General features: G+C 63.5%; 50 protein-coding genes, 1 tRNA gene and 2 rRNA genes (2 of these 53 cut by a window edge). 34 read left to right on the plus strand and 19 right to left on the minus strand.

What is annotated here, in order from left to right; all coding sequences use genetic code 11:
• From C2U40_RS01945 to C2U40_RS01960, 4 genes are all read left to right on the plus strand, one after another.
• Positions 1–1,010 (plus strand): 23S ribosomal RNA (locus C2U40_RS01945); it begins 1,879 nt to the left of the window's first position.
• Positions 1,011–1,093: 83 nt separating this feature from the next.
• Positions 1,094–1,208, plus strand: a 5S ribosomal RNA gene (rrf, locus tag C2U40_RS01950).
• Between the two features lie 98 nt (positions 1,209–1,306).
• Positions 1,307–1,383, plus strand: a tRNA-Asp gene (locus tag C2U40_RS01955).
• 178 nt (positions 1,384–1,561) lie between these two features.
• On the plus strand, positions 1,562–2,062 hold the full coding sequence (locus tag C2U40_RS01960; RefSeq protein WP_103827882.1) for an NUDIX hydrolase: 501 nt from the start codon (positions 1,562–1,564) through the stop codon (positions 2,060–2,062).
• Positions 2,063–2,091: 29 nt separating this feature from the next.
• Here the strand turns inward: C2U40_RS01960 and C2U40_RS01965 are convergent, their stop codons facing one another.
• Entirely contained in the window at positions 2,092–3,375 is a 1,284-nt protein-coding gene (locus C2U40_RS01965; RefSeq protein ID WP_181014807.1) for a HAMP domain-containing sensor histidine kinase, read from the minus strand.
• Positions 3,372–4,052 carry a response regulator transcription factor gene (locus C2U40_RS01970; protein ID WP_043162626.1) on the minus strand — a complete coding sequence of 227 codons (681 nt, stop codon included), beginning with the start codon at positions 4,050–4,052 and terminating at the stop codon, positions 3,372–3,374. The genes C2U40_RS01965 and C2U40_RS01970 overlap by 4 nt, the downstream gene beginning before the upstream one ends.
• 161 nt (positions 4,053–4,213) lie before the next feature.
• Between C2U40_RS01970 and C2U40_RS01975 the strand changes: the two genes are divergently transcribed.
• Positions 4,214–5,374, plus strand: a complete 1,161-nt coding sequence (locus tag C2U40_RS01975; protein WP_103827883.1) for an efflux RND transporter periplasmic adaptor subunit — start codon at positions 4,214–4,216, stop codon at positions 5,372–5,374.
• A gap of 2 nt (positions 5,375–5,376) precedes the next feature.
• Positions 5,377–7,323 carry a MacB family efflux pump subunit gene (locus C2U40_RS01980; protein WP_103827884.1) on the plus strand — a complete coding sequence of 649 codons (1,947 nt, stop codon included), beginning with the start codon at positions 5,377–5,379 and terminating at the stop codon, positions 7,321–7,323.
• A gap of 304 nt (positions 7,324–7,627) precedes the next feature.
• Here the strand turns inward: C2U40_RS01980 and C2U40_RS01985 are convergent, their stop codons facing one another.
• The 5 genes from C2U40_RS01985 to C2U40_RS02005 form a co-directional block, all read right to left on the minus strand.
• Positions 7,628–8,464, minus strand: coding sequence for a transporter substrate-binding domain-containing protein (locus tag C2U40_RS01985; protein WP_103827885.1), 837 nt, complete (start codon positions 8,462–8,464; stop codon positions 7,628–7,630).
• Entirely contained in the window at positions 8,461–9,222 is a 762-nt protein-coding gene (locus C2U40_RS01990; RefSeq protein WP_103827886.1) for an amino acid ABC transporter ATP-binding protein, read from the minus strand. Before C2U40_RS01990 ends, C2U40_RS01985 begins: the two co-directional genes overlap by 4 nt.
• Positions 9,219–9,881, minus strand: a complete 663-nt coding sequence (locus tag C2U40_RS01995) for an amino acid ABC transporter permease (RefSeq protein WP_103827887.1) — start codon at positions 9,879–9,881, stop codon at positions 9,219–9,221. Before C2U40_RS01995 ends, C2U40_RS01990 begins: the two co-directional genes overlap by 4 nt.
• An 89-nt stretch (positions 9,882–9,970) precedes the next feature.
• Positions 9,971–10,636, minus strand: a complete 666-nt coding sequence (locus tag C2U40_RS02000) for an amino acid ABC transporter permease (protein WP_103827888.1) — start codon at positions 10,634–10,636, stop codon at positions 9,971–9,973.
• On the minus strand, positions 10,633–11,844 hold the full coding sequence (locus tag C2U40_RS02005; protein WP_016349494.1) for a threonine synthase: 1,212 nt from the start codon (positions 11,842–11,844) through the stop codon (positions 10,633–10,635). Before C2U40_RS02005 ends, C2U40_RS02000 begins: the two co-directional genes overlap by 4 nt.
• Before the next feature lie 235 nt (positions 11,845–12,079).
• On the opposite strand from C2U40_RS02005, the gene C2U40_RS02010 reads away from it, so the two are divergent.
• From C2U40_RS02010 to C2U40_RS02030, 4 genes are all read left to right on the plus strand, one after another.
• Positions 12,080–14,227 carry a prolyl oligopeptidase family serine peptidase gene (locus tag C2U40_RS02010; RefSeq protein WP_103827889.1) on the plus strand — a complete coding sequence of 716 codons (2,148 nt, stop codon included), beginning with the start codon at positions 12,080–12,082 and terminating at the stop codon, positions 14,225–14,227.
• 203 nt (positions 14,228–14,430) lie between these two features.
• A complete protein-coding gene (locus tag C2U40_RS02020; protein ID WP_103827890.1) occupies positions 14,431–16,590 on the plus strand; it encodes an AsmA family protein in 2,160 nt (719 codons plus the stop codon).
• A 175-nt stretch (positions 16,591–16,765) separates the two neighbouring features.
• Positions 16,766–17,302 carry a GNAT family N-acetyltransferase gene (locus C2U40_RS02025; RefSeq protein ID WP_103827891.1) on the plus strand — a complete coding sequence of 179 codons (537 nt, stop codon included), beginning with the start codon at positions 16,766–16,768 and terminating at the stop codon, positions 17,300–17,302.
• Between the two features lie 55 nt (positions 17,303–17,357).
• Positions 17,358–18,092 carry an SDR family oxidoreductase gene (locus C2U40_RS02030; RefSeq protein WP_103827892.1) on the plus strand — a complete coding sequence of 245 codons (735 nt, stop codon included), beginning with the start codon at positions 17,358–17,360 and terminating at the stop codon, positions 18,090–18,092.
• Between the two features lie 50 nt (positions 18,093–18,142).
• Here the strand turns inward: C2U40_RS02030 and glnE are convergent, their stop codons facing one another.
• The 3 genes from glnE to C2U40_RS02045 form a co-directional block, all read right to left on the minus strand.
• Entirely contained in the window at positions 18,143–21,016 is a 2,874-nt protein-coding gene (glnE, locus tag C2U40_RS02035; RefSeq protein ID WP_181014808.1) for a bifunctional [glutamate--ammonia ligase]-adenylyl-L-tyrosine phosphorylase/[glutamate--ammonia-ligase] adenylyltransferase, read from the minus strand.
• Positions 21,017–21,146: 130 nt separating this feature from the next.
• Complete coding sequence (locus tag C2U40_RS02040) at positions 21,147–21,587, minus strand: GNAT family N-acetyltransferase (protein WP_011704723.1); 441 nt, start codon at positions 21,585–21,587, stop codon at positions 21,147–21,149.
• A gap of 76 nt (positions 21,588–21,663) precedes the next feature.
• On the minus strand, positions 21,664–22,914 hold the full coding sequence (locus C2U40_RS02045) for a methyl-accepting chemotaxis protein (RefSeq protein ID WP_103827894.1): 1,251 nt from the start codon (positions 22,912–22,914) through the stop codon (positions 21,664–21,666).
• 31 nt (positions 22,915–22,945) lie between these two features.
• Here C2U40_RS02045 and C2U40_RS02050 point away from each other — a divergent pair, with 31 nt between their 5' ends.
• From C2U40_RS02050 to C2U40_RS02095, 10 genes are all read left to right on the plus strand, one after another.
• Positions 22,946–23,767 (plus strand): potassium channel family protein, encoded by an 822-nt coding sequence (locus C2U40_RS02050; protein WP_011704725.1) that lies wholly within the window; start codon positions 22,946–22,948, stop codon positions 23,765–23,767.
• A gap of 152 nt (positions 23,768–23,919) precedes the next feature.
• Complete coding sequence (locus C2U40_RS02055) at positions 23,920–24,525, plus strand: TIGR04211 family SH3 domain-containing protein (RefSeq protein WP_011704726.1); 606 nt, start codon at positions 23,920–23,922, stop codon at positions 24,523–24,525.
• Positions 24,526–24,794: 269 nt separating this feature from the next.
• Positions 24,795–27,959, plus strand: coding sequence for a bifunctional proline dehydrogenase/L-glutamate gamma-semialdehyde dehydrogenase PutA (gene putA / locus C2U40_RS02060; protein ID WP_103827895.1), 3,165 nt, complete (start codon positions 24,795–24,797; stop codon positions 27,957–27,959).
• 200 nt (positions 27,960–28,159) lie between these two features.
• Positions 28,160–28,939, plus strand: coding sequence for an NAD(+) diphosphatase (gene nudC, locus C2U40_RS02065; RefSeq protein WP_103827896.1), 780 nt, complete (start codon positions 28,160–28,162; stop codon positions 28,937–28,939).
• A gap of 142 nt (positions 28,940–29,081) precedes the next feature.
• The gene (hemE, locus tag C2U40_RS02070; RefSeq protein WP_024943205.1) at positions 29,082–30,149 is read left to right on the plus strand and encodes a uroporphyrinogen decarboxylase; all 1,068 of its coding nucleotides are present in this window, start codon (positions 29,082–29,084) and stop codon (positions 30,147–30,149) included.
• Positions 30,150–30,330: 181 nt separating this feature from the next.
• Positions 30,331–31,260 (plus strand): ROK family protein, encoded by a 930-nt coding sequence (locus tag C2U40_RS02075; protein ID WP_103827897.1) that lies wholly within the window; start codon positions 30,331–30,333, stop codon positions 31,258–31,260.
• A gap of 49 nt (positions 31,261–31,309) precedes the next feature.
• Positions 31,310–32,320 carry an erythrose-4-phosphate dehydrogenase gene (epd, locus tag C2U40_RS02080; RefSeq protein ID WP_010635047.1) on the plus strand — a complete coding sequence of 337 codons (1,011 nt, stop codon included), beginning with the start codon at positions 31,310–31,312 and terminating at the stop codon, positions 32,318–32,320.
• 62 nt (positions 32,321–32,382) lie between these two features.
• A complete protein-coding gene (locus C2U40_RS02085) occupies positions 32,383–33,546 on the plus strand; it encodes a phosphoglycerate kinase (RefSeq protein WP_024946155.1) in 1,164 nt (387 codons plus the stop codon).
• A 116-nt stretch (positions 33,547–33,662) separates the two neighbouring features.
• Positions 33,663–34,742 carry a class II fructose-bisphosphate aldolase gene (fbaA, locus tag C2U40_RS02090; protein ID WP_011704732.1) on the plus strand — a complete coding sequence of 360 codons (1,080 nt, stop codon included), beginning with the start codon at positions 33,663–33,665 and terminating at the stop codon, positions 34,740–34,742.
• Positions 34,743–34,962: 220 nt separating this feature from the next.
• The gene (locus C2U40_RS02095) at positions 34,963–36,267 is read left to right on the plus strand and encodes an NAD(P)/FAD-dependent oxidoreductase (RefSeq protein ID WP_103827898.1); all 1,305 of its coding nucleotides are present in this window, start codon (positions 34,963–34,965) and stop codon (positions 36,265–36,267) included.
• 184 nt (positions 36,268–36,451) lie between these two features.
• On the opposite strand, the gene C2U40_RS02100 is transcribed toward C2U40_RS02095, so the two are convergent.
• From C2U40_RS02100 to cutA, 3 genes are all read right to left on the minus strand, one after another.
• Positions 36,452–36,865, minus strand: a complete 414-nt coding sequence (locus C2U40_RS02100) for a hypothetical protein (protein WP_024946158.1) — start codon at positions 36,863–36,865, stop codon at positions 36,452–36,454.
• Positions 36,866–36,989: 124 nt separating this feature from the next.
• Positions 36,990–38,762: a protein-disulfide reductase DsbD gene (locus C2U40_RS02105; RefSeq protein ID WP_103827899.1), complete on the minus strand. Its 1,773-nt coding sequence runs from the start codon at positions 38,760–38,762 to the stop codon at positions 36,990–36,992.
• On the minus strand, positions 38,759–39,076 hold the full coding sequence (cutA, locus tag C2U40_RS02110) for a divalent-cation tolerance protein CutA (protein WP_039214661.1): 318 nt from the start codon (positions 39,074–39,076) through the stop codon (positions 38,759–38,761). The genes C2U40_RS02105 and cutA overlap by 4 nt, the downstream gene beginning before the upstream one ends.
• A gap of 193 nt (positions 39,077–39,269) precedes the next feature.
• Here cutA and C2U40_RS02115 point away from each other — a divergent pair, with 193 nt between their 5' ends.
• The gene (locus tag C2U40_RS02115; protein ID WP_181014809.1) at positions 39,270–39,611 is read left to right on the plus strand and encodes a hypothetical protein; all 342 of its coding nucleotides are present in this window, start codon (positions 39,270–39,272) and stop codon (positions 39,609–39,611) included.
• A gap of 95 nt (positions 39,612–39,706) precedes the next feature.
• Here the strand turns inward: C2U40_RS02115 and C2U40_RS02120 are convergent, their stop codons facing one another.
• A complete protein-coding gene (locus C2U40_RS02120; protein ID WP_103827902.1) occupies positions 39,707–40,144 on the minus strand; it encodes a PACE efflux transporter in 438 nt (145 codons plus the stop codon).
• Between the two features lie 124 nt (positions 40,145–40,268).
• Between C2U40_RS02120 and C2U40_RS02125 the strand changes: the two genes are divergently transcribed.
• Positions 40,269–41,147 carry a LysR family transcriptional regulator gene (locus C2U40_RS02125; protein WP_011704739.1) on the plus strand — a complete coding sequence of 293 codons (879 nt, stop codon included), beginning with the start codon at positions 40,269–40,271 and terminating at the stop codon, positions 41,145–41,147.
• Positions 41,148–41,160: 13 nt separating this feature from the next.
• Here C2U40_RS02125 and ygfZ read toward each other — a convergent pair whose 3' ends face one another.
• Positions 41,161–42,066 (minus strand): tRNA-modifying protein YgfZ, encoded by a 906-nt coding sequence (gene ygfZ, locus C2U40_RS02130; protein WP_103827903.1) that lies wholly within the window; start codon positions 42,064–42,066, stop codon positions 41,161–41,163.
• Positions 42,067–42,179: 113 nt separating this feature from the next.
• On the opposite strand from ygfZ, the gene C2U40_RS02135 reads away from it, so the two are divergent.
• Positions 42,180–42,449, plus strand: a complete 270-nt coding sequence (locus C2U40_RS02135; protein WP_103827904.1) for an FAD assembly factor SdhE — start codon at positions 42,180–42,182, stop codon at positions 42,447–42,449.
• Positions 42,450–42,468: 19 nt separating this feature from the next.
• The gene (locus C2U40_RS02140) at positions 42,469–42,846 is read left to right on the plus strand and encodes a protein YgfX (protein WP_103827905.1); all 378 of its coding nucleotides are present in this window, start codon (positions 42,469–42,471) and stop codon (positions 42,844–42,846) included.
• Positions 42,847–42,955: 109 nt separating this feature from the next.
• On the opposite strand, the gene nadB is transcribed toward C2U40_RS02140, so the two are convergent.
• Positions 42,956–44,563 (minus strand): L-aspartate oxidase, encoded by a 1,608-nt coding sequence (gene nadB, locus C2U40_RS02145; RefSeq protein ID WP_029302396.1) that lies wholly within the window; start codon positions 44,561–44,563, stop codon positions 42,956–42,958.
• Positions 44,564–44,745: 182 nt separating this feature from the next.
• On the opposite strand from nadB, the gene rpoE reads away from it, so the two are divergent.
• The 10 genes from rpoE (at position 44,746) to pdxJ (ending at position 53,490) form a co-directional block, all read left to right on the plus strand.
• Complete coding sequence (gene rpoE / locus C2U40_RS02150) at positions 44,746–45,327, plus strand: RNA polymerase sigma factor RpoE (protein WP_005309371.1); 582 nt, start codon at positions 44,746–44,748, stop codon at positions 45,325–45,327.
• A 22-nt stretch (positions 45,328–45,349) separates the two neighbouring features.
• A complete protein-coding gene (locus C2U40_RS02155) occupies positions 45,350–45,940 on the plus strand; it encodes an RseA family anti-sigma factor (RefSeq protein WP_011704744.1) in 591 nt (196 codons plus the stop codon).
• 19 nt (positions 45,941–45,959) lie between these two features.
• Positions 45,960–46,940 (plus strand): MucB/RseB C-terminal domain-containing protein, encoded by a 981-nt coding sequence (locus tag C2U40_RS02160; RefSeq protein ID WP_016349517.1) that lies wholly within the window; start codon positions 45,960–45,962, stop codon positions 46,938–46,940.
• A 93-nt stretch (positions 46,941–47,033) separates the two neighbouring features.
• Positions 47,034–47,495, plus strand: a complete 462-nt coding sequence (locus tag C2U40_RS02165) for a SoxR reducing system RseC family protein (RefSeq protein ID WP_016349518.1) — start codon at positions 47,034–47,036, stop codon at positions 47,493–47,495.
• Positions 47,496–47,615: 120 nt separating this feature from the next.
• Positions 47,616–49,409, plus strand: a complete 1,794-nt coding sequence (gene lepA / locus C2U40_RS02170) for a translation elongation factor 4 (RefSeq protein ID WP_016349519.1) — start codon at positions 47,616–47,618, stop codon at positions 49,407–49,409.
• A 3-nt stretch (positions 49,410–49,412) separates the two neighbouring features.
• Entirely contained in the window at positions 49,413–50,336 is a 924-nt protein-coding gene (gene lepB, locus C2U40_RS02175; RefSeq protein ID WP_016349520.1) for a signal peptidase I, read from the plus strand.
• Positions 50,337–51,008 carry a ribonuclease III gene (rnc, locus tag C2U40_RS02180; protein WP_011704749.1) on the plus strand — a complete coding sequence of 224 codons (672 nt, stop codon included), beginning with the start codon at positions 50,337–50,339 and terminating at the stop codon, positions 51,006–51,008. It abuts the gene before it with no gap.
• On the plus strand, positions 51,005–51,904 hold the full coding sequence (gene era, locus C2U40_RS02185; protein ID WP_011704750.1) for a GTPase Era: 900 nt from the start codon (positions 51,005–51,007) through the stop codon (positions 51,902–51,904). The genes rnc and era overlap by 4 nt, the downstream gene beginning before the upstream one ends.
• Positions 51,905–52,612, plus strand: a complete 708-nt coding sequence (gene recO / locus C2U40_RS02190) for a DNA repair protein RecO (RefSeq protein WP_039214654.1) — start codon at positions 51,905–51,907, stop codon at positions 52,610–52,612.
• Between the two features lie 140 nt (positions 52,613–52,752).
• The gene (gene pdxJ / locus C2U40_RS02195) at positions 52,753–53,490 is read left to right on the plus strand and encodes a pyridoxine 5'-phosphate synthase (protein WP_011704752.1); all 738 of its coding nucleotides are present in this window, start codon (positions 52,753–52,755) and stop codon (positions 53,488–53,490) included.
• Between the two features lie 85 nt (positions 53,491–53,575).
• On the opposite strand, the gene ast is transcribed toward pdxJ, so the two are convergent.
• The 3 genes from ast to nagA all read right to left on the minus strand — a co-directional run.
• Entirely contained in the window at positions 53,576–55,486 is a 1,911-nt protein-coding gene (ast, locus tag C2U40_RS02200) for a thermostable cytotonic enterotoxin Ast (RefSeq protein WP_103827907.1), read from the minus strand.
• A gap of 102 nt (positions 55,487–55,588) precedes the next feature.
• Positions 55,589–56,443 (minus strand): tagatose bisphosphate family class II aldolase, encoded by an 855-nt coding sequence (locus tag C2U40_RS02205; RefSeq protein ID WP_016349524.1) that lies wholly within the window; start codon positions 56,441–56,443, stop codon positions 55,589–55,591.
• Positions 56,434–56,607 carry the final stretch of an N-acetylglucosamine-6-phosphate deacetylase gene (nagA, locus tag C2U40_RS02210; protein WP_103827908.1) on the minus strand. It continues 1,026 nt past the right edge of the window, so only the last 174 of its 1,200 coding nucleotides appear in the window; its start codon lies beyond the right edge, outside the window — the gene reads right to left on this strand; the stop codon is at positions 56,434–56,436. The genes C2U40_RS02205 and nagA overlap by 10 nt, the downstream gene beginning before the upstream one ends.

Genomic DNA, 56,607 nt, shown 5'->3' on the forward strand with positions numbered 1-56,607 from the left:
GGTAAACGGCGGCCGTAACTATAACGGTCCTAAGGTAGCGAAATTCCTTGTCGGGTAAGTTCCGACCTGCACGAATGGTGTAACCATGGCCATGCTGTCTCCACCCGAGACTCAGTGAAATCGAATTCGCCGTGAAGATGCGGTGTACCCGCGGCTAGACGGAAAGACCCCGTGAACCTTTACTACAGCTTGGCACTGAACATTGAACCTACATGTGTAGGATAGGTGGGAGGCTTTGAAGGCGTGACGCCAGTTGCGCTGGAGCCGTCCTTGAAATACCACCCTTGTATGTTTGATGTTCTAACGCAGGCCCATGAATCTGGGTCGCGGACAGTGCCTGGTGGGTAGTTTGACTGGGGCGGTCTCCTCCCAAAGAGTAACGGAGGAGCACGAAGGTTGGCTAATCCTGGTCGGACATCAGGAGGTTAGTGCAATGGCATAAGCCAGCTTAACTGCGAGACGGACAGGTCGAGCAGGTACGAAAGTAGGTCATAGTGATCCGGTGGTTCTGAATGGAAGGGCCATCGCTCAACGGATAAAAGGTACTCCGGGGATAACAGGCTGATACCGCCCAAGAGTTCATATCGACGGCGGTGTTTGGCACCTCGATGTCGGCTCATCACATCCTGGGGCTGAAGTCGGTCCCAAGGGTATGGCTGTTCGCCATTTAAAGTGGTACGCGAGCTGGGTTCAGAACGTCGTGAGACAGTTCGGTCCCTATCTGCCGTGGGCGTTGGATGATTGAAGGGAGTTGCTCCTAGTACGAGAGGACCGGAGTGAACGAACCTCTGGTGTTCGGGTTGTCACGCCAGTGGCACTGCCCGGTAGCTAAGTTCGGAATCGATAACCGCTGAAAGCATCTAAGCGGGAAGCGAGCCCTGAGATGAGTCATCCCTGACCCCTTGAGGGTCCTAAAGGGCCGTTGGAGACCACAACGTTGATAGGTGGGGTGTGTAAGCGCGGCGACGTGTTGAGCTAACCCATACTAATTACCCGTGAGGCTTAACCATACAACACCCAAGAAGTGTTCTAAGGCTTGTAGCAGATACCGAGAACGAACAACAAAATCAGCTTTCTTAGATTGAAGAATTTGCCTGGCGGCCATAGCGCCGTGGAACCACCTGAACCCATGCCGAACTCAGAAGTGAAACGCGGTAGCGCCGATGGTAGTGTGGCATTCGCCATGCGAGAGTAGGACACTGCCAGGCACCCAATTAAACGGTGATGTGACGAATCACATAGCCGGCTGCGAGGATGACACCTCATTGAAGCGGCAAACAATTTAGCAAAAAGCTAACCAGACAGCGGAGCGGTAGTTCAGTCGGTTAGAATACCGGCCTGTCACGCCGGGGGTCGCGGGTTCGAGTCCCGTCCGCTCCGCCACTACTTAAGAAGCCCAGTCTAACGACTGGGCTTTTTTTCGTTCGATTCCCTCAATATTACCTCTTCTCTCTTCTATATCCCGCTGATTTATCACGCTATGGGGTTGTGCCTCAAGGCTTTCCATCGGGGAGGGAGTTCGGCATACAATGCGCCTTTGGTGTCAGATAGGAGTCCCCCTATGTTTTGTCCGCGCTGTGGTTCCGGATCGCTGCAACAGCGCAGCGAGAAAGAGTTTGCCTGTGGCTGTGGTTTTCACTATTTCCAGAATGTGGCGTCGGCCGTGATGGTGGCGCTGTGCTGGCGGGACGAGCTGCTGGTCGCGGTGCGGGCCCGTGATCCCGGCCGGGGCTTGCTGGATCTGCCGGGCGGCTTCGTCGATCCAGGAGAATCGCTGGAGGAAGCCTTGGTAAGGGAGCTCAAGGAGGAACTGGGGCTGGATCTGACGGGGGAGACGCCGCGCTATCTGAGCTCCTATGCCAACGTCTATCCCTATGACGACGTGGTCTATCACACCTGCGACACCGTCTTTCTGCTGGAGTTGGCGCACAAGCCTTTGGTGGTGGCGGCCGACGATGTGGCCGCCTGTGAGTGGCGCAAGCTGGCCGGCATTGCCCCTGCCGAGTTCGCCTTTCGCTCTACCGGCGCCGCCATCAGTCAATTGCAGCGGCTGCGGGGCTAACCGATAGCATTGATGACAGGGCGGAGCAGCTAGCCCGGCAGGTGGAGGGTGACGATCAGGCCACCCTCTTCACCATTTCTGGCGTCGACCCGTCCGCCCTGGGCCTGGATCGCCTTGCGGGTGATGGCAAGCCCCAGTCCATAACCCTTGCCCGCTGCAGGGGAGCCTATTCGCACGAAGGGATCGAAGATGCTGGAGAGTTTGCTCTCATCCACCCCCATCCCCTGATCCGCTACCTCGACGATGAACTCGTCGCCCTGCCGCATCAGGGTCAGGCGAATGGTCTGTCCTGCTTGCGAGAAGCGCAAGGCATTGCGTAGCACGTTGTCGAGGGCCCGGCGGATCAGCTCCGCCTGTCCGCAGACCGTGTATTCCCGGGCCTCATCCACCCAGGTTTTGATCTCGACTCCCATGTGCTGCGCCTCGTAGCGGGCATCGCTCACCACGGCGTCGACCAGCCCCTGCAGATCGTAATACTCCTCGCCGTCCCGCTCGCCATGGCCGGCGCGGGTGAGGGTCAGCAGTTCGCCGATCATCTTGTCCATGCGCTGGGTCTCGAGCTGGATCCGCGCGAGGGATCCCTCGATCCTGACCGGATCCTGCTGGGCGAGGCCGATGGCCAGCTGCAGCCTGGCAAGGGGGGAGCGCAGCTCGTGGGAGACGTCGTGCAGCAGCTGTTCGCGGCTCTCCACCAGCAGTTGCAGCCGCTCGGCCATGGCATCGAAGTCGCGGGCCGCATCGCTGATCTCGTCGTGGCGCCGCCGCATGGCGGGGTAGAGGCGCACTGCCAGATCCCCCTGGGCGAGGCGCTCGAATCCCTGCCGGAAGCGGTTCATGGGGCGGGTCAGGTGCCAGGCGAGCAGGGCGCTGAAGAAGAGGCCGCCAAGCCCGCCGATCCACCACATGGGCGGTGGCATGTTGAGCCAGTTGCGGCGGGGCTGGGGTGGTGCCAGCAACTGCTGCAGGCCGGCACTGTCGTAGTCGAGCCGGTAGTGCTGGCCATCGGCTCCCAGCAGGATACGGCCGCCCTGTGTTGTGGATGGCTCTGCTGCGACCGGTTCAAGCTGCAGCAGCCTTCGCTCCTGGGCCGGCCAGCTGGCCTGCAGGGCCGCAACCGCAGCCGGTCCCTGCCGCTGCAACAGGCTGGCGGCGGCTGTCAGCTGACGCTCGGCCAGCTGGTTTGCCATCCGCTGCTCCGGCGGCCCTTCGTGGCGATAGAGGCTGAACGCCACCCACAGCAGCTGGCTCATCATGATGATGGTGAACCAGAAGCCGAACAGGATCTTCCAGAACAGGCGCCCCTTGAGGATCATGCCAGCCGGTATCCTATGCTGCGTACCGTCTCGATACCGACGGCTTCCCCCGCCAGGGCCTGCAGCTTTTGGCGGATATTGCAGATGTGCACGTCGACGCTGCGATCATAGGGCTCGCGCGGGCGGCCAAGCCCGTGCAGAGAGAGCTCATCCTTGCTGACCACCCGCTCTGGGGATCGCAACAGCAGTTCCAGCAGGTTGAACTCGGTGGCGGTCAACTCCAGCGGCTGCGCCTGCCAGTGACACTGACGGCTGGCGGGGGAGAGCACCAGTTCGCCAAGGCGCAGACCCTGCTCTTTGCCCGGATGGGCGGGGGCAGGTTCGACCCGGCGCAGCACGGCTCTCAGCCTGGCCACCAGTTCCCGCGGGTAGCAGGGCTTGGGCACATAGTCATCGGCTCCCATCTCCAGCCCGATCACCCGATCGATGTTGTCCCCCTTGGCGGTGAGCATGATGACGGGGATCCGGCTGTCGCGGCGAATGTGGCGCAGCACCTCACTGCCATTCAGATCGGGCAGCATGATGTCGAGCACCACGGCGGCATAGTTGCCGGAGAGGGCGTGCTGCACGCCGCTCTTGCCGGTCAGCACATGGGTGGTGGCAAAACCTTCGCCAGCCAGGTATTCGCTCAGCATGGTGCCAAGCTCCAGATCATCGTCCACCAGCAGGATCTTCATCGCTCTTCTCCGTCTCGGGTTGGCGCCATTTTCCCGTGTCCGTCTCCGTCTGACAGCTGCTTTTACGCAATCCTTACACTGCCCTGCAAGAGGCTTAACCGGATATTGGAGTAGATTGCCCGGGTCTGTTTCACCCTCTGTTTCAGCCAAGGATATCCGCGATGGCCCGTGCCCGTCTCCTCGTTGTTCGCCTGCTGCTGCCCGCCCTGGTGCTGGTCGGTGCCGGCTGGCTGCTGCTGCCCTCCGCCGCGGCACCAACCGCCTCTTACATCACGGCCCCGGTCGAGCGGCGGGATCTGGAGCAGAGCGTGCTGGCCGACGGCACCCTGCAGGCCCAGAAGCTGGTGAGCGTGGGGGCGCAGGTGTCGGGGCAGATCAAGGCGCTGCACGTGGCGCTGGGGGGTGAGGTGAAGCAGGGCGATCTGCTGGTCGAGATCGACGATCTCACCCAGCAGAACGCCCTCAAGGATGCCGAAGCCGCCCTCGACAACGTGCAGGCCCAGCTGGCCTCGCGCCGGGCAACGCTGCGCAGCAACCAGCTGGCCTTCGAGCGCCAGCGCAAGGTGCTGGCTCGGGGATTGGGCAGCCAGGCCGACTACGACAGCGCGGAGGCGACCCTGACGGCGACCCGCGCCGACATCCGGGCGCTGACGGCGCAAGCGGTGCAGGCCCGTATCGCGGTGGACACCGCCAGAGTGAATCTGGGTTACACCCGCATCGTCTCCCCCATGGCGGGCACCATAGTGGCGATCCCGGTGGAACAGGGGCAGACGGTCAACGCGGTGCAGAGTACCCCGACCATGGTCAAGGTGGCACGGCTCGACACCATGACGGTGGAGGCGCAGATCTCGGAGGCGGACGTGATCAAGGTGAAGGCCGGCTTGCCCAGCTATTTCACCGTGTTGGGGGCGCCGGAGCAGCGCTACCAGGCCCGTCTGCGCGCCATCGAGCCTGCCCCTGACACCATCAACGACGACACGACCAGCAGCAGTTCGACCAGCACGGCCGTCTACTACCACGGTCTGTTTGAGGTGGAGAACCCTGAAGGGGCTCTGCGCATCGGCATGACGGCCCAGGTGCACATAGTGCTGGCGACCGAGCGCAACGCCCTGGTGATCCCGGCCATTGCCCTGAGCGGTGACAGGGTGCAGGTGGTGGATGGTGCGGGCCTGCCCCAATGGCGGCAGGTGAAGGTGGGCCTCAACAACAAGGTGGATGCCCAGATCCTGGCGGGGTTGACCGCCGGGGAGGCCGTGGTGGTGAGTCAGCTGACGGCCCAGCGCCAGCAGAGCGGGCGAATGGGCCCGCCGATGGGGATGTGATCATGAGGGAACCACTGCTGCAGCTGAGCGGGATCCGCCGCCATTTTGGTGACGGGGAGCGGCGCGTCGAGGTGCTCAAGGGGATCGATCTGACCATAGCGCGAGGCGAGATGGTGGCCATCGTCGGCGCCTCCGGCTCCGGCAAATCGACCCTGCTCAATATTCTGGGCTGCCTGGATCAACCGAGTGAGGGTAGCTATCGGGTGGCCGGACGGGAGACGGGCCGGCTGACGGCCGATGCGTTGGCGACCCTGCGCCGCGAGCACTTCGGTTTCATCTTTCAGCGCTACCACCTGCTGGGGGATCTCAGTGCCCGCGACAACGTGGCGCTGCCCGCCCTCTATGCCGGGTTGTCTGGCGATGCGCGCAAGGCGAGGGCCGAGAGCCTGCTGCAGCGGCTCGGGCTCGGCAGCCGGCTCGACTACAAGCCGAGCCAGCTCTCCGGCGGCCAGCAGCAGCGGGTCAGCATTGCCCGCGCCCTCATCAACGGCGGTCAGGTGATCCTGGCGGACGAACCAACCGGTGCCCTCGACAGTCAGAGCGGGGCCGAGGTGCTCGGCATCCTGGGCGCGCTTCATCGACAGGGCCACACGCTGGTGCTGGTGACCCATGACATGGCGATCGCCGAACAGGCCGAGCGGATCATCGAGCTCAAAGACGGGGCGGTGGTGGCCGACCGTCGTCGCCAACCGGCACCGCCGTCCCCTGCGCCAACCACTCCCCGTACCGACACCGAGGGATGCGGCGCTCTGGCCGGGCGGCTCGGCGCCGCTTTCAAGATGGCGCTGCTGGCCATGCAGGCCCAGCGCATGCGCACCTTCCTCACCATGCTCGGCATCATCATCGGCATCGCCGCCGTGGTGTCGGTGGTGGCGCTGGGGCGCGGCTCCCAGCAGCAGGTGCTGGCCAACATCAATGCCATGGGCACCAGCACCCTGGAGATCTTCCCCGGCAGCGGTTTCGGTGATCGGCGGGCCGAGGCGGTCCAGACCCTCAGGGTGGAGGATGCCGAGGCCCTCGCCGGGCTCGGTTATGTGCACAGCGTCACCCCCAGTCTGGCCACCAGCGTCACCCTGCGTCGGGGCAGCCAGGCGGTGCTGGGCTCGGTGAACGGGGTGGGGGAGCAGTTCTTCCAGGTGCGTGGCTACCGACTGCTGCAGGGCATGCTGTTCGATGCTGCCAGCGTGAGCGCTCTGGCGCAGGAGGTGGTGATCGACGAGAACAGCCTAGCGCGCCTGTTCGGTGCGGGGGAGTCGCCGCTCGGTCAGGTGATCCTGCTGGGGAGCCTGCCGTGCCGGGTGATCGGGGTGGTGGCCCGCAATCAGAGCGGCTTTGGCAGCGACGAGAACCTCAATGTCTGGATCCCCCATACCACGGCCATGACACGGATGCTGGGCCAGAGCCACCTGCGCAGCATCAGCGTGCGGGTGCAGGACGAGGTGGCGCTGGCCGCCGCCGAGGATGGCATCAATCGCTTGCTGCGTGAGCGGCACGGCGCTCAGGATTTCTTCGTGCTCAACACCGACAGCATCCGCCAGGCGATCACCAGCACCAATGCCACCCTGACCCTTTTGATCGCCATGATTGCGCTCATCTCCCTGGTGGTGGGCGGCATCGGAGTGATGAACATCATGCTGGTGTCAGTGAGCGAGCGCACCCGCGAGATCGGCGTGCGGATGGCGGTGGGGGCCAGAACCGGCGACATACTGCAGCAGTTCTTGATTGAAGCGGTGCTGGTCTGCCTGCTGGGCGGGGCGGCCGGGGTGCTGCTCTCCCTGCTGATCGGCGTCTTGTTCGAGCATTTCAGCAGCCAGTTCAGCCTGAGCTACTCCTTGGACGCCGTGCTGATGGCCTTCTTCTGCTCGAGCCTCATCGGCGTGCTGTTTGGCTTCTTCCCGGCGCGGCGGGCGGCGCGGATGGACCCCATCCACGCACTGGAGCGGGAGTAGGCACCCTCTTCGGCGCCCGCAGCGCCACCCCATTCGCCGGCGTTGCCGAGGGCTCATCCCGCCTCGGTGGCCTGGCGAGTTGGCCGGACGGCACTCTGTGCCAGTCCGGCAGCCTGAACCGTGTCATCGACGTGACACAGCCTGCTCTGCGCGGGTTTTCAACCGGGCCCCTGGCCCGGTTCTTTTTCCCATGCGAAAAAAAGGCGCCACCCGAGGGGGACGCCTGAAAGGTCAAACCTTGCGGTTTGCGGACCAACGGAACCAAGATTTCACACACATCACACTCTCAGCACTTCTGGCAGGCTCAGCCCTGCCACTTGCCTCCTTCCACTATCACATCGTTGGGATTGGTATCGGCGCTCAGTTTGTCGCGCACATACTGGTCGTAGAGTTTCAGCAGGTACTTCTCCTCCCCCAGCTTGGCGAGACGGTCGTTGACCCAGTCCCGCAGCTCGATATTGCCCTTCTTCACCGCCGGCGCGATGGGGTCTTCCGAGCCCAGCTTCTCGGGCAGCACCCGATAGCCCGGGTTCTCCTTGGCCCAGCTGAAGAGCACCAGGTTGTCCTGGGCATAGGCGTCGCCACGGCCCTGGGCCAGCGCCTGCAGGGATTCGGTGTTCTTCTCGAACTTGAGCACCTTCCAGTCCGGGTGGTTGCGGGTCAGCCAGATGTCGGCCGTGGTGCCGGTGGTGACGATCAGGGTCTTGCTGGCCAGATCATCCAGTTGCTTGGCCGGGCTCCCTTGTGGCACCAGCACCTGTACCGCCACTCGCAGGTTCGGGTTGGTGAAGTCCACCACCTGCCGCCGCTCCGGGGTCACCGTCATGTTGGCGAGGATGAGATCCACCTTGTCGCTCTGCAGGAAGGGGATGCGACTGGCGGGTTCCACCGCCACGAACTCGACCTTGTTCTCGTCCCCCAGCAGATCCTTGGCGAAACGGCGACCGAGGTCGGTGTCAAAGCCGACGTAGTTGCCCTTCTCGTCCACATAGCCAAACGGGGGCTTGTCGGTGAAGACGCCGACGATGAGCTTGTCGCGGGCCTTGATCTTGTCGAGGGAACCGTCCGCCGCATGGGCGGCGCCGCTGGCGAGACCCAGTCCCAACAAGGCACTGAACAGAACCGAGGTGATTTTTTTCATGCTGACTCCTTTCGTTTGATGACATTTGTATAAGAAAACTGGGCGAGGAACTGGCGGGCACGCTGGCTGCGCGGGTTATCGAAAAATTGATGGGGGGTGGCCTGCTCCAGGATGTGGCCGCCGTCCATGAAGACGATGCGATCCGCCACCGCCTGGGCGAACGCCAGCTCGTGGGTGACGATGAGCAGGGTCATGCCACTGCCGGCGAGATCGCGGATCACCTCCAGCACCTCCTGCACCATCTCGGGATCCAGCGCAGCGGTCACCTCGTCAAACAGCATCACCTGCGGGTTCATGCACAGCGCCCGCACGATGGCGATGCGCTGCTGCTGGCCGCCGGAGAGCTGGCGCGGATAGTCGTGGCGCCGCTCCCACAGGCCGATGCGGGTCAGCAGCTGCTCCGCCTGCAGCAGGGCCTCCTGCCGCTCCCGTTTTTGCACCTGAAGGGGGCCGAGCAGCACGTTCTCCAGCACCGTCAGGTTGGGGAAGAGGTGATAGCTCTGGAACACCATGCCGATGCGCTGGCGCAGCCGCTGCCAGTCGGTACTGGCATCCAGCCGCTCTCCATCGAAGCGAATGTCGCCCCCCTGAATGGGTTCGAGCCCGTTCAGGGTGCGCAGCAAGGTGCTCTTGCCGCAGCCGCTCGGCCCCAGGATGACGATCACTTCCCCGGCGTGCACCGTGAGGCTGACCTCGTCCAGTACCCGGTGTTGGCCGAATTGTTTGCTGACAGCATTGAGCTCAAGCAGAGGTGTCATACCGCATTACCCCATTGTTGCTCCAGCCGGCGCGAGGCGAGCGAGAGCGGATAGCAGACCAGAAAAAAGAACAGGAACAGCAGACCGTAGATGAGCAGCGAGCCATAGGTGCGCTCGATGATCTGCTGGCCCACCTTGATCACCTCCACCACCCCGATCAGCACCGCCAGCGAGCTGGTCTTGATGATGCGGGTGTAGATGTTGATGGTGGGCGGCGTCAGTCGTTGCAGCGCCTGGGGCAGCAGCACGTGGCGATAGAGCTGCCAGCGGGAGAGCCCGAGCGCCAGGCCGGCCTCCTGCTGACCACGGGCGAGGGACTTGAGACCGCCGCGCACCACTTCACCCACCTCGCTGGCGCCCCAGAGGGCCAGCACCAGCACGGCGCACCAGAAGGCCGGGATGTCTACGCCAAAGAAGATCGGCAGCCCGAAGAAGAAGAGGTAGAGCCAGACCAGCACGGGCACCACCCGAAACAGCTCCAGATAGACCCGCAGCAGCCCCCGCACCAACCGGCCTCCCTGTTGCGCCAGCACGCCGTAAGCGACGCCGCCCAGGGTGGCGAACAGGATGGCGAGCAGGGAGATGGCGAGGGTCTGACCCGCGCCAACCGCCAGCAGCGGCAGCGCCTGCGTCAGCTGCTCAGTGACCGGACTGGCCATAGTGATCCCTCCTTTCTTGTGCATGGGTAGCGAGTGACGATGTCATGGCACTCTGCACTGCCATCAGACGCCACACTGGCTCAGGCAACTCAGTGACCGAACTGACCATGTTGCAGCCTCCTTTCAACGACGCGCAGGGCAAGGGACAGCGGCAGAAAGATCAGCACGCACATCAAGGTCAGCACCGCCAGCATCTCGTAGGTCTTGTAGTAGAGGGCGATGTAGTTCTTGGTGGTGTAGAGCAGCTCCGGCACCGCCACCGCCGAGGCCACCGTGGTCTCTTTGAGCAGAAAGATGAAATTGGCAAACAGCGCCGGCAGGCTGGCGAGCCAGGCCTGGGGCAGCTGCACGTGGCGCAGCAGCTGCCAGCGGGAGAGGCCGATGGCTCGCCCCGCCTCCAGCTGGCTGGGGGGGACCGCCTGAATGCCCGCCCGCAGCGCCTCGGTCAGGTAACCGCCGCCGAGGAAGGTCATGGCGATCACCGCCGTGGCAAAGCCCGACAGAGACAGGCCGAGCGCCGGCAGCCCGAAGTAGAGGAAGAACAGCTGGATCAAGAGCGGCGTGTTGCGGGCCAGCTCCACATAGGTGCGGATCACCCCGTTCAGCCAAGGCCGATGCAGGCTTTGCAGGGTCACATTGAGCAGCGCCACGGCGAGCGAGGTGAGGATCACGATGGCGCCGAGCTGCAAGGTGACCCAGACCGATTGACCGAACGCCGGCAGGGTGGTGAGAACAAAGGACCAGTCAAAGCTCATGCCGGGATCCTCCCGTCGCGGCGCAGCCGCTGGGGCACGACCGTGATGGCGTCCGGGTACTTGATGCCGGCGCCGGTGTTGAGTACCACCACCCGCTCGCCTCCCTGGATCCAGCCCGCTTCCCGCAGCTGGCGGGCGGCGGCGAAGGCGGCCGCCCCTTCCGGGCAGACGAAGCAGCCCTCCTGGGAGGCGAGCTGACGCAGCTCGCGCTGGATGGCGCCGTCTTCCACCGCGACGGCGCAGCCCTCGGTGCGATAGAGGGCGTCCAGCACCAGAAAATCCCCCAGCGCCTTGGGCACGTTGATGCCGAACGCCAGGGTCTGGGAGTCGGGCCAGAAGCGCGATTCGCGCTCCCCCTGCTGCCAGGCCTGGACGATGGGGGCGCAGCCGCTCGCCTGCACCGCCACCAGTCGCGGCAGCGGCCCCTGCACCCAGCCCAGCTCCTGCAATTCCCGCAGCGCCTTGTAGATGCCGATGAGGCCGACCCCGCCGCCGGTGGGGTAGAGGATCACGTCCGGCAGGGTCCAGCCGAGCTGTTCGGCGATTTCAAACCCCATGGTCTTCTTGCCCTCGATGCGATAGGGCTCCTTAAGGGTGGAGGCATCAAACAGTCCCTGCTGCGCCACCGCTTCGGCCACCTGGCGACCGGCGTCGCTGATGAGGCCGTCCACCAGATAGAGGCGGGCACCGGCCAGGGCGCTCTCCAGCCGGGTGATGGCGGGGGCCGCCTGGGGCTGGACTATGGTGCTGCGCAAGCCGGCGCGGGCGCCGTAGAGTGCCCAGGCCGCACCGGCGTTGCCGTTGGTGGGCATGGCGAAGTGGGTGACGCCGAGTTCGCGGGCGCGGGAGACGCCGACCGCGGCGCCGCGGGCCTTGAAGGAGCCGGTGGGGGTGAGGCTCTCATCTTTCATCCAGAGATCCGGAATGCCGACCTGCTTGCCGAGGCGCGGCAGCGGCAACAGCGGGGTGAAGCCTTCCCCCAGGGTGACCACCTGGGCGGGGTCGCGCACCGGCAGCAGCTCGTGGTAGCGCCACAGGCTGGCGGGGCGGCCCAGCAGGGCGGCCGGATGCCAGGCCTGCTTCAGGGCCTCGAGGTCGTAGCTGGCCAGCAAGGGGGCGCCGACCGGGCTCAGCTGCTGGGGCTGATCGGCATCCACAATCTCGCCGGTCTTGCTGCAACGCAGATGTGATAGGTAGCTGTACGGCATGCTTTATCCTGAATGAGTCGAGATGGTCAGTCGCTTATTCCATCCTGTGACCCAAGTGCCGGATAACAAACAAAATAAACTGGCAAACCTAAGCGAAAAAATTCATATGACTCCGATTGGTCAGGGTTGTGGCGGCTTCCCGCTCATGTCGCGTGTTCACCCGCTGGGGGGTTGGGCCGTCCGGCACTCTTTGCTAACCTGCCCGCTTCACCCGAAATCGCAGGGAGCCGCATCGATGCGAGCCATTGTCAGCCTGCTGGCCCTGTCACTGCTGTGTGCATGCAGTGGCCAGTCAACCAAAGAGGATGCCATGTCAGGGAAAGCGCGCCTTCACTACCCCGTCACCCGCCAGGGTGAACAGGTGGATCACTACTTCGGCCAGGCCGTGGCCGACCCCTATCGCTGGCTGGAGGATGATCGCAGCCCCGAGACCGAGGCCTGGGTCAAGGCCCAGAACGCCGTGACTCAGGGTTACCTGGCACAGATCCCGTATCGCGCCGCCATCAAGGAGAAGCTGGCCGCCTCCTGGAACTACGCCAAGGAGGGGGCGCCGTTTCGCGAGGGGCGCTACCACTACTTCTTCAAGAACGACGGCCTGCAGAACCAGAGCGTGCTGTGGCGCCAGTTGGAGGGCAAGCCGGCCGAGGTGTTCCTCGATCCCAATACCCTCAGCCCCGACGGCACCACGGCGCTGGATCAGCTGAGTTTCTCCCGCGATGGCCGCATCCTGGCCTACTCCTTGTCGCTGGCCGGCAGCGACTGGCGCGAGATCCACCTGATGGACGTACAGAGCAAACAGCCGCTGGAGGCGTCCCTCAAGGACGTGAAGTTCAGCGGCATCAGCTGGCTCGGCAACGAGGGCTTCTTCTACTCGAGCTACGACAAGCCAGATGGCAGCGAGCTGTCGGCCAAGACCGATCAGCACAAGGTCTATTTCCACCGGCTCGGCACGGCGCAGGAGGATGACCGGCTGGTGTTCGGCGCCATCCCGGCCCAGCACCACCGCTATGTGGGGGCGACCGTCACCGAAGATGACCGCTTCCTGCTCATCTCGGCGGCGAACTCCACCTCCGGCAACCGCCTCTATGTGAAGGATCTGAGCCAGGAGAACGCGCCGCTGCTGACGGTGCAGGGGGATCTGGATGCAGATGTGAGTCTGGTGGACAACCAGGGCAGCACCCTTTACCTGCTGACCAACCGGGACGCCCCCAACCGCCGGCTGGTGACGGTGGATGCCGCCAACCCGGGGCCGGCCCGCTGGCGGGATCTCATCCCCGAGCGTCAGCAGGTGCTGACGGTGCACTGCGGCAGCGGCTATCTGTTCGCCGAGTACATGGTGGATGCCACCGCCCGGGTCGAGCAGTTCGACTACGAAGGCAAGCGGGTGCGCGAGGTGGCGCTGCCCGGCCTTGGCAGCGTCAGCGGCTTCAACGGCAAGCACGATGATCCCGCCCTCTACTTCGGCTTCGAGAACTATGCCCAGCCGCCCACTCTCTACCGGTTCGAGCCAAAAAGCGGGGCCATCAGCCTCTATCGCGCCTCGGCGGCGCCGTTCAAGCCAGCGGATTATGTTTCCGAGCAGCGCTTCTACCAGAGCAAGGACGGCACCCGGGTGCCGCTCATCATCAGCTACCGCAAGGGGCTGAAACTCGATGGCAGCAACCCGACCATCCTCTACGGCTATGGCGGCTTCGACGTGAGCCTGACTCCGAGCTTCAGCGTGTCGGTGGCCAACTGGCTGGATCTGGGGGGCGTCTATGCGGTGGTCAACCTGCGCGGGGGCGGCGAGTACGGCCAGGCCTGGCACCTGGCGGGCACCCAGCAGAACAAGCAGAACGTGTTCGACGACTTCATCGCGGCGGCCGAGTACCTCAAGGCCGAGGGCTACACCCGCACCGATCGGCTGGCGATCCGCGGTGGCTCCAACGGCGGTCTGCTGGTGGGGGCGGTAATGACCCAGCGGCCGGATCTGATGCGGGTCGCCCTGCCGGCGGTGGGGGTGCTCGACATGTTGCGCTACCACACCTTCACCGCCGGGGCAGGCTGGGCCTATGACTACGGCACCAGCGCCGACAGCGAGGCGATGTTCGACTACCTGAAGGGCTACTCGCCGCTGCACCGGGTGCAGCCCGGGGTCAGCTACCCCTCGACCCTGGTGACCACGGCGGATCACGACGATCGGGTGGTGCCGGCTCACTCCTTCAAGTTTGCCGCCACCCTGCAGGCCGACAATGCCGGCCCCCATCCCCAGCTCATCCGCATCGAGACCAATGCCGGGCACGGGGCGGGCACGCCGGTGGCGAAGCTGATCGAGCAGAGTGCGGACATCTATGCCTTCACCCTGTACGAGATGGGTTATCAGCAGTTGCCGCGTCAGCCTTGATCCGGGCGAGACGGGCGCCAGCCATTCACTGACATCAGGGCCCTGCGGGGCCCTTTTCGTTGCCGCGCGTTGGCAGGGTTGCGCTGGCAGCACTCGCTGCGACCATCCCTGTCTCGCCGCTGGCCCGTTTTGGCAGACGGGCCCCATCTGTCATCCCCCCGGTGGTATAGTCAGCAACAAGATCCGCATTCAAGGAGTCCATCGTGAAGAAGATCATCTATATCCTGCTGGGATTGGCGCTGGCGGCCGTGGTGGCCATCGCCGCCCTGGTGTCCCTCATCGATCCCAATCAGTTCAAGCCCCAGCTGGTGGACCAGGTGCGCAAGAGCACCGGTCGCGAGCTGGTGATGGAGGGGGCGATCGGCTGGCGTTTCTGGCCAAGCCTGGGCCTCTCCCTCGAGCAGGTGGCGCTGCGCAACCCCGTCGGCTTTGCCGAGCCCGACCTGGTGCGCTTCGAGCGCGGGGAGGCCTCGGTGGGCCTGCTGCCGCTGCTCTCCCACAAGCTTGAGATCGGCAAGGTGACCCTGAACGGCGCCCACCTGTTTATCCAGACCAAGGCTGACGGCAGCTCCAACCTGAGCGATCTGCTCAAGGCCTCCGCCGAGCCCAAGGAGGAGGCGACGACCTCCGAGCCTGCCGCAACGACGCCCCCGCCCGTCAGTGACAAGCAGCCCTGGCAGATCAGCCTGCAAGGGGTGGAGCTGCAACAGGCCAGCGCCCTGCTGCAGGACGATCGCAGCGGCACCATCTCCCGCCTCGAACAGCTGGACCTGAACCTGGGCCAGCTGGCCGTAGATCAGTGGGTGCCGGTGACCCTGGCCGCCAAGGGGGCCCAGGGTGAGCTGGCGTTTGATCTCAAGGGGTCGGCTCAGCTCAAGCTGGCGCCCGATGCCAGCCGCAGCGAGCTGAAAGATGTCGCGCTGGCGGGGAGTCTGAGCGAACCGACCCAGCGGCTGGATGCCTTCTCTCTCAAGGCCGACCGGCTGGCGCTGGGACAGTGGAGCAGCCTCACCCTCAGTCTTCAAGGGGCACAGGGGGCGGCGGATAAACCGACCCTGGCCGGTATGCTGGAAGGAACCCTCAAGGCGCGGCTCGATGAAAACCGGCAACTGCTGGAGATATCGGATGCCGTGCTGGCCGCCAAGATCAGCGGCGATGCCCTGCCGCGCCCGCAGATGCAGGTAAAGCTGGCGGGTTTTGCCCGCGCCGAGCTGGACAAACAGGCCGTCACCCTCAGCAACCTGGTGATGGGGGTGGATGATGCCCTGCTGAGCGGCAACGGCAGCGTGCAGCTGGGCGCCGTGCCCAGGGTGGCGTTCGACCTCAAGGGGGAGAAGCTGGACCTCGACGGCTGGCTCGGCCAACCGGCCAAGACGGCGCCTGCGACCGCCACCTCGGGCGCTGCTGCTCCGGCCGGGACGACGGCGCAGGCCGCCGCACCCGCCGCCAAGGCGCTCTCAACGCAAGAGCCCGACCTTGCCGCCCTCAAGGCGGTGGACCTGGCGGGTCGGCTGCAACTGGGCAGCCTGCGACTGAAGGGGCTGGATCTGAGCGCCGTCGATCTGCAACTGGCCCTGGCCGGTGGCCAGCTCACCCTCAAGCAGTTCAGTGCCGGGGTGGCCGGCGGCCAGGTGACCGCCAGCGGCGTGCTCGATGCCCGTCAGCAGCCGGCCCGCTATCAGGTGCACAAGCGGGTGCAGGGAGTCGATGTGCGGCCGCTGCTGCAGACCCTGGCCCAGACCGACCTGCTGGAAGGCAAGGGGGATCTGGAGGTCGAGGCGCAGGGTTCAGGACTCTCCGAGCAGGCGCTGCGCAGCCGGATGCAGGGCAAGGTGAGCCTCAGACTGAGCGACGGTGCCCTGCACGGCATCAACCTGGCGGAGATGATCCGCGAGGCGCGAGCCACCCTGACCGGCAAGGGGGCGGACCAGGTGAAGGAGGTGCGCAAGACCGACTTCAGCGCCCTCACCGCCAGCTTCCAGATTGCCGACGGGGTTGCCAGGAGCGACGACATCCAGCTGTTTGCCCCCGCCCTGCGGGTGAAGGGGCAGGGCCAGACCGCTCTGGTGCCGGAAACCCTCGACTTCCTGTTCCTCACCTCCGTGGTGGAGAGCAGCAAGGGGCAGGGGGGCAAGAGCGTGGACGAGCTCAAGGACATCACCATACCGGTGCGCATCGGCGGCCACTGGCAGGCGCCCAGCTACCGGCTCGACGTGAAGGAATTGCTCAGCAACAACAAGCTGCTGGAGGAGAAGGCCCGCAAGGAGGCCGAGCGCGGCCTCAAGAAGCTGCTGGGTGACAAGGCCGACAACGAAGGGGTGAAGGGGGTGGCCGATCAGCTGCTCAAGGGCTTGTTCAAATAGCCCCAGCCTTTCGCGTTATCGCCATACAGAGCCCGCCCCGTGCGGGCTCTGTGCATTGTGGGCCGCTGCCTGGCACGGTGTCTAAGCGGGATGCTGCCGGCGTCGGCAGCAAAAGAGAGGGGTGTTTGGGCCGGACAAAGATGGTATCACTGTGGTTTTACCAAGGAGCAGATGAATGAGTCGAAGTGAAATCGCAAGAGAGACATCCCATCCGGACTGGCCGCTGGTCTGGCAGATCTACGGCAGCAGCTTTCCCCGCTACGAACAGCGCCAGCCACAGCATCAAGAGCTCAAGATGGGAGACTCCCGCTTTCACTGTCAGCTCTTTTATCAGGGTGAGCAGTTGCTCGGCTTTATCTTCTGGTGGGACTGCGGCGAGCAGATCTACATCGAACACCTGGCCATCAACCCGGCCCTGCGCGGCCAGAACCACGGCTCACGCCTGCTTGCCGCCTTCTGCGAGACGGCGGGGCGCCCCGTCATCCTGGAGATAGACCCGCCAGAGGACGAGATCGCCCTGCGCCGGCTGCGCTTCTACCAGTCACTGGGTTTTTGCCTGAGCGAGCATGACCATGTGCACCCGCCCTATCAGCCGGATCATCAAGGCCATGCGCTGCGGGTGCTGAGCTATCCGGTCCCGCTCGATGAGCAGGGCTATCGGCGCTTCAACAAGGTGCTGGTGGAGACTGTGATGGATCACGGCCCGGCCTGACGCGGCTGCCATCCATCTCGCAGTGCCACCATGCGCGACATGACCAGGAGGGTCCATGAACAAACGGGTGCTGATCACCGGCGGCAGCAGAGGCATTGGCGCCGCCACCGCCCGCCATCTGGCGGGGCAGGGCTATCATCTGTGCCTCAATTATCGCCATGACAAGGCCAGTGCCGAGGCGCTGGTGGCCGAGATCCTGGCCCACCATCCGGTCAGCTGCATCGCGGTGCGGGCCGATGTCGGGGTGGAGGCCGAGGTGGTGCGTCTGTTCGAGGAGATGGACGCGCGGCTCGGCCCCATCACCCATCTGGTCAACAACGCCGGCAGGTTGCAGCCGCAGATGCGGGTGCTGGAGATGAGCGCCGAGCGCATCAACCAGACCCTGACCACCAATGTCACCAGCTGCTTTCTCTGCTGCCGCGAGGCGGTGCGCCGGATGACGGCGGGGGGCGCCATCGTCAATGTCTCCTCGGCCGCCGCCCGGCTGGGTTCGGCGGGGGAGTACGTGGACTATGCCGCCGCCAAGGGGGCCGTCGATGTGCTGACCAAGGGGTTGTCGCTGGAGGTGGCGGCCCAGGGGATCCGGGTCAACGGGGTGCGTCCGGGTTTTATCTACACCGACATGCACGCCGACGGCGGCGAGCCCGGTCGAGTCGACCGGGTGAAGGGGCAGATCCCGCTGCAACGGGGCGGTCAGCCGGCCGAGGTGGCCGCCGCCATCGCCTGGCTGCTGTCTGATGAGGCTTCCTACGTCACCGGCACCTTCATCGACGTGGCCGGCGGGCGCTGACCCTGACCCGATAATAGATACAACAAGGGGCGCCTCGGCGCCCCTTCGGTTTATTCCCCCAGCAGCTGTTGCCAGACCGCCAGAACATGGCCGCGCTCCGGCAGCAGCCTGTCGTCCCCCACCTTGCGGGAGACCTCGGAGAGGTTGAGGCGATGGCCGAGGTTGCGGATCTCCAGATAAGCGTGCTTGAGCCCCTCCGCCTGCTCCAGGGTGAGTACCCCCGCCAGCACGCACTCATCGAAGATGCGCACGTTATCGGACCAGCGGGTGAGCGCCTCGGGTTCGCAGCAGGCGTGGGCCAGCACCAGGTACTGGGCGATGAACTCGATGTCCACCATGCCGCCGGGGGACTGCTTGAGATCGAACTCGCCGGCGCCCGCCTTGAGCAGGTGATCCCGCATCTTGTGGCGCATCTCGCGCACCTCGCGAGCCAGGGTCGGCAGATCCCGCTCCTTGGCCAGCACGGCGCGGCGGATGCGGGCAAACTCGGCGATCACCGCCTCATCGCCATAGATGGGACGGGCCCGTACCAGTGCCTGATGCTCCCAGGTCCAGGCCTCGTTTTGCTGATACAGCTCGTAGGCCGACAGCGACGAGACCAGCAGGCCTGAGTCGCCGGAGGGGCGCAGCCGCATGTCGATCTCGTAGAGGATGCCGGAGGGGGTGCGGGTACTGAACAGGTGCAGGATCCGCTGGGCCAGGCGCAGGTAGAACTGACGGCTGTCGATGGGCTTGCGCCCGTCGGTGTAGCTGTTGGGGTCGCCACCGTGCAGGAACACCAGGTCGAGATCCGAGCCGTAGCCGAGCTCGATGCCGCCCAGCTTGCCGTAGGCCACCACCGCAAAGCCGCGCTGGCCGCTCACCGCCACCTCGGGCGGCACCCCGTAGCGTTCGCTCATCTGGGCCCAGGCCTGATTGACCACCTCTTCGGTGATCGCCTCCGCCAGCCAGGTGAGGTGGTCGCTCACCTTCATCAGCGGCAGGGCGCCGGCGATGTCGGCCGCCACGATGCGCAGCAGCTGCACCTGTTTGAACTGGCGCAGCGCCTCCATCTGCTGCTCCACGTCCTCTTCGGGGATGCGCAGCAGGAACTGGCGTAGCTGGGGCTTGTACTGATCGAGCGGGGTGGGGTGATAGAGGTGCTGGGGATCGAGCAGTTCGTCCAGCAGGATGGGGTAGCGGGCCAGCTGTTCGCTCACCAGATGACTGGCGTCGCACAGCCGCACCAGCTGGCGCAGGGCGCCCGGGTTCTCCGCCAGCAGCTGCAGATAGGCGCTGCGGGTGAAGATGCGGGTCAGCAGCTCGCACACCCGCTCGAACAGGCGGGCAGGTTGCTCGCTGGCGACCACAAGTCGCAGCAGTTCCGGCATCAGCCAGTCCAGCGCGATGCGCCCCTGCGGGCCTACCTGACGGCGCTTGTACTCCTCCTTGAAACGCAGCAGGGCACCGCAGAGCGAGGCAGGCTCGGCCACCCCCTGCGCGGTCAGCAATTTTTCCAGCTCGGCGGCGTCGAGCTCGGTGCGCCAGAGATCGAGCCAGAGCTGCTCCAGATGGGCGGGGGCTTCTTTTTCTTCCCCCACCACGGCGGCGAACTCCTGATGGACGGCGGCCATCTCCTCATCCAGATGGGCCATGAAGGCAGCCCAGTCCGTAAAGCCGAGGGCGGCGACGAGCCGCTGGCGATCCCGCTCCTCGGTGGGCAGGGTCTGGGTCTGCTGATCTCCGATCTCTTGCAGAATGTTCTCGACCCGGCGCAGGAAGCGGTAGGCCGTCAGCAGGCGATCGCAATGGGCGGCTTCGAGGGCGCCGCACTGGGCGATGGCGGCCAGCGCCTCCGGCAGGTGGCGCACCCGCAGCGCCGGTTCACGCCCGCCGCGAATAAGCTGCAGTGCCTGGGCGATGAACTCCACCTCGCGGATGCCGCCGGCCCCCAGCTTGATGTTGCCCTCCAGCCCCTTGCGGCGCACCTCGGCGGCGATCATCGCCTTCATCTGACGCAGGCCGTCGATGACGCCGAAGTCGATATAGCGGCGAAACACGAAGGGGCGCAGCATCTCGGCCAGCTCCACCGCGTGCTCGCACTGGGGCCCCAGCACCCGCGCCTTGACCATGGCGTAGCGCTCCCAGTTGCGGCCGTGGTGCTGGTAGTAATCCTCCATGGCGGCAAACGAGATGGCGAGCGGCCCCGCGTCGCCAAAGGGGCGCAGCCGCATATCGACCCGAAACACCTGGCCGTCGACCGTGCTCTGGTGCAGGGCGTTGATGATGCGCTGACCGAGCTTGATGAAGAATTGCTGGTTGGCGAGCTCGCGCCGCCCGCCGACCGTGTAGCCGTTCTCGGGGAAGGTGAAGATAAGGTCGATGTCCGAGGAGAAGTTGAGCTCGCCGCCCCCCAGCTTGCCCATGCCGAGGATCAGCAGCGGCTGCGGATTGCCGTTGCCATCCATCGGGGTGCCCAGCTCGCCGCACTGCTTGGCGTAGAGCCAGTCGCGGGCGGCGCAGATGAGGGCATCCGCCAGTCTGGTGAGATGGATAAAGCTCTCTTCCACCGCCGCGTGGCCCAGCAGCTCGCGCCAGGCGATCACCAGCATGCGGCTGCGACGGAACTGGCGCAGGATGCGCTTGAGCGCTTCTTCGTCGTCCACCTCGGCGAGCAGGGCGGTCAGATCGTGCTGGTAGGCGGGCCAGCGCTCGGCCTGATCCAGATCTCCGGAGGCGAGCAGCTCGGTCAGCAACTCCGGCTGTTTGAAGAGGGAATCGGCGACAAAATCGGAGAGGCCGAGCAGGGTCAGCAGGGTCTGGCGCACCGACTCGGGCTGCGTGCCGTAGTCGGGGGCCAGTTCAATCAGCCGTTGCCAGTGGCGCTGGGCCAGCTCCTGCAGCAGGGGGGAGAAGGCGGAGAAAGAGGGAGAGTGCTGGGCCACGGTTGCCGTCCTTGTGATTAACGAAACTGCCGGATAAAAAGCTGGCTGCCAATCTAGCACTGTCGGGCCCCCGCGTCACAGCGCAGGGGCGAGAAGCATGATCCGGCGGGAATTATCGGCAGCCGGCCATTCAGGTGCGCTGGTAGATATCGGGGTGGTAGATCTCCATCAGACTGCCGGGGCTGGCGGGCGGCACGAAGCCGAAACCGGCGTAGAGGCCGTGGGCATCGGAGGTGGCGAGGGAGAGGCGACGCAATCCCTGCAACTCGGGATGGTCGAGCATGGCTGCCACCAGCGCCTTGCTGTAGCCCTGGCCGCGATGCTCAGGCAGGACAAACACGTCGGCCAGATAGCCGAAGGTGGCCTTGTCTGTGATGACCCGGGCGAAGGCCACCTGCTGAGCGCCGAGGTAGCCGCCAAAGCAGAGCGAATGGTTGATGGCCCGCTGCAGGGTGGCAAGGGGAATGCCGCGACACCAGTAGGCCTCTTCAGACAAGAAGCGGTGGATCAGCGGCACGTCGAGCCGTCCCTTGTCGGCGCTGATTTCAAGCGCAAGTTCTGTGGTTTGCATCCTGGCTCCTTGCCGCGATGAAAAAAGAAAGGCCCCTCATGGGGCCTTCCAGTCTAACCAGATTACTGCGTGAAAGTCAGGCCAGCTTGAAGGCCTGGATATGGGTATCCAGGGTCTGGCTGTGGCGCTCCACCAGTTCGGAGGCCTCCTGCAGCTCGCGCAGCACCACCACGGAGCCCTCCACGACCTGCTTGACCTGCTCCAGGTTGCCGCTCATCTCCTCGGCCACCGAGCTCTGCTGCTCGGAGGCGGCGGCGATCTGGCGGTTCATGTCGGCCACCCCCTGCACCCGCTGCACTATGGTGGCGAGCTGGTCACCGGCCTGGGTTACCTGCTCCACCCCCTTGTCGGCCTGCTGCACGCTCTGGGCCATCAGTTCGGCGGCCTGGCGAGCGTTGCCCTGCAGCTGCTCGATCATCTTCTGGATCTCGACGGTGGCGGCCTGGGCCCGATTGGCCAGTTCGCGCACCTCGGAGGCGACCACCGCGAAGCCACGGCCGGCCTCGCCGGCGCGGGCGGCTTCGATGGCGGCGTTCAGCGCCAGCAGGTTGGTCTGCTCCGAGATGCCGCGAATGGTATCCACGACGGAGCCGATCTGCTCGACCCCCTGTTCCACCTGATTGACCACGGTGGAGGAGCGCTGAATGTTGCCGGAGAGGGTATCTATGGTGTTGACGGTGGCGGCTACACAGCGGCTGCCCTCCTCGGCCAGCAGGCTGGTCTCGGCGGTGGCGTGGGAGGCCTGCTCCGCATGGGCGGCCACCTCGCGAATGGCGCCCACCATCTGGCTCATGGCGCTGGCCAGCTGCTCAATCTGGGTGAACTCCTCGCTGATGGCCTCGTTGGCCTCCTCCATGCAAAGGGTGACCTGGGAGGCGATGTCGTTGAGCTCCTTGCAGGCGACGCGCTGGGTGCCGAACACCTCCTTGAGGTTCTCCTGGGAGTGGGCCACCGCCTTGGCGATGTCACCGAACTCGTCACGGGACTTGAGCAGCACCAGATGGCTCAGATCCTTGCGGGCGAAGCGCTCCAGCAGGCCCACCAGATAGTGCACCTGCTTGACCATCAGGCGCGAGCCGGTCAGCAGCAGCACCACGAACAGCAGCCCCATGATGGCGGTCTCCATCAACCCGGTCCAGAGCAGGCTGTTGGCGATAGTGTCCGCCTTGTCGGGCGCGATGCCTTCGCCGAGCAGGGTGGTTTCCAAATTGCTGGCGTCGAACCAGAGCTTGACCAGCAGCAGCACAGTACTGAACACCATGAGCAGTACCACTTTGGGTACCAGCCGGATATTGCTCATTCGCCTCTCCAGCGGGTTTAACTGCATAATATTTCTCCTTTTAATGACCGGTTTTCCTTTGTCCTCAGGACTATCGGCATTATCTTCCTTTTTATTAATTCGCACCGTGCCTAAAGTGGGAAAATGTATGCGACATCACTTAACTCATCTGCGCGCCATGGATCTGCTGATGGCGTTTCTGTCGGTGATCTCGGTTTTGCTGGTCACGGCCCGCTGGTGGGGACATGCCCAGCTCACCCCCCAGACCCTGCAGCTGTTCTATGACGTCGACAGCCTGATCTGCTACTTCTTCCTCGCCCACTTCGCCTATGGCTGGGCCCGGGCCTCCGACCGGATGGCCTTCTTCAAGGCCAACTGGTTCTATCTGCCGGGCAGCCTGCCGATGGTGGAGCAGCTGCGCTGGGCACGTCTGCTGCAGCTGTGGCGGGTCTATCAGCTGTTCAAGGAGCACCCGGATCTCTGGGCCATGTTCCGTCGCGAGCGCAACGAGACCACCCTCTCTGGCATCCTGTTCCTGTTCTTCCTGCTGCTGGGGGTCGGTTCCGGGGTCATGTATCTGATCGAATCGGGCCAGCCCGGCAGCCAGATCCAGACCCCCTACGATGCCTTCTGGTGGACCCTGGTGACCCTGTCGACCGTGGGGTACGGCGATCTGGTGCCCAAGACGGAGCAAGGGCGTTTCGTCGCCAGCCTGCTGATCCTGTTCGGGGTCGGCCTGTTCGGCGCCATCAGCGGTTTCATGGCCAGCCTGTTTCTGCAGCCGGGGCGGGGGGATGGCGAGCTGGAGAAGTGGCGTCATCACCAGAGCGCGCAGCAGGATCTGTTGTTGCAGGAGCTGCGTGCCCTGCGGGACGAGGTGAAGGCACTGAAACAGAAATAGGCTGCGGCGTCCGGAATGGTCGCGTCGCGGCGCAGACAAGTTGCGAGCCAGCTCTCAGCTCGGGGGGCGCCACTTTTCTTTGCTTGTCCTTTGACCCGCAGGCGGCTTAACATTCGCCAGTCACCTAACCAAACGAAGAGAACCGATCGACCATGCGCGCCCTTCTCGGGATCCTGATCTGCTTGTGTGCCCAACAGGCACTGGCCGATACCCGTTATGTTTCAGACAACATCTTTACCTTTATTCACAATGGTCCGGGTACCCAGTACCGGATCCTTGGCAGCGTCAAGGCGGGTGAGCCGCTGGACGTCAAGGCAGTGAACAACGAAGCCGGTTTCACCCAGGTGGTGGATGGTCGTGGCCGTGAAGGCTGGATCAAAAGCAGCGAGCTGCAGGGCGAGATCAGCCTGCGCGAACGGCTGCCCCAGGTGCAAAAAGAGCTGGAAGAGGCCAAGGCCCGCCTGCTGAACCTCAACGGTGACAACGAGAAACGCTTCACCGAGAAGGATGGCAAGATCGCCGAGCAGAGCAAGGAGATCGCCAGCCTGAAGGCTCAGCTGGCCAGCCAGAGCGAGGAGATGGGCAACCTCAAAGAGCAGAACGACGCCCTGACCCAGAGCTACGACAACCAGGAGCACGACATGCAGATGGACTGGTTCATCCGCGGTGGTGCCATGGTGGGTGGCGGCATCCTGCTCGGCATCCTGTTGCCCATGCTGCCCCGTCGTCGCAGCCGCGGCGATCGCTGGATGAACTGACAACGGTTGTCGGAAGCAGAGTGAAGGGTCGCCATAGCGACCCTTCTTTTTTGCCTTGATAAAAATTGTATACAAAATAAGGCGATGAATTTTACCTGGTTAGCATATGGCACCGATATAGTGCGCCATATGAGCCAATCAGCGATCTTTGTTAATAACAGGCAACAATTTCATTTCATCTATGGGTCGATATTGTATACATTATCGGCGTTTCGGCGGCATGGCCGCCTTCGTCGATATCAGCCCTAGGGCGTACAGGAAGACCCCATATGTTCAAAGCTACCCAAGTGCTTGCCGCTGACTATGTTCCCTCCGATCTGGCCGCCCTGCGCGAAGCCATCACCCAGAACTACGTGGTGGATGAAAATGCCTATCTGGCCGAGCTGTCGGCCATGCTGCCGGGGGATGGCGCCTCGCTGGAACGGGTGACCCAGCGTGCCCGCACCCTGGTGACCAAGGTGCGCAAGGAGAGCGGCTCCGGCGACGGCATCGATGCCTTCCTGCAGGAGTACAGCCTGGATACCCAGGAGGGGATCATCCTGATGTGCCTGGCGGAGGCGCTGCTGCGCATTCCCGATGCCGAGACCGCCGATGCCCTGATCAAGGACAAGCTCTCCGGTGCCAACTGGTCGTCCCATTTTCGCAAGAGCGACTCCACCTTGGTGAACGCCTCCACCTGGGGGCTGATGCTGACCGGCAAGATCATCAAGCTGGACAAGAAGCTGGATGGCAACCCGGCCAACCTGCTGGGCCGCATGGTCAACAAGCTGGGGGAGCCGGTGGTGCGCTCCGCCATGTACGCCGCCATGAAGATCATGGGCAAGCAGTTCGTGCTGGGGCGCGACATGAAGGAAGCCCTCAAGGCTAGCCGCAAGTCCCGCGAGAAGGGTTACACCCACACCTACGACATGCTGGGGGAGTCCGCCCTGACCCTGGCCGATGCCGACAAGTATTTCGGCGACTACCAGCGCGCCATCGAGGCGGTAGGCAACGAGCGCATCAGCGACGGCGGCCCGGCCCCTTCCATCTCCATCAAGCTGTCGGCGCTGCATCCGCGCTATGACGTGGCCAACCGCGAGCGGGTGCTCGGCGAGATGTGCGAGCGGCTGGTGGGGCTGGTGCGTCTCGCCCGTGACAAGGACGTGGCCATCAGCATCGACGCCGAAGAGATGGACCGCCTTGAGCTGTCGCTGGACTTGTTCGAGCAGCTCTATCGCTCCGATGCCAACCGCGGCTGGGGCAAGCTCGGCATGGTGGTGCAGGCCTACTCCAAGCGCGCCCTGCCGGTGCTCTGCTGGCTGACCGGGCTGGCTCGCGAGCAGGGCGATCTCATTCCGGTTCGCTTGGTAAAAGGCGCCTACTGGGACAGCGAGCTGAAATATGCCCAGCAGGCCGGCCTGCCCGGCTACCCGCTGTTTACCCGCAAGGCGGGCACCGACATCTCCTACCTTGCTTGCGCCCGCTACCTGCTGAGCGAGCCGACCCGCGGCTTCATCTCGCCCCAGTTCGCCACCCACAACGCCAATACCGTGGTCAGCATTCTGGAGATGGCCGGCGATCGCCAGTTCGAATTCCAGCGCCTGCACGGCATGGGGGAGGAGCTGCACAACGCCGTACTGAACGAGCATCCCGGCCTGCACTGCCGCATCTATGCGCCGGTGGGTGCCCACAAGGATCTGCTGCCCTACCTGGTGCGCCGCCTGCTGGAGAACGGGGCCAACACCTCCTTCGTCCACAAGCTGGTGGATCCCAACACCCCGGTCGACTCCCTGGCCGAGCACCCGCTGCGCACCCTCAAGCGTTACTCCAGCCTGGCCAACGATCGCATTCCGCAGCCGGTGAACCTGTTCAGCGACCGCAAGAACTCCAGCGGCGTCAACATGAACATCGTCTCCATCCAGCGCCCCTTCTTCGCCAAGCTGAAGGAGCTGGAGAGCAAGCAGTGGCTGGCGGGTCCCATCGTCGATGGGGAGACCCTCAAGCGCAACGAAGCCCGCGTGGTGCTGAGCCCGCAGGACGTGAGCCTCACCGTCGGCAAGATCCACTGGGCTGACGAACAGGCGGTGGAGCAGGCGCTGGCCTCGGCCCATGCCGCCTTCCCGCGCTGGCGCGAGACCCCGGTGAGCGAGCGTGCCGCCGCCCTTGAGAAACTGGCGGATCTGCTGGAAGCGAACCGCGAGCAGTTCATCTCCCTCTGTACCCGCGAGGCGGGCAAGCTGCTGCAGGACGGCATCGACGAGGTGCGCGAGGCGGTGGACTTCTGCCGCTACTACGCGGTGCAGGCCCGCGGCCTGATGGGGCAGGCCACCCTGCTGCCGGGTTACACCGGCGAGATGAACGAGCTGTTCCTGCAGGGACGCGGCGTGTTCGTCTGCATCAGCCCGTGGAACTTCCCGCTGGCGATTTTCCTGGGCCAAGTCGCCGCGGCGCTGGCCACCGGCAACACCGTCATCGCCAAGCCTGCCGAGCAGACCGGTCTCATCGCCCACCTGGCGGTGACCCTGGCTCATCAGGCCGGCATTCCGGGCGACGTGCTGCAACTGCTGCCGGGTGACGGCGCCACCGTCGGCGCCAAGCTGACGGCGGATGCCCGCATCGGCGGCGTCTGCTTCACCGGCTCCACCGAGACCGCCAAGCTCATCAACATGACCCTGGCCCAGCGTGATGGCGCCATCCTGCCGCTCATCGCTGAGACCGGCGGCCAGAACGCCATGATCGTCGACTCCACCGCCCTGCCGGAGCAGGTGGTGCGCGACGTGGTGAGCGCCGCCTTCCAGAGTGCCGGCCAGCGCTGCTCCGCCCTGCGGGTGCTCTACCTGCAGGAAGAGATCGCGCCGCGGGTGCTGGAGATCCTGACCGGTGCGCTGCAGGAGCTCAAAGTGGGCAACCCGGCCGAGCACAACACCGACGTCGGCCCGGTCATCGACGCCGAGGCCAAGGCCGGGCTGGATGCGCACCTGGTGCACATGATCCCGCGCGCGCGCCTGATCGCCCAGGCGCCGATGCCGGCCGTGACCCTGGGGGGCCACTTCGTGCAGCCGACCGCGCTGGAGATCGGCTCCATCCGCGAGCTGACCCGCGAGCAGTTCGGCCCCATCCTGCACGTGGTGCGCTACGCCGCCCGGGATCTGGACAAGGTGATCAGCGACATCAACGGCACCGGTTACGGGCTGACACTGGGGATCCACAGCCGCAACGAATCCCATGCCGAGGAGTTGGCGAGCCGCATCAACGTGGGCAACGTCTACATCAACCGCAACCAGATCGGCGCCATGGTCGGGGTGCAGCCGTTCGGCGGGCAGGGCCTCTCCGGCACCGGTCCCAAGGCAGGCGGCCCCCACTACCTGAGCCGTTTCATTACCGAGAAGACCCGCACCATCAACACCACGGCGGTGGGCGGCAACGCCTCTCTGCTGGCGATGGGCGACGCCTGATCGACCATGACCGACATCAGGCCGCCTGCGGGCGGCCTTTTTCATGGGCGTTCTCATGAGCATTGAAAAGCCGCCATCTTGGGGTCGCCACCCGGCTTGCCGCGTCTTAATATGGTGGCCGGTTGTCGCTTTCATCCGTCACCGCCGCCCAGCCCCGGGCGCGCATCCCGACCGACGTCACAACAAAGAGTGCTGCATTTATGCCATTAACCGAACAGGCCCGCTGGTTCGTGCTGGGAGGCGATCACCTCGTCCTGCTGGATGACCAGGGGCGTATTCCACAAGGCCCTCGTGCCTGTCTGCCCAGCCACTTGCAGCATGCCGCCTTTGAGCGCTTTGATGAGTGGGACGGGCTGCCTTGCCTGCTGCTGGATCTGGGGGAGGCTGCCGATACCGCGACCCTGACTCCCTTGCGCCAGCTGATGGTGGCCGGGGATGAAACGGGCTTTCAGCTGGCCGGCCGCGCCTGGCAGCTCGCAACCTTTCGCCGCACCCACCGTTTCTGCGGCGAGTGCGGCGCCCCCATGAGCCCAAAGGCGGGGGAGTGGGCGCAAGGGTGCCGCCATGGCCACGTCGCCTATCCGCGCATCTCCCCCTGCATCATCGTGGCGGTGCGCAAGGGGCCCGCCATCTTGCTGGCGGCCCACCGCCGTCACTATCAGGCCGAGGATCCCATGTATACCGTGCTGGCCGGCTTCGTGGAGGCGGGGGAGAACCTCGAGCAGTGCGTGGCGCGGGAGGTGTTCGAGGAGAGCGGCATCCGGGTGACCAATGTGCGTTACGTGGCGAGCCAGCCCTGGCCGTTTCCCCACAGCCTGATGATGGGCTTCACCGCCGATTATGAGAGTGGCGAGATCCGGGTGCAGGACGAGGAGCTGGTGGCCGCCGATTTCTTCGAGGCCGACGGGCTGCCACGGCTGCCGCCCCACGGCACCATAGCGCGGCGGCTGATCGCGCTCTGCCTCGGCGAGCAAGCCTGAGGGATGCAAAGAGGGGCGCTTGTTTGCGCCCCTTCACATCTTTGCACTCCAACGGCGGCGGCAGGCGTTTGAGCCGCCCCCCGCCGCGCACAAAGTGGTATCATATCCGCCATTTTATGCTGGATATGACTCAGGAACTGGGATGAAAGAGCTGAAGAACGATCGTTACCTGCGTGCCCTGCTGCGCCAGGAAGTGGACATGACCCCGGTATGGATGATGCGCCAGGCTGGCCGCTATCTGCCGGAATACAAGGCCACGCGCGCCCAGGCGGGGGATTTCATGTCCCTGTGCCGCAACGCCGAGCTGGCTTGTGAAGTCACCCTGCAGCCGCTGCGCCGCTATCCACTCGATGCCGCCATCCTCTTCTCCGACATCCTCACCGTGCCCGATGCCATGGGGCTGGGTCTCTACTTCGAACAGGGTGAAGGCCCGCGCTTCGAGCGTCCGATCACCTCCATGGCCGACGTGCAGGCGCTGCCGGTGCCGGATCCGGAAGATGAACTCGGCTACGTGATGAACGCGGTGCGCACCATCCGCCGTGAGCTCAAGGGCGAAGTGCCGCTCATCGGCTTCTCCGGCAGCCCCTGGACCCTGGCCACCTACATGGTGGAAGGGGGCAGCTCCAAGGCGTTCACCAAGATCAAGCAGATGATGTATGCAGAGCCCATGACCCTGCACCTGCTGCTCGACAAGCTGGCCGACAGCGTGATTGCCTATCTCAACGCCCAGATCAAGGCGGGTGCCCAGGCGGTCATGGTGTTCGACACCTGGGGCGGCGTGCTCACCCCGCGCGACTACCGCGACTTCTCCCTGCAGTACATGCACAAGATCGTCGATGGCCTCATTCGCGAGCACGACGGTCGCCGCGTGCCGGTTACCCTGTTCACCAAGAACGGTGGTCAGTGGCTGGAGCAGATCGCCGCCACCGGTTGCGATGCGCTGGGTCTGGACTGGACCACCGACATTGCCGACGCCAAGCGCCGGGTCGGTGACAAAGTGGCGCTGCAGGGCAACATGGACCCCTCCATGCTCTACGCCAGCCCGGCCCGCATCCGCGAAGAGGTCGCCTCCATCCTGGCCGGTTTCGGTCACGGCAACGGCCACGTCTTCAACCTGGGTCACGGCATCCATCAGGATGTGAACCCGGAACATGCCGGCGTGTTCGTCAACGCGGTACACGAGCTGTCCGCCCAGTACCACGGCCGCTGAGCGCCGTCGACAGCACACGGAACAACGGGGCCTGCGGGCCCCGTTTTGCTGCCCGCGACGGGGGCTGCATCCTGACCGCCGCTCGGGTTACACTGCAACCCGGTAGCGGGCGGTCGACTGCAGGCGGGCACGGCAACGTGCACCCCGGGCCTGACGCCCCAAGGTCATGGCTGGAGGCAGGATGAGCAACAGGTTGTTGGATTGGGGTATCGACCTTGGCGGTACCAAGTGCGAATGCGTGGTACTGGAAGGGGACGAGGTGCTGCTGCGCCATCGCATTCCCACCGAGCGTGCCGGCGGTTATGACCACATGATCGGCCAGATCGCCAAACTGGTGGCAGAGTGCGCCGACAAGATCGGTCAGCGGCCGACCCTCATCGGCATGGGCACGCCGGGGGCGCGGGATCCGCAAACCGGTCTGATGAAGAACTGCAACACCACCGAGCTCAACGGCAAGCCGTTCAAGGAAGATCTGGAGCGCCGGCTCGGCGTGCCGGTGCTGATCGCCAACGACGCCAACTGCTTCGCGCTGGCGGAAACCCATCTGGGGGCGGTGCGCCAGCACCACCCTGATGCCAAGGTAGTGTTCGGCATCATCATGGGTACCGGAGTGGGCTCCGGCATCGTCATCAACGGCCGCATCCTCAACGGGCACCACGGCATCGCTGGCGAGTGGGGCCACAACGTGCTCTCCCCCGACGGCCCCGAGTGCTACTGCGGCAAGCGCGGCTGCGTCGAGACCTTCATCAGTGGCCCGGCGCTGGAGGCCTGGTACGAAGCCAAGGCCAAGCGTCACCTCCCGCTGGCCAAGATAGTGGCGGCGACGGCTCACGACCACGTGGCCAAGCTCACCATCGACCGGCTGCATCTGCTGTTTGGCCAGGCGCTGGCCAACGTGGTCAACATCCTGGATCCGGATGTGATCGTCATCGGAGGCGGGGTCGGCAACGTGCAGAGCCTGTACAGTGTGGGACGGGAGACTATTTTGCCCTTCCTCTTTAATCCCCGCTTCGCCACCCCCATTATTGCTCCAGCCCTGGGGGACAGCGCCGGGGTATTCGGGGCGGCACTGCTGGCCCGCGGTGAATTTCAGGATGCCCTGCTGTCGTGAGTCAGCCATCCGCTTGTCCCTTTGTCCCAGCTAAGGACCCAGAGTTTTCATGATCAAGATTGCCATCAACGGGTACGGGCGGATCGGCCGCAACGTGCTGCGGGCCCTCTACGAGAGCGGCCGCGACAAGAACATCAAGATAGTGGCCATCAACGAGCTGGCCGCCCCCGAAGCCATGGTGCACCTGACCCGCTTCGATACCAGTCACGGTCGGTTCCACCATCCGGTGCAGCTGGCCGGCAACAGCATGCTGGTGGGGGAGGATCTCATCTCCTTGTTCGCCGAGCGGGATCCGTCGCGCTTGCCGTGGCGGGCGCTGGGGGTGGATGTGGTGCTGGACTGTACCGGGGTGTTCGGCTCACGGGCCGATGCCGAGCTGCATCTGGCGGCGGGGGCGGGTAAGGTGTTGTTCTCCCATCCGGCCGAGGCGGACGTGGACGCCACCATCGTCTACGGGGTCAACCATCAGGTGCTGACGGGGCGCGAGCGGATCGTCTCCAACGCCTCCTGCACCACCAACTGCGTGGTCCCCGTCATCGAAACATTGCATCGAGAATTCGAGATAAATTGTGGTACTATTACGACAATTCATTCGGCCATGCATGATCAGCAAGTCATCGATGCCTACCACAGCGACTTGCGTCGAACCCGTGCTGCCAGCCAGTCCATCATCCCGGTGGATACCAAGCTGGCCAAGGGGTTGGAGCGGATCCTCCCCCACTTCGCCGGCAAGTTCGAGGCGATCGCGGTACGGGTACCGACCATCAATGTAACGGCAATGGATCTCAGTATTACTGTTCGTAAAAAAGTGACGGTTACTGACGTAAATCAAGCCCTGCAACGGGCATCCAGAGGTACATTAAGCGGTATTCTGGATTACACGGAAGAGCCACTGGTCTCCGTAGACTTTAATCATGATGCTCACTCCTGCATCATTGATGGTACCCAGACCCGGGTCAGCGATGCCAACCTCGTCAAGATGTTGATGTGGTGTGATAACGAATGGGGCTTCGCCAACCGCATGCTGGATACCACCCGGGCCATGATGGCCGCAGGCTGAGAGCTTGCACCGGGCGCAAGGTTACTGTTTTTAACATTACCTGAAAATATAGAGGACTGAATATGTCTGTTATCAAGATGACTGACCTGGATCTGGCGGGCAAACGCGTTCTGATCCGTGCTGACCTGAACGTGCCGGTAAAAGACGGCAAGGTCACCTCCGATGCACGTATCGTGGCGACTCTGCCGACCATCAAGCTGGCTCTGAAAAAGGGCGCCAAGCTGATGATCACCTCCCATCTGGGTCGTCCGACCGAAGGCGAGTACAACGAAGAATTCTCCCTGGCTCCGGTTGTCAACTATCTGAAAGACGCTCTGTCCTGCTCGGTTCGCCTGGCCAAGGATTACCTGGATGGCGTAGAAGTCGCCGAAGGTGAGCTGGTTGTGCTGGAAAACTGCCGCTTCAACAAAGGCGAGAAGAAGAACACCGAAGAGCTGGCCAAAAAATACGCCGCCCTGTGTGACGTCTTTGTAATGGATGCGTTCGGTACTGCTCACCGCGCCGAAGGCTCCACCTACGGTGTGGCACAGTTCGCACCGGTCGCCTGTGCCGGCCCGCTGCTGGCGGGTGAACTGGAAGCCCTGGGCAAAGCCATGCTGAAGCCCGAGCGCCCGATGGTTGCCATCGTTGGCGGCTCCAAGGTCTCCACCAAGCTGACTGTACTGGAATCCCTCTCCAAGATCGCTGACCAGCTGGTGGTCGGTGGTGGCATCGCCAACACCTTCATCGCTGCTGCCGGTCACAACGTCGGCAAGTCCCTGTGCGAGCACGACCTGATCGACACCGCCAAGAAACTGGCTGCCGAAACCAACATCCCGGTGACCACCGACGTGGTTGTGGGTGCCGAGTTCTCCGAGTCCACCCCGGCCACCATCAAGTCCGTCGCTGATGTGACCGACGGCGACATGATCTTCGACATCGGCCCTGACTCTGCCAAGGCCCTGGCCGACATCATCATGAACGCCAAGACCATCCTGTGGAACGGCCCGGTCGGCGTGTTCGAGTTCGACCAGTTCGCTGAAGGCACCAAGGTGATCGCCGAAGCCATCGCTGCTTCTCCGGCCTTCTCCATCGCTGGCGGTGGTGACACCCTGGCTGCCATCGACAAGTTCGGCATTGCCGACAAGGTCTCCTACATCTCCACCGGCGGCGGCGCCTTCCTGGAGTTCGTGGAAGGCAAGGTACTGCCGGCTGTTGCGATTCTGGAACAGCGCGCCAAAGCCTAATTGACCCGAGACGGGGGGCAAAAGCCTCCCGTTTCGTTTATCATGTGCCCGCTGTGCCGGTTCATGATGAACCCCCCATTTTTTATTAACGGCATACGAGAACAGGACGATTAAACATGTCTAAGAAAATTTTCGACTTCGTAAAACCCGGCGTGATCACTGGTGATGACGTTCAGAAAGTGTTCGCCATCGCGAAAGAGAACGGCTTCGCTCTGCCGGCCGTCAACTGCGTCGGTACCGACTCCGTCAACGCCGTACTGGAAGCTGCCGCCAAGGTGAAAGCACCGGTTATCGTTCAGTTCTCCAACGGTGGTGCCGTGTTCACCGCCGGTAAGGGTCTGAAACTGGAAGGCCAGCAAGCTGCCATCATCGGTGCCATCTCCGGTGCCAAGCACGTTCACGCCGTTGCCGAAGCCTACGGTGTACCGGTCATCCTGCACACCGACCACGCCGCCAAGAAGCTGCTGCCGTGGATCGACGGTCTGCTGGACGCGGGCGAGAAGCACTTTGCCGAAACCGGCAAGCCGCTGTTCTCCTCCCACATGCTGGATCTGTCCGAAGAGTCTCTGGAAGAGAACATCGACATCTGCTGCGAGTACCTGACCCGCATGGCCAAGATGAACATGACTCTGGAGCTGGAACTGGGTTGCACCGGTGGCGAAGAAGACGGCGTCGACAACAGCCACATGGACCAGTCCGCCCTGTACACCCAGCCGGAAGACGTGGCCTACGCCTACGAGCGTCTGTCCAAGATCAGCCCGCGCTTCACCATCGCTGCCTCCTTCGGCAACGTACACGGTGTTTACAAGCCGGGTAACGTCAAGCTGACTCCGTCCATCCTGGACGCTTCCCAGAAGTACGTTTCCGAGAAGTTCGGTATCCCTGCCAAGTCTCTGGACTTCGTATTCCACGGTGGTTCAGGTTCCACTCTGGAAGAGATCCGCGAATCCATCTCCTACGGTGTGGTGAAGATGAACATCGACACCGACACCCAGTGGGCGACCTGGGAAGGCATTCTGGGCTTCTACAAGAAGAACGAAGCCTACCTGCAAGGTCAGCTGGGCAACCCGGAAGGCGCCGACAAGCCGAACAAGAAGTTCTACGATCCGCGTGTATGGCTGCGTGCCGGCCAGACTACCATGATCGCTCGTCTGGAGAAGGCTTTCTCCGACCTGAACGCCATCGACGTACTGTAATTCGTTACGGTCGTTTGATTGCATGAAAAGGCGCCCTGCGGGGCGCCTTTTGCATTGCAGCATGGCGGGGTCGCCAGCGGACGTGAACAAGGTGCCTTTCGAGGCACCTTTTGCATTTCTGTGATCCCTGCGGGCTGGATTGGCGGCGGGTGGCTGAGTATTATCGATGACAGGCCGTTTATTTTAGTAAACGCAACGCTATCAAGGCAGGATGCTGAGCATGCAGGCAGGAAAGCACTACCCCCATCAGGAGCACGTGGCCTCCTATTACGCGGCCACCCGCAACGACAATCAGCAGTGGCCTGAGCTCAGTGGCGAACTGAATGCCGAGGTCTGCATCATCGGCGGCGGTTTCAGCGGTCTCAACACCGCCATCAATCTGGCCGAAGCCGGTTACAAGGTGGTGTTGCTGGAGGCCAACCGCATCGGCTGGGGCGCCTCCGGGCGCAACGGCGGTCAGCTCATTCGCGGTATCGGTCACGACACCAGCCAGTTTGCCCGCTGGATTGGTGAAGAGGGGGTTCGCGAGCTGGATCTGATGGGGCTGGAGGCGGTCGAGCTGGTGCGTGAGCGGATCGAGCGCTTCAACATCGACTGCGACCTGCGCTGGGGCTACTGCGATCTCGCCACCCGTCAGCGCCATCTGTCCGGGTTTGCAGAGGAGGCGGCGCACCTGGTGAGCCTCGGCTACCGGCATGAGGTGAAGCTGGTGGCACGGGAGGATATTCACAGTGTGGTGGGGTCGGATCGCTACATCGGCGGCATGATCGACATGGGCTCCGGCCACCTGCACCCCCTCAACCTGGCGCTGGGTGAGGCGCGCGCGGCGGCCAGCCTGGGTGTGGCCCTGTTTGAGCAGTCCAGAGTGGTGCACATCGACTATGGCGATCGGCTGCAGGTCACCACGGCCCACGGCCGGGTCAGCGCCGACTACCTGGTGATCGGCTGCAACGCTTATCTCAACGACCTCAACCCCGAGCTGGGGGGCAAGGTGCTGCCGGCGGGCTCCTACATCCTCGCTACCGAGGTGCTGGAGAAGCGGCTGCGCCAGCGCCTGCTGCCGCAGAACATGGCGGTGTGCGATCAGAACGTGGCGCTCGACTACTACCGTCTCTCCGCCGACGGCCGGCTGCTGTTTGGCGGAGCCTGCAACTACTCAGGAAGGGATCCTCGCGACATCAAGGCATTCATGCTGCCCAAGCTGCTGCGGGTGTTTCCCGAGCTGGCGGATACCGCCATCGAATTCCAGTGGGGCGGCATGATAGGCATAGGGGCCAACCGGCTACCCCAGATCGGCCGCTTGCCGGAGCAGCCCAACGTCTTCTATGCCCAGGCCTATTCCGGCCACGGTCTCAATGCCACGCACATGGCGGGCAAGCTGGTGGCGGAGGCGATCAAGGGGGAGAGCCGGGGCTTCGATCTGTTTGGCAGCGTGCCCCACATGACCTTCCCCGGCGGCCCGGCGCTGCGCTCGCCGTTGCTGGCGCTTGGCATGCTCTGGTACCGCTTCAAGGATTTGTTCTAATAAGGGGAGCAGGGTCGGTACGCTAGCTGGCTTGATCCTGCAGCTTCTTGCAGTAATAGAGAAGGCAGTCAAACAATCAGCGTCCACCCACCCCGTGTGTTGAACGGGGCTGCGCGCAGGCTAGCGAGGGGATAGGGCGGATACCCAGGCCTGAGTCAGCCTGGGTATTCTGGCCGGTTGCGTGTCAGTGGGCGGGCTCGGCCAGACGCCAGCCCTGCTCGGTTTTCATCATCCACACTTCGGCCTGCTGCGGCAGCACCTGGCCCGCCTCGAACTCGCCGTATTTGCGTTCCAGCTCCATCAGTCCCATCTCCTGCTGGAAGGGACCGACCCTGTCATAGACCAGATCCTCGTCGTGCAGCACCTGCAGCTGTTCCATCCCCTGCTTGAAGTGGAGCTGGTAGCTCACCTTGACCAGATAGACCCCCTCCATGCGCTCTTCCTTGTCCAGGATGGCGAAGTCACTGATCTCGAACAGATTGGCGTCGGTGTCTGCCTGCAGTTTGGCGGTGACCTGGGTCCGGATTGCCTCTTCACCTGGACCTGCGTAACAGCCATACAGCCAGAGGGCCAGCAGGGGGATGAACCACTTTTTCATCAAAACTCCGGACGAACGAGACGGGAAAGCGCAAATATTGCCACGCTGTCGATCATATACAAGGGATTGCCGGAAAAATGGCGGTCAAACCGGGGGCCCGCACGGTTGCACGGGCCACCCGGCATCAGCGCAGCTTGTCCAGCTGGCCGAGAAATTCGGCAGGCCCCATAAAGCCGGTGACCCGCTGGCCGCTCACCTCGTTGCCGGCGCGGTCGAAGAAGATCAGGGTCGGCAACCCCAGCACGTTGAGGCCGTTGAGCAGCTCTACATCGGCATCGTCGTTGGCGGTGACGTCCGCCTGCAGCAGCACCATCTGGCCGAATCGCTCGCGCACGGCCGGGTCGCTGAAGGTCTTGTGTTCGAACTCCTTGCAGGCCACGCACCAGTCGGCATAAAGATCGAGCAGCACCGGCTTGCCGCGGGCGGCGGCCAGCTGGGTCTTGAGATCGTCCAGCGTCTTGATGCGAATGAAGGCCGGCGCCTCGGTCTGAGCGGCAGTGCTGGCACCCTGGGGTGGCAGCAGCAGATCCTTGCCCACCACAACGGCACTGATCATGGCCAGCAGCAGCACGAAGCCGCGCAGGCTGCGCCCCACCGAATGGCCCTGATGCTGGTTGTGATGATAGAGGTAGCCGCACAGCAGCAGCCCCCAGCCGAGCCAGGCCAGGGTGGTGACCTGATCGCTCCAGAGTCTCGAGAGCAGCAGGATGGGCACCGCCAGCAGTGCAAACCCGAACAGCTGCTTGATCACGTCCATCCAGGCGCCCGCCTTGGGCAGCAGCTTGCCGCCCGAGGTGCCGAGCAGCAGCAGCGGCAGCCCCATGCCGAGCGACAGGGCATAGAGAGCCGCGCCGCCGAGCCAGAGATCGCCGCTCTGGGCCACGTAGATCAGCGCTCCCGAGAGCGGCGCCGTGGTGCAAGGGGAGCAGACCAGGCCGGAGATCATCCCCATGATGCCGACTCCGAGCACGGAGCCGCCCTGCTGGCGGTTGGAGAGGCCTGACAGCCGGGTCTGCAGGCTGCTCGGCAGCTGCAGGGTGTAGAGCCCGAACATGGAGAGGGCCAGCAGCACGAACATCACCGAGAGGCCGATCAGCACGTAGGGATGCTGGAGGGCTGCCTGGAATTTCAAGCCTGCCGAGGCCACCACCAACCCGAGCAGGGTGTAGGTGACCGCCATCCCCTGCACGTAGACGAAGGAGAGCAGGAAGGCGCGGCGGGTGGAGAGATGATGGCCGGCCCCGGCGATGATCCCGGTCAGGATGGGATACATGGGGAAGACGCAGGGGGTGAAGGCGAGGCCGAGCCCGAGTGCGAAGAAGGCGGCGACGCTGAGCCAGAAGCCCTGGCTGCCGAGGGCGGCCGCCAGCTGATCCTGCTGGCTGCTGGCCGGTATGGGCTGGTCAGATTGCTCGCTCTGCTGGGCGGTGAGCGGCTGGATGCTGATCAGCTTGTCGGTGGGGGGATAGCAGAGGCCGTCGGTACAGCCCTGATAGCTGATCTTGAGGCTGGCCTGCTGGCCGGCCTCGGTCAGGATGACGGGGATCTGCAGCTCCCGGTAATAGACCTGGGTCTTGCCGAAGAAGTCATCTTCATGCTCGGTGCCGGCGGGCAGCACCGGCTCCTCGAAGGCGAGGTTTTCTCCCTTGAAGCGGAAGCTGTGGCGATAGAGGTAGTAGTCGTCGGCGATGCGCAGGCGCAGCAGCAGCCGATTGCCCTGCTGTTCGCTCTCGAGGACGAATGCCTCGTCCACTTTCAGAAATTTGGGCTGGGCGCTGGCCTCGATGCCGAGGGCGCTCAGCAGATCCGTGCTGCTGGCGCGGGCCGGCAGTGAGCCCAGACCAGCCAGCAGGGTACAGAGCAACAGCAGGGGAAAGAGCAGGCGAGACGGAGTCATGAGGTTTCCTGTTTTATCCAGTCGAGATAGGGCTGATGGCCCTGGCTTGTGGGTAGCGCCAGGATCTCCGGCACCTCATAGGGGTGATGAGCAAGAATGCACTGGCGCAGCGGCTCGAACAGGGCGGCGTGCGACTTGATGATGAGCTGGATCTCCGTGGCCCGTTCGATCTGGCCCTGCCAGCGATAGACGGAGGTGAGGCCGGGCAGCTGGTTGATGCAGGCCGCCAGCCGCTGGTTCAGCAGTTGTGCGCAGATGAGGTCGGCACTGGCCTCATCCGGGCAGGTGCAAAGCACCAGAATGGTGTCGGTCATGGTGAAATATCTCGTCCGATCGGGGCGGCTCGGCGCCCGTAAACCAGTGACTACTATACCTAGCGACGGGTCAAATAGCATCTGGCGCACTTTGCGGCTGCGACATGAAAATAAGTGGGGGGCATGAGATAGACGCTGTCAGAGCGACAAGGCAGAATGAGCGGGCTTGTTCCCATTCGACGTAAGGAAATGTATGACCCAACAGAATGAGCAGCAGAGAAACCGCATGTTGAGCCTGTTGCGCGAAGGTGAGCGCCGTATGTTGGTGCAACTGGCCGGTCTGCTGCGGACCAGTGCCGATGAAATCAATGCCGAGCTGGAAAAAGAGGAGTTGCTGGATACCCTCGAGCAACCGGTCACGGTGGAGTATCTCAACGGCGTGGTGCAGCACCATCTGTTCGAGCGCCTGCACAAGGGTGACATGGTCGCCGCCCAGCGACTGCTGACCCAGTACCAGAGTGACCTTGAGGCCATGCTGACGCAGGAGTCGGCCGAGGCAGAGGCCCCGACCGAAGAGCTGAAGGCACAAGCCTGAACGCCGCGGCAGGCCCGCCGGGCTTGTCCTCCCCCAGCACCATCATGCCCCTTGCATGATGGTGCCTTGTTTTTCCTGCCGTTTTTTGCCGTCGTTCAACCCAGTGCGTTCTGCTGCCACTGGCCCGGGATCGGGTACACCTTGTCGTAGCTCCAGTTGTAGATGAAGGCGTAGACCAGATAGAAGGTCACGAAGCCGATGTTGAGCGCCAGAGCCGCCAGCAGGGCGAGATCCAGCCACCAGGCGATGACCGGCAGGGTCAGCGCCATGAAGCCCCCTTCAAAGCCGAACGCATGGATCACGCGCTGCCACAAGGTCTTGTGCGGGTGACCCTGGTATTTGAGCAGCAGCTTGTCGAAGCCGATGTTGTAGACATAGTTCCAGACGGTGGCCAGCACCGAGAACAGGATGGCCAGCGGCCCCATGTGGCTGAGCTCGATACCTGTGACCCAGCTGGCCAGGGGGGCGGCGATGAGCAGACCTATCACTTCAAAGCCGATGGCATGGCGGATACGGTCGTTGCGGGTACGCATAAATTCCTCTCTTTAAACAGGTATGTTGACTGACTGGTTGGCAATCTATCCCTATTTTTTGATAGTTTCACGTTGGTATCCATCGCTAAAATAGATAGATGACCGCATTTGCAGGAGCAGGACGATGAATCCATCGCTGGAACAACTGAGGGTATTGCTGGCCGCCGCACAGGCCGGCTCCTTTTCGGCGGCGGCGCGCCAGCTGGGCAAGGCGCAGTCGGTGGTCAGCACCGCCATCGCCAATCTGGAGATAGACCTGGGGCTCGAACTGTTCGATCGCAGCGGCCGCTATCCGGTGCTGACCGAGGCGGGTGTGCGCATCAGCCAGGAGGCGGGCATTTTGCTGGCTCAGAGCGAGCGACTGCAGGCTATCGCCGGTGAGCTGGCCACCGGCGTCGAGTCGCGCCTCACCCTGGCCATCGACGATGACTCCCACCTGCCCTGGCTCGGCTCTGTGCTGGAGGGGTTCGCAACCCGCTACCCGACGGTGGAGCTGGAGCTGTTGTTTCCGTTGATGGAGGATCTCACCGAGATGCTGACCAGCGGCCGTGCCCAGCTCGGCATCAGCTATCAGAAGGAGCACCCGCAGCGGGAGATCGTCGCCCGCTCGCTGGGGGGCGTCCCCATGCCGCTGGTGGTCTCTCCCGAGCATCCGCTGGCCCACAAGGCGCCGCTGCGGGAGAGCGACCTGCAGGGTGCGCGCCAGCTGATGGTGACTGGGCGGCGGGAAGGAACGGAGCGTCATCGCTTCCGCCTGTCGGCGCAGGTGTGGTGGGTGGAGGGGGATCTGGGGGTGCTGGAGCTGGTCAAGCTGGGACTGGGCTGGGCGGCGGTGCCCGATTTTCTGCTGCATCGGCCGCTGGCTCGGGGCGAGGTGGTGGTGCTCAAGCCGGACTTCATTACCCAGCCGGAGCTGGCGCTGGAGCTGCAGTGGCATCGCGCCCGCCCGCTCGGGCAGGCGGGGCGCTGGCTGAAGGAGGCCCTGCTGGCGCGGGCGCGCTAGCAGGTCTCTTCGCTTACTCGGTCAGCGGATAGGGGAGGGGCTGCAGGCTCAGGCTTGAGCCCTCCTCCTGCTTGAGCCGGAAGCGAGCGTCGGCCTCGGTGTCCTTGGGCAGCACGGCGGTGAGCCACAGCTCGCCATCCTGTTGCCAGGCGTTGAGCACCATGCCGCTGCGGCGCCAGTTGTCACCTAGCTGGATCTCCAGGGTATCGCCGCTGGCAACCGGTGTAGTGGCGGTGCCGCTCAGCACGAACAGGGCGCGGTTGTTGGCGCCACGATATTTGGCGCGGGCCACCGTCTCCTGCCCCATGTAGCAGCCCTTGGTGAAGCTGATGCCATCGAGCGCCTGCAGGTTGAGCATCTGGGGAATGTACTCACCCTGATGAACTGCTTCCAGATGGGGGATGCCGGCCTTGATCTCCAGTCCCCACCAGAGCGACTCGGGGCTGCTGGGCAGAGTCAGCGCCAGCGGCTGTTCGCTGACCAGCAGCCAGCGATCGGCCTCGACCCGCACCGCCATGCCCCCCTCGATGAGACCGCTCTCCTGCAGGCCGTATTGCCCTGCGATCCAGCCATCGGTCCCCTGACCAGCCACGCCGACCGCCTGGCCGTGATTCTCGCTGATCTCGACCTTGGCAAAGATCGCGAACTTCTTGAGCTCGGGCAGTTGGCGGGCCAGCACCGACGGCTTGGTCAGCATCAGCAGGCGATCGCTCAGGCAGAGCAGACGAAAATCGCTCCACAGCTTGCCCTTGGGATCACAGTGGCCGCCCAGGGTGTGCTGGCCCGGCTGCAGGGCGTTGACGTCACAGGTGACCTGACCCTGCAGGTATTTGGCGCGATCCTGGCCGCTCAGGCTGGTGATGGCCAGATCGGTCAGAGGGAACAGGGTTGGCTCGGCGGGAAGGGTTGGCAGGCTCACGATGGCATTCCAGAGACAGAAAGTATGTGACCTGCATGGTAAAGACGTAAGGAATGTTTGTCAGCCGGAAAATCCAGCTGTTACCATCGCCGGGTCTTTGTAAGGAGAGTTCCATGTTGAGCCCAATTGAAAAATCCCGCCTGAAGTGGGCCTGCCGCCGTGGCATGCTCGAGCTGGATGTGATCTTTATGCCTTTCTTCGAACACGAGTTCGACGGTCTGAGCGAGGCGGAGCAGCAAACCTTCATCCGCCTGCTGGAGTGCGAGGATCCGGAGCTGTTCCGCTGGAGCATGGGCCACGGCGTGCCGGAAGACCCCGCGTTTGCCGCCATGATCACGCTGATCCTGGAGCGCAATCAGGCCCGCCACGATCGCCAGCGCTGATCTGCCCGTACGGGTGTCGATGCCCGTCACCGCCTCCAGGCAGCAGCGCCTGCTGCTGTTGTCGCTGTTTCTGCTGATCCTGTGGCCGCTGGCCGCCCTGATCCACGGCTGGCAGTGGGCACTGCTGCTGCCCTGTTGGGGGCTGGGGTTGTGGCGTACCTGGCTTGGCGCCAGCCGGATGACCGGCGTGCTGGAGTGGGACGGGCAGTGGCTCACCTGGCAGGGTCGTCGTTACCAGCTGGGGGCGGGCAGCCGCATTTGGCCCGGGGTACTCTGGCTGCAACTGGTGACGACGGAGCGTCCCGCCATCCGACTCTGGCTGTTCAGCGATGCGCTGGCGCCAGCTCATTACCGCACGCTGGCTCGCGCCATCCACTTCTCTCAGCCGACCCGCTAGTCTCTCTTCCCCATAAAACAGATGACCCCGCCGGAGCGAGGTCATCTGGGGGATGCGGATCGATTAATCCCTATCCATCGTCAGCAATGCTGGTTCATGGCGGGCAGGATCAATCCTTGTCCGGCGTCAGCACGGTCGGCTTGGAGTCCGGTTGCATGTCCGGGTAGTCCAGATTGTAGTGCAGGCCACGCGACTCCTTGCGCTGCAGGGCGCAGTTGACGATGAGCTCGGCCACCTGCAGCAGGTTGCGCAGCTCCAGCAGGTTGTTGGAGACCCGGAAGTGGGCGTAGTACTCCTGCACCTCCTGCTTGAGCAGGTCGATGCGGCGCTTGGCCCGGGCCAGACGTTTGTTGGTACGCACTATCCCCACGTAGTCCCACATCATCAGCCGCAGCTCGTGCCAGTTGTGCTGGATCACCACCAGTTCGTCCGAATCTTCCACCTTGCTCTCGTCCCACACCGGTAGACGGGGCGGCTCCACGCTCATCGGCAGCTTGGCCAGGATGTCGGCCCCCGCCTGATGGGCATAGACCACGCATTCGAGCAGGGAGTTGGAGGCCATCCGGTTGGCGCCGTGCAGCCCGGTGTAGGTCACCTCGCCGATGGCGTAGAGGCCGGGAATGTCGGTCTGGCCGTTGTTGTCGATCATCACGCCGCCGCAGGTGTAGTGAGCAGCAGGGACGATGGGCATCGCCTCCTTGGTGATGTCGATACCGACCGCGAGGCAGCGCTCATGAATGGTAGGGAAGTGCTTGATGATGAAGTCGGCCGGCTTGTGGCTGATGTCCAGATACATGCAGTCGGCGCCGAGCCGCTTCATCTCGTGGTCGATGGCGCGGGCGACGATGTCCCGCGGCGCCAGCTCGGCCCGTTCGTCAAACTCCGGCATGAAGCGGCTGCCATCGGGACGGCGCAGGTAGGCACCTTCGCCGCGCAGGGCTTCGGTCAGCAGGAAGTTGGGGTCATCGGGGTGGAACAGGCTGGTGGGGTGGAACTGGTTGAACTCCAGGTTCGCCACCCGGCAGCCGGCGCGCCACGCCATGGCGATGCCGTCACCAGAGCTGACATCCGGGTTGGAGGTGTACTGGTACACCTTGGAGGCACCGCCGGTGGCCAGTGCCACGAAGCGGGCACGGATCACCTCGACCTGCTCGGCGTTGCGGTTCCAGACATAGGCGCCGAGCACCCGGTTGCCGGGCAGACCCAGCTTGCGGGTGGTGATGAGGTCGACCGCGTTGAAGCGCTCCATCAGCTGGATGTTGGGGTGAGCGCGCACCTGATCGATCAGGGTGAGCTGCACCGCCTTGCCGGTAGCATCCGCCGCGTGGAAGATGCGGCGATGGCTGTGGCCCCCTTCGCGGGTCAGGTGATAGTGGGATTCTCCCTCGGCGTCCTCCTCCTGATCGAAGGGGACCCCCTGCTGGATCAGCCACTGGATGGACTCGCGGGCATTGCGGGCGGTGAACTCCACCACGGCCGGGTCACACAACCCGGCCCCGGCGTTGAGCGTGTCGCTCACGTGGGATTCGATGCTGTCGGTCTCGTCGAACACGGCAGCGATGCCTCCTTGCGCATAGAAAGTGGCCCCTTCACTGATGGGCCCCTTGCTCAGAACCAGGACTTTGGCCTGGTCTGCCAATCGCAATGCGAGAGACAAACCGGCGGCACCGCTGCCAATGATCAGTACGTCGCAAAGGTATTCAACACTTGCTTTCATAAGTATCATTGGCCTGGATTAAGAACTGGCACCATGGTAGCCCAAGCGAGGGTGGTGATGCAGCCTGCGTCACATTTTTTTCAATGCAAGCGAACTTTCCCTGATTCCTCCTGTCTGAACTTGTGCGCTTAGGAAGGGCCGGAAAAGAAAAACGATAACCTGATGGGGGTTTTACGGCTCTGATGAGCGACCAGAATCTACTGGACGAACAGCTGGTTGAACGGGTCCAGCGTGGCGATAAAAATGCATTCAACCTGTTGGTAAAAAAATACCAGCACAAGGTGGTCAACCTGGTGGCCAGGTATGTCAACAACCCGGGCGATGTACCGGATGTGGCGCAGGAGGCATTCATCAAAGCCTACCGTGCGCTGCCGACATTCCGTGGCGAGAGCGCGTTTTACACCTGGTTGTACCGGATCGCCGTGAATACGGCCAAAAATTATCTGACCTCTCAAGGGCGCAGGCCGCCCAGCAGTGACGTAGAGGCGGAAGAGGCAGAATACTATGGCGGTGGCGAAGCCTTGCAAGAGGTGGCTACCCCGGAAAACCTGACGCTGACCGACGAGATCAAGCGCACCGTGTTTTCTGCCATAGAAGCTTTGCCGGAAGACTTGAGGACAGCTATCACCCTTCGCGAACTGGAAGGGCTGAGCTACGAAGAGATTGCCGAAATCATGGATTGTCCGGTGGGTACGGTGAGATCCCGCATCTTCCGGGCGAGGGAAGCAATCGATAAAAAGCTGCAACCTCTGATCGAGAATTAACTGGGGAAAGACAGGTTAACTTATGGCAACTAAAGAGCAACTCTCGGCCCTGATGGACGGTGACTTGAGCGATGTTGAGGTTCTGAACGAGCTGGGAACGGATCCGGCTCTGCAAGACACCTGGTCTCGTTACCACCTGATCGGTGATGCCATGCGGGGGGACCTGCCGGTCAATCTGCAACTGGATCTGAGCGACAGCATCATGGCTGCGCTGGAAGATGAACCCACCATCCTGGCGCCCAAGCCGGTGGAGAGCAAGCCTGCCGCACCGCAGCCGGGTACCGCCAAGGTCGTGCCGTTTCTGCGTCGTGCCGGCCAGCAGGTGGGGCAATACGCCATTGCCGCCTCGGTTGCTGCCGCCGTCATCTTCGGGGTGCAGCAGTATCAGGGGCAGGATGGTCTGCCGACCAACCCGGTACTCAACACTATCCCCGTTGGTGGCAGTGCCTCACCGGTGAGCGTGCACTACCCGCAGGATGGCAACCGGGCCACTGCTCGTCAGCAAGGGCTGAGCGAGCAGCAGATGCAGGAGCAGCGCGAGCGCATCAATGCCTTCCTGCGTGACCACCAGTTGCAACAGCGTCTGCTGCAAGACAAGCAGATTCAGGAATAACGGATTTAGGGATCAGAACGTGCGCCAGTCCAGCCGTATTTTGCTGGCCTCTCTCCTGCTGATCAGTGCCAAGGCCTCGGCCGACGACAAGTCGGCCGAGGCCTTGTTGCAGCAGATGCAGAGTGCCGTCTCGCAACAGAATTTTGAATTGTCCATGGTCAAGGCCCGGCAGGGGCGCCTCGAACCCATCCGCTTCAGCCACGGCGTGATCGATGGCAAGGAGGTGGCTCACCTCAGCTATCTCGATGGCAAGACCATCGAGTATCTGCAGCGCCAGGATGAGTACACCTTCTTCGAAAATACCCACGAACCCTACACCCTCAAGGGCGCCCGCTTCCCCGGTGTGTGGGCGAGCCTGGTCAGGATGCCACTGCCACGGGTGCTGGAGAGCTATGACCCCGTGCTGGCCGGTCGCAGCCGGGCGGCCGGGTTGGTGGCACAGGTCGTGCGGCTGGTGCCCAAAGAGGCCGACAAGTATGGCTTCGTGCTCTGGATCGACGAGCAGAGCCACCTGCTGGTGCGGGTGGACATGGTGGATCGGGAAGGCAATCTGGTGGAACAGGTGCTGGGGGTGGATCTGGACAGGCTGCCTGCCCCGGCGCCCTGGCTGGTGAAGCTGGCTGGTAGCAAGCTGCCTCAGGCGCTGGCACTGGAAGACGCTTACCCGGCGCCACAGCAGCAGCTGAACTGGCACCTGACCTGGTTGCCGGAGGGGTTCAAAGTGCTCTCGCGGGATCGGCATCAGCTGGTGACCACCAGCCTGCCGGTGGATTACATGATGCTCTCCGACGGGCTGGTGGATCTCTCGGTCTACGTTGCCCGGGTCGACCCCAAGCAGGCGGTGCGCCAGCAGTTGATCCGCCAGGGGGCTACTTCGCTGGTGAGCTATGTCAATGACGTGGGGGTCGAGATCACCGTGGTGGGGGAAGTGCCGGCAGACACCGCCAAACGCATCGCCGAGTCGGTGCAACCGCTGGCCCGCAACGAGACCGTCCAGTAGCTGCCGATGCACTGTTGCTTGCCCAATCCAGACAGTCATGTTCAGATTGGGTCAATCTCTGTCTAGTTAATGTGGAACCGTCTTGTGAGTGGAATGAGCGAAGAGCTGGCAACCGTAGTGGCCATTGATGGACAACATGCCTGGGTGGAGTGCGAACGGCGCTCCGCCTGCAGCGGTTGTCATCAACAGTCCAACTGCGGCACCGGCACGGTAGCCAAGGCGTTTCCGTTGCAGGCGCAGCGGCTGCGGGTGGCGCTCACCATCGAGGTGAGCGTCGGTCAGCAAGTGAGGCTCGGCATCCCCCAGGCGAGCATTCTGCAGGGGGCTGCGTTGGTCTACGTGCTGCCGCTGTTCTGTCTGCTGGCGGGAGCCCTGCTGGGGCAACTCTGGCTGGCTCCCTTGCTGTCGGCCGGGGAGGGGGTCACCATCCTCAGTTGCCTGCTGGGCGGCCTTGTCGGATTTTCACTGGTTCGTTACTTTTCCAACCGGCTCGATCAGGGGGCTTATGGTCCCCGCATGCTGGGTGTGGTCCTGCCCACCCGCCACCTCTCCTGACACTGTCCAGGCCTGTATTTCTGGTGCTTCGTCGACTAAAGATTGGCCGTCGACCGGGTTATCCAGTAAAATCCTGCCTCCATATCCGGCCCTAACCTAATTTTGAGTGATTCTTGCTCGATGAAACACATTCGTAACTTTTCGATTATTGCGCACATCGACCACGGTAAATCGACCCTGTCGGACCGTCTGATCCAGACTTGTGGCGGCCTGTCCGACCGCGAGATGCAGGCTCAGGTGCTTGACTCCATGGACCTGGAGCGCGAGCGCGGCATTACCATCAAAGCACAGAGTGTGACCCTGAACTACCAGGCACAAGACGGTAACACCTACCAGCTGAACTTTATCGACACCCCTGGCCACGTGGATTTCTCCTACGAGGTCTCCCGCTCGTTGGCGGCCTGTGAAGGGGCGCTGCTGGTGGTGGATGCCGGCCAGGGGGTTGAGGCACAGACTCTGGCCAACTGCTATACCGCCATGGAAATGGACCTGGAAGTGGTGCCAGTGCTGAACAAGATCGACCTGCCGGCCGCCGAGCCGGAGCGGGTTGCCGAAGAGATCGAAGACATCGTCGGTATCGACGCGGTCGATGCGGTGCGCTGCTCCGCCAAGACCGGGCTGGGTGTTGACCTGGTGCTGGAAGAGATCGTGGCCCGGATCCCGGCACCGGAAGGTGATCCGGATGCGCCGCTGCAGGCGCTGATCATCGACTCCTGGTTCGACTCCTATCTGGGCGTCGTGTCGCTGGTGCGGATCAAGAACGGTTCGCTGAAGAAGAACGACAAGATCAAGGTGATGAGCACCGGTCAGGTGTGGGGCGTCGATCGTATCGGTATCTTCACGCCCAAGCAGGTGGACACCATGGGGCTGGGTTGCGGCGAGGTAGGTTGGGTTGTCTGCGGTATCAAGGACATCCACGGCGCGCCGGTGGGCGATACCCTGACCCAGGCCAAGAACGGTGCCGAGAAGGCGCTGGCTGGCTTCAAGAAGGTGAAGCCGCAGGTGTATGCGGGCCTGTTCCCCATCTCCAGCGATGACTACGAGTCGTTCCGCGACGCCCTCGACAAGCTCTCCCTGAACGATGCCTCCCTGTTCTTCGAACCGGAGAGCTCCACCGCGCTGGGCTTTGGCTTCCGCTGCGGCTTCCTCGGCATGCTGCACATGGAGATCATCCAGGAGCGGCTGGAGCGTGAATACGATCTGGATCTCATCACCACCGCGCCGACCGTGGTCTACGAGATCGAGCTGACCGACGGTACCACCATCCACATCGACAGCCCGGCCCAGATGCCCGCCATCACCAGCATCAAGGAGATGCGCGAGCCGATCGCCGAGTGTCATATCCTGCTGCCGCAGGAGTACATGGGCAACGTGATCACCCTCTGTATCGAGAAGCGCGGCGTGCAGACCAACATGGTCTACCACGGCAAGCAGGTGGCGCTGACCTACGAGATCCCGATGGCGGAAGTGGTGCTCGACTTCTTCGACCGCCTGAAGTCCACCAGCCGCGGCTATGCCTCGCTGGACTACGGCTTCAAGCGCTTCGAGACCTCCGACATGGTCCGTCTGGACATCATGATCAACGGTGAGCGGGTCGACGCCCTGGCCATCATCACCCACAAGGAGAACGCCCAGTATCGCGGTCGCCAGGTGGTGGAGAAGATGCGCGAGCTGATCCCGCGCCAGATGTTCGATATCGCCATCCAGGCTGCCATCGGCAACCAGATCATCGCCCGCAGTACCGTCAAGGCGCTGCGCAAGGACGTGACCGCCAAGTGTTACGGTGGTGACGTGAGCCGGAAGAAGAAGCTGCTGAACAAGCAGAAAGAAGGTAAGAAGCGGATGAAGTCTCTGGGCCGTGTCGACGTGCCGCAGGAAGCTTTCCTCGCAATTCTCCACGTCGGAAAGGACTAATAGATGGCAAGCACGTTTTCCCTGATCCTGGTGGTGGTCTGCGCGATCACCGGTGTTATCTGGTGTCTGGACAAGATGATCTGGTCCAAGCAGCGGGCCGCCAAGATTGCCGTGGCCCGTGCCCACGGCGGCGCCCATCTGGACGAGAAAACCCTGGCCAAGGTGGCGCCGGTGCCGGTCTGGATCGAACAGACCGCCGGGGTCTTCCCGGTCATCACGCTCGTGCTGATCCTGCGTTCATTCATCTTTGAACCGTTCCAGATCCCGTCGGGCTCCATGATGCCCACCCTGCTGGTGGGCGACTTCATCCTGGTGGAGAAGTTTGCCTATGGCCTCAAGGATCCGGTGACCAACACCAAGTTCCTCGAGACCGGTGAGCCTAAGCGCGGCGACGTGGTGGTGTTCAAGTATCCGCTGGATACCCGGGTGGACTACATCAAGCGCGTAGTCGGCATGCCGGGGGATCGGGTCATCTATCGCAACAAGGAGCTGATGATCCGGCCCAAGTGCGATGAGCAGGAAGGGAAAACGTGCCCGGGCTTCCAGAAGCTCGACGTCAAGTTTGAACAAAGGGGTGAATTTACCCAGATGGGGATCCCGCTTGACCGCTATACCGAGCAGCTGGGCGAGGTGTCTCACGAGACCCTGCGCAACCCGCTGATGCCCGATATGGTCGGCCGTTACTACCGCCAGCCCGGCACCTACCCAGACGAATGGGTGGTGCCGGAAGGCCAGTACTTCGTGATGGGTGACAACCGTGACAACAGTACCGACAGTCGCTTCTGGGGCTTCGTGCCCGAGCAGAACCTGGTCGGCAAGGCGGTCGCTATCTGGATAAGTTTTGAATTCGAGCGCGAAGAAGGCTCCCTGCTGCCAAGCTGGGTACCGACAGGGGTGCGCTTCAACCGCATTGGCGGAATCAAGTAAATGAATATCAAGATGAACAGACTGCAGTCCCGTCTCGGGCATGTCTTTCAGGATCAAGAACTGCTGACCCGGGCGCTGACTCACCGCAGCGCCGGTTCCCGTCACAACGAGCGACTGGAATTCCTGGGTGACTCCATTTTGAGTCTGGTGATTGCCGATGATCTCTTCCACCGCTTCCCGCAGGCGGCGGAAGGGGATCTCAGCCGCATGCGCGCCACCCTGGTACGCGAGAAGACCCTGGCCGAACTGGGCCGGGAGTTCGACCTCGGGGATCACCTGATCCTGGGGCCGGGCGAGCTGAAAAGCGGCGGTTTTCGCCGTGAATCCATTCTGGCCGACACGGTCGAGGCGGTGATCGGTGCCGTCTATCTGGATACCAATCTTGAGACGGTACGGACGCTGCTGCTGGGCTGGTACGCCAGCCGCCTGGACGAGATCAAGCCGGGCATAGAGCAGAAGGATCCCAAGACCCGTCTGCAAGAAATTCTGCAGGGAAGCCGCAAATCCCTGCCGACCTACACAGTGACCAACGTCAAGGGCGAAGCCCACAACCAGGAATTCACCGTCCAGTGTGACGTGGAAGGCCTGGATGGTCCGCTGGTCGGGGTCGGCACCAGCCGTCGCAAGGCCGAACAGGCCGCTGCGCAGCAAGCATTGGAAAAACTGTCATGACAGATACCACTTACTGCGGCTTTGTCGCCATCGTGGGCCGCCCCAACGTGGGCAAGTCCACCCTGCTCAACAAGCTGCTTGGCCAGAAGGTCAGCATCACCTCGAAGAAGCCCCAGACCACTCGTCACCGGATTCTGGGGATCGACACCGAGGAGAACTACCAGACCATCTATGTCGACACACCGGGTCTGCACATCGAAGAGAAGCGGGCCATCAACCGTCTGATGAACCGCGCCGCCACCAGTTCGCTGGGGGACGTGGCCATGGTGGTGTTCATGGTCGACGGGACTCACTGGACCAAGGATGACGAGATGGTGCTCGGCAAGCTGCGTCACCTCAAGTGCCCGGTGGTGCTGGCGGTCAACAAGATCGACAACGTCAAAGAGAAAGAGGATCTGCTGCCGCACCTCGAGTGGCTGGGTCAGCAGATGAACTTCGCCCACATCCTGCCCATCAGTGCCGAGAAGGGCACCAACGTGGAGAAGATCCGCGAGTGGGCCAAGGATCTGCTGCCGGAGAACGTCCACTTCTTCCCGGAAGACTACGTGACCGACCGCTCCTCCCGCTTCATGGCCTCCGAGATCATCCGCGAGAAGCTGATGCGCTTCACCGGTGAGGAGCTGCCCTACTCGGTGACGGTGGAGATTGAGCGCTTCAAGGTGGAAGAGAACGGCCTCTACCATATCCACGGCCTCATTCTGGTGGAGCGCGACGGCCAGAAGAAGATGGTCATCGGCAACAAGGGCGAGAAGATCAAGACCATCGGCACCGAGGCGCGCCTCGACATGGAGCGGCTGTTCCAGAACAAGGTGCACCTGGAGCTGTGGGTCAAGGTCAAATCCGGTTGGGCTGACGACGAGCGCGCCCTGCGCAGTCTCGGCTACGGTGACGACTGATTGCTGACCCCGGCTTTCGTCATCCACAGTCGGCCCTATCGGGAGACCAGCCAGCTGGTCGAGGTTTTCACCCAGGATAGTGGCCGTTTTACTCTGGTGGCTCGCGGTTCCCGCGGGCCACGCTCGCCTCTGAAGGGGCTGTTGCAACCCTTTACCCTGCTCACCATCGCCTGGCGCGGCAAGGGCGATCTCAAGAATCTCACCCAGGTGGAGTGCCCCGACCACTCCCTGCGGCTCGGCGGCGATCGCCTCTTCTACGGCCTCTATCTCAACGAGCTGGTCTACTATCTGCTGGAAGCGCACACCCCGTTCCCCGAAGTGTTTGACGCCTATGCCCGCGCCATCATGGCGCTGGCCGACGGCGAGACACCGGAGCTGCCCCTGCGCCGCTTCGAATTCCTGCTGCTGCAGGCGCTCGGCTACGCGGTGGACTTCGAATATGCGGCCGACGACGAGTCGCCGATCCAGCCCGAGCTGCTGTACGGCTTCGAGCGTGAATTGGGCTTTGTCGCTTGCGAGCGGGCGCCGGATCCCCGTACCCTGTTTCTCGGCGCGCACCTGCTGGCCTTTGCCGAGGGGCGCTTCGACAGTCCGCCCCTGCTGCAGGCGGCCAAGCGTTTCAGCCGGCTGGCGCTGCAGCCCTATCTGGGACGGCGCCAGTTGAAGAGCCGGGAGCTGTTTTTAAAACGCCGTAATAGCTTGGGTTAACCGCCCAGCGGCGTTACCCAACACGGCAAGAATGTTACCTAGGTCCGATTACACTGCGCTAATCGAACCTACAAGCTGATATACGGATATCCGCGCGGTAGCCGCGCAGTCAACAGATGAAGAGTTTCAAGGAGTCCTCAATGAGTGAAATCTATCTGGGTGTGAACATCGATCACATCGCCACCCTGCGCAACGCCCGCGGCACCCAGTACCCGGATCCGGTACAGGCCGCCTTTGTGGCCGAGCAGGCCGGTGCCGATGGCATCACTGTGCACCTGCGCGAAGATCGCCGTCACATCACCGACCGTGACGTGGAGATCCTGCGCCAGACCATCCAGACCAGAATGAACCTGGAGATGGCGGTGACCGAAGAGATGATCGGCATCGCCTGCCGCATCCAGCCCCACTTCGTCTGCCTGGTACCGGAGAAGCGCACCGAGGTGACCACCGAGGGTGGTCTGGACGTGGCCGGCCAGCTGGACAAGGTGACTGATGCGGTGGCCCGCCTCTCTGCTGTGGGTGCTCAGGTATCCCTCTTCATCGATGCGGATCCGCTGCAGATCGATGCCGCCGCCGAGAGCGGTGCCCCCTTCATCGAGATCCACACCGGTCGTTACGCCGATGCCACCACCGATGCCGAGCGCAACGCCGAGTTCAAGCGCATTGCCGCCGGTGCCTCCTACGCCGCCGGCAAGGGCTTGAAGGTCAATGCCGGCCACGGCCTGCACTACCACAACGTCAAGGCCATCGCCGCCATCCCCGAGCTCTATGAGCTCAACATCGGCCACGCCATCATCGGCCGCGCCGCCTTCGACGGTCTGGCCAAGGCGGTCAGCGACATGCGCCTGCTGATGCAGGAAGCCCGTCAGGGGATCTGAGCCGTCGGCAGGGGCTGGGTCCCGCGGCACGAGGAGAAAAGGGACGCCACGGCGTCCCTTTTTGTCAGGTCAAACTTGGTCCGGATCAGGATTTTTCCGCGCCAGCGGGTTTGGTTCCCGCCGGGGTCAGCTCCAGGGTGATGAGCTCGAGCGGCGCCAGGGTGATGAGGCGGGGGGCATCGAGGGTGGCCGGTACGCTGGCATTGCTGCCATAGCGTGGCTGCACCGTGAAGCGGGTGGCTTCGCCTGACGGGATCTCCAGCTGGCGCTGGGGCTCCAGCAGGAATGTCTGCGGCTTACTGGAGGGGTTGCGTAGGGTGATGAAGGCGCGGCTCGGACTCCAGGCCGCCCAGCCATACACCGCCAGCAGGGTGGGGTCGCCGCCGATCCAGTGGCTGTCGAACAGCACGGCCTGATTCTGTTGCGACCAGAGAGCCGCCTTGGCCAGCAGGTCCCAGTTCTGGCCGCTCAACAGTTCCGGCGTGAGATAGAGCTCCTGCAACTGGGTGCCGGTGGCGAAGTAGCTCCAGGCCTGATCGGCGAAGTCCTGCGGTGACTGCCGATCCAGATGCTTGGCCTGTTTGGCATAGACCAGCCCGTGCAGCATCAGGGAGTTGAGCGGGAACAGGGGGCCGTTCTTGACGATGGAGCGATAGGTCTCGGCATCCCGGTAGGTGATCCACTGCTGTACCCTGGAGCCGGGTCCGTAGAAGTTGATGTCATCGCCGCCACGCCAGATGGAGTCGGCAAAGAACAGCCAGGCGGGGGAGGCGGTGGTGCCGGTGGTCAGGTTGATGAACACCTTCGGATTGGCGGCTCGCGCATCTGCGATCAGGTGGATGGCGGCATCGAAGTCGCTGGTGAAGCGGCTCCCCTCGATCAGCTTGTCCGCGTTGCCGGTCCCGTCGAACTTGAAGTGGGTGACTCCCTGATCATTGATGAGGGACAGCACCTTCTGGTGGAAGTTCTGGTAGTAGACCGGGCCGGAGAGGGCGAACTTGCCATCGCTCAGCTCGTAGCCGAACTCGGCGGCATGGGAGACCCGCTCATCCCTTGGCTTGTTGTAGCCACCCCAGGGGGAGAGCCAGATCCCGAGCTGGGCATGGTAGCGTTCGGCCGCGCGCTTGAGCTTGCTGAAGCCGTTGGGGAAATCCTTGCTGAAACCCCAGTTGCCCAGCCGATCGTCCCAGCCGTCGTCAAACAGAAAACCGCTCATGGGCACGCCGCGCCGGCTGATCAGCGCCTCGCCGAACTGATCGATGCGCTTGAGTGCCTCGGCCTCCGTGTAGGGATTGAAGAAGCCGATGTCGAGCCAGGAGTTGTAATGCAGGTAGGGGGCGTAGGGGCGATCGCGGGCCTCGTTGAGGAAGCGGTTGAAGTCGCGCCTGAGCTGACCCTCGCCAAAGGTGCCGACATAGGTGCGATAGCTGAGCGGCTTGCCCTGGGCGAGCGGCAGCTTGAGCGGGATCAGCTGGCTGACGCCACCCTCGTAGGCCCGGGTATTGACCAGCGGATTCTGGGGGGTAATGAAAAAGCTGTCGCTGACGATGGGCGAGCTGTTGATGGCGCCATAGACAAACGGCGCCTGGGAGTGGAAGGGAAGCATGGAGAAGCCGTTGATCTTTTTGCCGTTCTTGAGGGTGTCGAGGGCAAAGTCGATGCTGGCGTAGCGCTTGTCCCGGCCCAGCCGGATGGCGCTCTTGACCACGAAGTCGGCATTTTCCAACGCCATCTCGATCCGGTCATCGCTCTTGGTAAATGCGGTGACCTTGAAAGCGGCGGAGGGGGTCAGCCGATCATCCGTCCCCTTGATGTCGAACAGGTTGTCAGAGCGAATGAGATCGCCGTTGGCGGTATTGGTGAAGGTCAGCTCCCGGAACTTGCCGGCATCGGTTTCGACCTTGATACGGTACTGGTCACCCTCCAGCGACAGGGTTTCGGCCTGGGCGAAGGGGGTCAGCATGAGCAGCAGCGTCATGGCGGTACGTGCGTGCATGGTTGTCTCCACGTGTTGATGTGCGTGAGGTGTGAGTCGGCAGAACTTCGCCTGTGATACCGGGATGGAGGCGGGCTCGCCGCAGCGGGCCCGCCTTTGGGATTACAGCTTGCCGTCGCTCATGCACATGCGGATCTTGGCGGCGACCACCTCCTCCATGGCGGCCATGGCGGGCACCAGATACTGGCGCGGGTCGCTAGCGTCGGGGTGGGAGGCCAGGAACGCCTTCATGGCGTCGGAGAAGGCGATCTTGAGTTCGGTGGCCACGTTGACCTTGCACACCCCGAGCTCGATGCAGCGGCGCACGTCACGGTCGGGAATGCCGGAGGCGCCGTGCAGCACCAGCGGCACCGCTACCCTGGCCCGGATGGCGGCGAGGCGCTCGAAGTCCAGGCGCGGCTCCTCCTTGTAGAGGCCGTGGGCCGTGCCGATGGCGACGGCCAGGGAGTCGATGCCGGTGCGCGCCACGAACTCGGCCGCCTTGTCCGGGTCGGTCAGATGGGCGTTGGCGGCGTCCACGATGAGGTCATCCTCCTGCCCGCCGAGCTGGCCCAGCTCGGCCTCCACGCTCGCCCCCATGCGGTGGCAGAAGGTGACGACCCGCTGTACCTTGGCGACGTTCTCCTCGAACGGCAGGTGGGAGGCGTCGATCATGGCGGAGTGGATGCCGGCCTCGACCTTGTAGTGGATATCCTGCTCGTCCTCGTGGTGGTCCAGATGCAGTACCAGCGGAATGCGGTACTGGTGGGCTGCCGAGGTGCAGATGGAGACCAGGTACTCGACCCCGGCGTGACGGTAGGTGCCCGGCGTGGCCGCCAGGATCACCGGGGAGTTCAGCTTGGCGGCGGTGCGGGCCACCACCTCGACGGTCTCCAGGTTGTGGATGTTGAAGGCGGGCACCGCATAGCCGCGGCGCTGGGCATCTTTAAGCATTTCGTGGGACGAGATCAGATACATGAGGACTCCTTGGCACCCTGGCGGGCACCAGCTTCAGGGAAAGAGAGCGGGGTTGGGGCGGGGAGGATCTCCCGGCCGGCCACCCAGATGTGTTGTTGATTGAGCTCCGCGGTCAGGGCGAGCAGGTTGGCCTGCTTGCCGACGGCCAGCGAGCCGAGGCGATG

This window comes from Aeromonas sp. ASNIH4 (assembly GCF_002934425.1).
In the GTDB taxonomy this organism is placed as follows: Bacteria; Pseudomonadota; Gammaproteobacteria; order Enterobacterales; family Aeromonadaceae; genus Aeromonas; species Aeromonas hydrophila.

What these genes read in the sequence shown, in the direction of transcription:
- C2U40_RS02000 (WP_103827888.1), bottom strand. Translation starts at nt 10,636, where the DNA reads ATGAGCTTTGACTGGTCCTTTGTTCTCACCACCCTGCCGGCGTTCGGT.
- C2U40_RS02105 (WP_103827899.1), bottom strand. Translation starts at nt 38,762, where the DNA reads ATGACTCCGTCTCGCCTGCTCTTTCCCCTGCTGTTGCTCTGTACCCTG.
- C2U40_RS02165 (WP_016349518.1), top strand. Translation starts at nt 47,034, where the DNA reads ATGAGCGAAGAGCTGGCAACCGTAGTGGCCATTGATGGACAACATGCC.
- C2U40_RS02205 (WP_016349524.1), bottom strand. Translation starts at nt 56,443, where the DNA reads ATGTATCTGATCTCGTCCCACGAAATGCTTAAAGATGCCCAGCGCCGC.
- C2U40_RS02135 (WP_103827904.1), top strand. Translation starts at nt 42,180, where the DNA reads ATGTTGAGCCCAATTGAAAAATCCCGCCTGAAGTGGGCCTGCCGCCGT.
- C2U40_RS01995 (WP_103827887.1), bottom strand. Translation starts at nt 9,881, where the DNA reads ATGGCCAGTCCGGTCACTGAGCAGCTGACGCAGGCGCTGCCGCTGCTG.
- C2U40_RS01965 (WP_181014807.1), bottom strand. Translation starts at nt 3,375, where the DNA reads ATGATCCTCAAGGGGCGCCTGTTCTGGAAGATCCTGTTCGGCTTCTGG.
- C2U40_RS01990 (WP_103827886.1), bottom strand. Translation starts at nt 9,222, where the DNA reads ATGACACCTCTGCTTGAGCTCAATGCTGTCAGCAAACAATTCGGCCAA.
- C2U40_RS01970 (WP_043162626.1), bottom strand. Translation starts at nt 4,052, where the DNA reads ATGAAGATCCTGCTGGTGGACGATGATCTGGAGCTTGGCACCATGCTG.
- C2U40_RS02075 (WP_103827897.1), top strand. Translation starts at nt 30,331, where the DNA reads ATGAGCAACAGGTTGTTGGATTGGGGTATCGACCTTGGCGGTACCAAG.
- C2U40_RS02030 (WP_103827892.1), top strand. Translation starts at nt 17,358, where the DNA reads ATGAACAAACGGGTGCTGATCACCGGCGGCAGCAGAGGCATTGGCGCC.
- C2U40_RS01985 (WP_103827885.1), bottom strand. Translation starts at nt 8,464, where the DNA reads ATGAAAAAAATCACCTCGGTTCTGTTCAGTGCCTTGTTGGGACTGGGT.
- cutA (WP_039214661.1), bottom strand. Translation starts at nt 39,076, where the DNA reads ATGACCGACACCATTCTGGTGCTTTGCACCTGCCCGGATGAGGCCAGT.
- nudC (WP_103827896.1), top strand. Translation starts at nt 28,160, where the DNA reads ATGCCATTAACCGAACAGGCCCGCTGGTTCGTGCTGGGAGGCGATCAC.
- C2U40_RS01960 (WP_103827882.1), top strand. Translation starts at nt 1,562, where the DNA reads ATGTTTTGTCCGCGCTGTGGTTCCGGATCGCTGCAACAGCGCAGCGAG.
- rnc (WP_011704749.1), top strand. Translation starts at nt 50,337, where the DNA reads ATGAATATCAAGATGAACAGACTGCAGTCCCGTCTCGGGCATGTCTTT.
- putA (WP_103827895.1), top strand. Translation starts at nt 24,795, where the DNA reads ATGTTCAAAGCTACCCAAGTGCTTGCCGCTGACTATGTTCCCTCCGAT.
- lepA (WP_016349519.1), top strand. Translation starts at nt 47,616, where the DNA reads ATGAAACACATTCGTAACTTTTCGATTATTGCGCACATCGACCACGGT.
- C2U40_RS02125 (WP_011704739.1), top strand. Translation starts at nt 40,269, where the DNA reads ATGAATCCATCGCTGGAACAACTGAGGGTATTGCTGGCCGCCGCACAG.
- epd (WP_010635047.1), top strand. Translation starts at nt 31,310, where the DNA reads ATGATCAAGATTGCCATCAACGGGTACGGGCGGATCGGCCGCAACGTG.
- C2U40_RS02005 (WP_016349494.1), bottom strand. Translation starts at nt 11,844, where the DNA reads ATGCCGTACAGCTACCTATCACATCTGCGTTGCAGCAAGACCGGCGAG.
- C2U40_RS02025 (WP_103827891.1), top strand. Translation starts at nt 16,766, where the DNA reads ATGAGTCGAAGTGAAATCGCAAGAGAGACATCCCATCCGGACTGGCCG.
- pdxJ (WP_011704752.1), top strand. Translation starts at nt 52,753, where the DNA reads ATGAGTGAAATCTATCTGGGTGTGAACATCGATCACATCGCCACCCTG.
- C2U40_RS02100 (WP_024946158.1), bottom strand. Translation starts at nt 36,865, where the DNA reads ATGAAAAAGTGGTTCATCCCCCTGCTGGCCCTCTGGCTGTATGGCTGT.
- C2U40_RS02155 (WP_011704744.1), top strand. Translation starts at nt 45,350, where the DNA reads ATGGCAACTAAAGAGCAACTCTCGGCCCTGATGGACGGTGACTTGAGC.
- hemE (WP_024943205.1), top strand. Translation starts at nt 29,082, where the DNA reads ATGAAAGAGCTGAAGAACGATCGTTACCTGCGTGCCCTGCTGCGCCAG.
- C2U40_RS02045 (WP_103827894.1), bottom strand. Translation starts at nt 22,914, where the DNA reads ATGCAGTTAAACCCGCTGGAGAGGCGAATGAGCAATATCCGGCTGGTA.
- C2U40_RS02095 (WP_103827898.1), top strand. Translation starts at nt 34,963, where the DNA reads ATGCAGGCAGGAAAGCACTACCCCCATCAGGAGCACGTGGCCTCCTAT.
- rpoE (WP_005309371.1), top strand. Translation starts at nt 44,746, where the DNA reads ATGAGCGACCAGAATCTACTGGACGAACAGCTGGTTGAACGGGTCCAG.
- C2U40_RS02010 (WP_103827889.1), top strand. Translation starts at nt 12,080, where the DNA reads ATGCGAGCCATTGTCAGCCTGCTGGCCCTGTCACTGCTGTGTGCATGC.
- era (WP_011704750.1), top strand. Translation starts at nt 51,005, where the DNA reads ATGACAGATACCACTTACTGCGGCTTTGTCGCCATCGTGGGCCGCCCC.
- C2U40_RS01980 (WP_103827884.1), top strand. Translation starts at nt 5,377, where the DNA reads ATGAGGGAACCACTGCTGCAGCTGAGCGGGATCCGCCGCCATTTTGGT.
- C2U40_RS01975 (WP_103827883.1), top strand. Translation starts at nt 4,214, where the DNA reads ATGGCCCGTGCCCGTCTCCTCGTTGTTCGCCTGCTGCTGCCCGCCCTG.
- C2U40_RS02055 (WP_011704726.1), top strand. Translation starts at nt 23,920, where the DNA reads ATGCGCGCCCTTCTCGGGATCCTGATCTGCTTGTGTGCCCAACAGGCA.
- nadB (WP_029302396.1), bottom strand. Translation starts at nt 44,563, where the DNA reads ATGAAAGCAAGTGTTGAATACCTTTGCGACGTACTGATCATTGGCAGC.
- C2U40_RS02085 (WP_024946155.1), top strand. Translation starts at nt 32,383, where the DNA reads ATGTCTGTTATCAAGATGACTGACCTGGATCTGGCGGGCAAACGCGTT.
- ast (WP_103827907.1), bottom strand. Translation starts at nt 55,486, where the DNA reads ATGCACGCACGTACCGCCATGACGCTGCTGCTCATGCTGACCCCCTTC.
- lepB (WP_016349520.1), top strand. Translation starts at nt 49,413, where the DNA reads ATGGCAAGCACGTTTTCCCTGATCCTGGTGGTGGTCTGCGCGATCACC.
- C2U40_RS02115 (WP_181014809.1), top strand. Translation starts at nt 39,270, where the DNA reads ATGACCCAACAGAATGAGCAGCAGAGAAACCGCATGTTGAGCCTGTTG.
- C2U40_RS02040 (WP_011704723.1), bottom strand. Translation starts at nt 21,587, where the DNA reads ATGCAAACCACAGAACTTGCGCTTGAAATCAGCGCCGACAAGGGACGG.
- C2U40_RS02140 (WP_103827905.1), top strand. Translation starts at nt 42,469, where the DNA reads ATGCCCGTCACCGCCTCCAGGCAGCAGCGCCTGCTGCTGTTGTCGCTG.
- C2U40_RS02120 (WP_103827902.1), bottom strand. Translation starts at nt 40,144, where the DNA reads ATGCGTACCCGCAACGACCGTATCCGCCATGCCATCGGCTTTGAAGTG.
- fbaA (WP_011704732.1), top strand. Translation starts at nt 33,663, where the DNA reads ATGTCTAAGAAAATTTTCGACTTCGTAAAACCCGGCGTGATCACTGGT.